This is a genomic window from Rubrivivax sp. JA1055, assembly GCF_020966565.1.
Classification (GTDB): Bacteria; Pseudomonadota; Gammaproteobacteria; order Burkholderiales; family Burkholderiaceae_C; genus Rubrivivax; species Rubrivivax benzoatilyticus.
This window is the reverse complement of the sequence record NZ_JAJKFP010000006.1, coordinates 1-56,856: the sequence shown is the minus strand read 5'-3', so window position 1 is coordinate 56,856 and position 56,856 is coordinate 1. Positions and strand designations below refer to the sequence as shown.

The window sequence follows — 56,856 nt, the reverse complement described above, 5'->3', positions numbered from 1 at the left end:
CGGTCCTCGATCATCCGCGTCGACACGGCCAGCGTGTTGTCCAGCGAACGCGTGATCTCGCGCAGCACCCGGCGCGCGCGGTCCAGCCCGGGCACCGCCGGCACCGCGCCGTGCATCGCATCGGCCACGCCCTGCAGCACGGCCTGGGCGTTGTGCAGCGGCTGGCGCACCTCGTGCGAGATCACGCGCAGCAGCTCCTGGCGCTCGTCGGACAGCGCACGCAACGCCTGCGCCTGCTGCTCGGCCAGTTCACGCTGCTCGGTGACTTCGGCGAGCTGGGCGCCGCGCAGCCGCGCCCGGCGTTCGGCCATCTCGATCGCGAAGCCGACGTAACCCAGGTTGGCCCACAACGCCGTCAGCATCCAGGCCAGCAGCAGCAGCTCGGTGTCGAAAGCCGTCGCCAGCTGGCTGGGGCTGGCGCCGAGGCCGCTGAAGACGGCGGCCAGCCGCGCCAGCAGCAGCAGCGCGACGACCCCGTAGGCCCAGCCCACCATCGCCGCGCTGCGGCTGGCCCGCGCACGGCTCAAGGCCCGCGCCTCGTGCCACAGCGCCAGCGAGGCCAGGGTGTTGAACGCCAGGTTGCCGAGCACACGCCAGCGTGGGTCGACCGCGTCGAGCAGCGGCACCGCCGTGCAGGCCAGCGTCACCAGCGCCGCCAGCGTGCCCCAGGGCAGCGGCCGCTCGCGTTCACGGTGCAGCGCCGCCCAGCGCAGCGCGAAGCCGGCATAACCGAAGATGTTGGCGGCGACGATCGCCGGCAGGTGCGGCAGCGCCCCGCGCGCGGCGTAGACCAGCATCATCACGCCGGCCATCGCCGAGCCGGCGCACCACAGCAGCGTGCTGCGGCGGTCGTGGCGCCCGGTCAGCACGGTCCAGACCGCGGCCGCCAGGCCGAGGTGGATCAGTCCGACCAGCACCCAGGTCGTGGCGACGTCCAGCGGCAGCGGTGCAAGCATGGCGGCGGAGGATAAGGGCGGCCCGGCGGTGCGCCGCGGCGCTCAGCGCGCCAGCCGCGACGCCGGGTCCAGCAGCTCGACCAGCAGGTCCTCGTGGGCCTGACGCCACTGCGCCATCTCGGCCGCACCGGGCGCGCGGATGACGAGCTCGCGCATCGTCGCGTGGATCAGCGGCGACAAGGCCAGCCACGGCGCCCGCGACAGCACGCTGGGCGTGGCGCCGGCGGCCTCGCGCGCGGCCAGCGCACGCTGCAGCACCGCCTCGTACGGGCCGATGACCTGGCGGTCCCAGAGCTCCAGCAGATGGCCGACACGCTCGCGCTCGGCGATCATCAGCCACAGCACGCGCAGGCCGGCCGGGTCGGCGATCTGGGCGTACAGCCGGTCCACCAGCCAGGCCGCGAACTCGCGTGTCGGCACGCGGGCGTCGGGTTCGGGCATGCCCTCCAGCGAGGGCATCGCCAGCGAACGCCGCAGCAGCGCCTCGAACACCGCGTCCTTGCTGTCGAAGTGCGCGTACAGCCCGCCCTTGGACAGGCCGGCACGGCGGGCGATGTCGTCCATGCGCGTGTCGCCGTAGCCGCGTTCACAAAACTCCACCAGCGCCGCGTCGAGGATCTGCTGGACGCGGACCTCGGGCGACAGCCGGCGGCGCGGCGCGCTGGCGGGGGCCTGGGCGGGTTCCATCGCGCAATGTTATCTCGCGGCCAGGGCCACGGTTCACTAACGACTCGTGAGTCGCTAAGATCCATCTCCGAGGAAGGACTTCGCATGATCCGAACCCTGGCGGATGCCGTACCCCGCCGTGTGCCGCGCCGGCCACTGGCCGCGCTGGCGCTCGCCGCACTGGCCGCCGGCTGCGCCGCACCACCCGACCGCGGCGCACCGCCGGTGCCGCCGGCCGCGCCGCCCGGCGTGATCCGCGCCGCCGACGCCGGCGCCACCGTGCCGGGCTGGCGCGAGTACTTCGCCGAACCCGGCCTGCAGGCGCTGATCGCCCAGGCCCTGGCGAACAACCGCGACCTGCGCATCGCCGCGCGGCGCGTCGACGAAGCCGCCGCCGGCTATGGGCTGCAGCGCGCCGACGAAGGGCCGACGATAGCCCTGCAGTCGCGCGGCATCCGCTACCACACGCCGGCCGACCTGAGCCTGACGCGCCAGGCCGGCACGGCCGGCGCGCAGAGCGCCGGCCTCGGCTTCTCGAGCTGGGAAGTCGACCTCTTCGGCCGCCTGCGCGCGCTGTCGGACAGCGCGCGTGAACGCTGGCTGGCCAGCGAGGCCGCACGCCGCGCCGTCGAGCTGCAGCTCGTCGCCCAGGTCGCCGACGGCTACTTCGGCTTGTGCGAACTGGACGAACGCCTGGCGCTGGCACGCGAGACGGTGGCCAGCCGCCGCGAGAGCCTGCGCATCACCAGCCGCCGCGTCGAGGTCGGCTCGAGCTCGAAGCTGACGCTGCTGCAGGTGCGCACGCTGCTGACGCAGGCGCAGTCGCTGGTGGCGACGCTGGAGCGCGAACGCGCAGCCCAGCTGGAAGCGCTGGCGCTGCTGGCCGGCGCCCGCCCGCAGCTGCCCGAGCCGCTGCCGCGCCTGGACGCTCTGGCCGCACTCGCACCGCTGGCGCCCGGGCTGCCGGCGACACTGCTCGAACGCCGGCCGGACCTCGTCGCCGCCGAGGCCCAGCTGCGCGCCAGCCGCGCCAGTGTCGCCGCGGCGCGGGCCGCCTTCTTCCCGCAGGTCACGCTGACCGGCCAGTGGGGCAGCGCCAGCGCCGAGCTGTCGGGGCTGTTCGAGGCCGGCAGCCGGCAATGGCTGTTCACGCCGTCGATCGCGCTGCCGCTGTGGGACTGGGGGCTGCGCGCACGCAACCTCGATCTCGCCGAGGCGCGGCGCGACATCGCCGTCGCGCAGTACGAGAAGAGCGTGCAGGCGGCGTTCCGCGACGTCGCCGACGCGCTGTCGGCGCGCCACTGGGTCGACGAGCAGGTGCTCATCGCCGGCGACGCGCTCGCCGCGCAGCGCGAACGCGCCCGGCTGGCGCGGCTGCGCTGGGACACCGGCTCCTCCAGCTTCCTCGAAGTGCTCGACGCCGAACGCGACCTGCTGGCCGCGCAACAGGCCGAAGTGCAGGCCCGGCGCGGCGCGCTGGCCGCCCGCGTCGCGCTGTTCGCCGCGCTGGGCGGCGGCACGGCCGCCACTTCTTCTTCCGAACCGGATCACCTCACGCCATGAACGCAGCACTCCGCAAGTACTCGACCTGGATCGTGCTGGCCGCCGTGGTGGCCGCGGTCGCCGTGCTCGCGCTGAAGGCGCGTGGCAACGGCGACGATCCCGGCCTGGTGTCCGGCAACGGCCGGCTCGAAGCCACCGAGATCGACGTCGCCGCCAAGATGGCCGGCCGGGTGGAACGCATCAGCGTCGCCGAAGGCGATTTCGTGCGCGCCGGCCAGCCGCTGGCGACGATGCAGACGAGTTCGCTGCAGGCCCAGCACGATGAGGCGACGGCGCGGCTGGCGCAGGCCGAGAGCACGGTGGCCAGCGCCCGCGCCAAGGTCGCGGTGCGCGAAGCCGACCGGCGCGCCGCCGAGGCCCAGGTCGCGCAGCGCGAGAGCGAGCTCGACGCGGCGACGCGCCGGCGCGAACGTTCGGCCTCGCTGCAGGCCGAAGGCGCGTCGTCGGCGCAGGAAGTCGACGACGACAACGCGCGTGTACGCGGCGTGCAGGCGGCGCTGGTCGCCGCGCGCGCCCAGGTCGCCGCCGCCGAGGCCGCGGCCGCGGCCGCACGCACCCAGGTCGACGGCGCGCTGGCCACCGTCGAGGCGGCGCGCGCCACGGTGGCGCGCATCCGCTCCGAACTCGACGACACGGTGCTCGTCGCGCCACGCGCCGGCCGCGTGCAGTTCCTCGTCGCCCAGCCGGGCGAGGTGGTCGGCGCCGGCGGCAAGGTGCTCAACCTCGTCGACCTGGCCGACGTCTACATGACCTTCTTCGTGCCCGAGGCCGCCGCCGGCCGGCTGGCGCTGGGTTCGGAGGTGCGCATCGTGCTCGACGCCGCGCCCGGCGCGGTGATCCCGGCGCAGGTCAGCTTCGTCGCCAGCACCGCGCAGTTCACGCCGAAGACGGTGGAGACGGCCAGCGAGCGCCAGAAGATGATGTTCCGCGTGAAGGCGCGCATCGCGCCCGAGCTGCTGCAGCGCTACCGCGATCAGGTCAAGACCGGCCTGCCCGGTGTCGCCTGGGTGCGCACCGACCCGGCGCAGCCCTGGCCCGAACACCTGGCGCTGAAGGTCAAGCCGTGACCGAGCCCGTCGTCCGCGCCGAAGGCCTGACGCTGGCCTATGGCGCGGTGCAGGCGCTGGCCGACGTGTCGCTGGCCTTGCCGGCGGGCTGCCGGGTCGGGCTGATCGGCCCCGACGGCGTCGGCAAGTCCAGCCTGCTGTCGCTGGTGGCCGGAGCGCGCGCGCTGCAGCAGGGCCGGCTGCAGGTGCTGGGCGGCGACATGGCCGACGCCGCGCACCGCAGCGCCGCCTGCCCGCGCATCGCCTACATGCCGCAGGGGCTGGGGCGCAACCTCTACCCGACGCTGTCGGTCGAGGAGAACCTGCAGTTCTTCGGCCGGCTGTTCGGCCACGGCAGCGACGAGCGCCGCCGGCGCATCGACTCGCTGACCGCGGCCACCGGCCTCGCGCCCTTCCTCGAGCGCCCGGCGGGCAAGCTCTCCGGCGGCATGAAGCAGAAGCTGGCGCTGTGCTGCGCGCTGATCCACGACCCGGACCTGCTGATCCTGGACGAGCCGACGACCGGCGTCGACCCGCTGTCGCGCGCCCAGTTCTGGGACCTGATCGACTCGCTGCGCGCCGACCGGCCGCAGATGAGCGTCGTCGTCGCCACCGCCTACATGGAGGAGGCCGAACGTTTCGACTGGCTGGTGGCGATGGACGGCGGCCGCGTGCTGGCCACCGGCACGCCGGCCGAGCTGCGCGCGCGCACCGGCTGCGCGGCGCTGGAACAGGCTTTCATCGCCCTGCTGCCCGAGGAGCGCCGCCGCGGCCACCGCGCCGTCGAGGTGCCGCCGCTGGCCGAAGGCGGCGAGGACGAGATCGCCATCGAGGCCCAGGGGCTGACGATGCGTTTCGGCGACTTCACCGCCGTCGACCACGTCGACTTCCGCATCCGCCGGGGCGAGATCTTCGGTTTCCTCGGCTCCAACGGCTGCGGCAAGTCGACGACGATGAAGATCCTGACCGGCCTGCTGCCGGCCAGCGAAGGCCGGGCCTGGCTCTTCGGCCACGAGGTCGACGCCGCCGACATCGGCACGCGCCGGCGCGTCGGCTACATGTCGCAGGCGTTTTCGCTCTACGGCGAGCTGACGGTGCGCCAGAACCTAGTGCTGCACGCGCGGCTGTTCCAGATGCCGGAGGAGACGATCGCCGCGCGGGTCGACGAGATGCTGGAGCGCTTCGACCTGCAGGCCGAAGCCGACACGCTGCCCGAGACACTGCCGCTGGGCATGCGCCAGCGCCTGTCGCTGGCGGTGGCGATGGTGCACCACCCCGAGCTGCTGATCCTCGACGAACCGACCTCGGGCGTCGACCCGATCGCGCGCGACCGCTTCTGGGAGCTGCTGATCGAACTCGCGCGCCGCGACCGCGTGACGATCTTCATCTCCACGCACTTCATGAACGAGGCCGAGCGCTGCGACCGCATCTCGCTGATGCACGCCGGCCGCGTGCTGGTCAGCGACCGGCCGCAGGCGCTGCGCGAGGCGCGCGGCACCGCGACGCTGGAGCAGGCCTTCATCGCCTGGCTGCGCGAAGCCGGCGGCGATGCCGCGGCGCCCGCGCCCGCCGCAGCGCAACCGGCCGCGACCGCGCTGCCCGAGCCGGCGAAGCCACCCCCGCGCCACGCCTGGTTCAGCCTGCGACGGCTGCTGAGCTACAGCTCGCGCGAGGCGCTGGAGCTGCGCCGCGACCCGGTGCGCGCGACGCTGGCGCTGCTGGGCACGGCGATCCTGATGTTCATCGTCGGTTACGGCATCAGCATGGACGTCGAGGACCTGCCGTTCGCCGTGCTCGACGGCGACGACACCGTGCTCAGCCACGACTACGCGCTGCAGATCGCCGGCAGCCGCTACTTCATCGAGAAACCGCCGCTGGCCGGCCATGACGACATCGACCGCCGCATGCGCGCTGGCGAGATCGCGCTGGCTGTCGAGATCCCGCCCGGCTTCGAACGCGACCTGCTGCGCGGGCGCACGCCGACGCTGGGCGTGTGGGTCGACGGCGCGATGCCGACACGCGCCGAGACCGTGCGCGGCTACGTGCAGGCGATGCACCGGCAGTGGCTGGCGACCCAGGCCCGCGAGCGCCTGGGCGCGACGCTGGCCGCGCCCAGCTCGATCGAGCTGCGCTACCGCTACAACCCCGACGTGCGCAGCCTGCCGGCGATGGTGCCGGCGGTGATCCCGCTCTTGCTGCTGATGATCCCGGCGATGCTGGCCGCGCTGTCGGTGGTGCGCGAAAAGGAGCTGGGCTCGATCGTCAACCTCTACGTCACGCCGGTCACACGCGCCGAGTTCCTGCTCGGCAAGCAGCTGCCCTACGTGCTGCTGGCGATGCTGAACTTCGTGCTGATGTGCGTGCTGGCGGTCACCGTCTTCGGCGTGCCGATCACCGGCAGCTTCGTGTCGCTGGCGCTGGCGGCGCTGCTGTTCGTCGTCATCGCCACCGGCTTCGGGCTGCTGGCGTCGACCTTCACGCGCACGCAGATCGCGGCGATGTTCGTCACCATCATCGGGACCGTGCTGCCGGCGGTGCAGTTCTCCGGCCTGATCCACCCGACGAGCTCGCTCGAAGGCCTGGGCCGCGCGATCGGCAGCGTCTACCCGGCGACGCACTTCCTGACGATCAGCCGCGGCATCTTCGCCAAGGGGCTGGACGTGGCCGACCTGGCGCCGTCGTACTGGGCGCTGGCCGTCACCGTGCCGGTGGTGCTGGGGCTGGCCCTGGTGCTGCTGAAGAAGCAGGAGCGGTGATGAACAAAGCCTGGTTCGCCACCGTCTACCGCCTGGGCATCAAGGAGTTCTGGAGCCTGCTGCGCGACCCGATGATGCTGGTGCTGATCGCCTACTGCTTCACGATGGCGATCTACGCCGCGGCCACCGCGATGCCCGAGCCGCTGCACAACGCCACCATCGCCATCGTCGACGAGGACGACTCGCCGCTGTCGCAGCGCATCACGCAGGCCTTCTACCCGCCGCAGTTCCGCCCGCCGGTGCCGCTGACGATCGCCGAGGTCGACCCGGCGCTGGACCGCGGCAGCACCACCTTCGTGCTCGACATCCCGCCGGGCTTCCAGCGCGACGTGCTCGCCGGGCGCCAGCCGGCGATCCAGCTCAACATCGACGCCACGCGCATCAGCCAGGCCTTCACCGGCGGCGGCCACGTGCAGCAGATCGTCGCCGCCGAGGTCGCCGAGTTCGTCGCCCGCCAGCGCGGCGGTGCGGCCACTGGCGTCGACCTGGCGCTGCGCATGCGCTTCAACCCGAACCTGGAGTCGATGTGGTTCGGCTCGCTGATGGAGCTGATCAACAACGTCACGATGCTGTCGATCATCCTCACCGGCGCGGCGCTGCTGCGCGAGCGCGAGCACGGCACGCTGGAGCACCTGCTGGTGATGCCGGTGACGCCGGCGCAGATCATGGTCGCCAAGGTCTGGGCTATGGGGCTGGTGGTGCTGGCGGCGGCCTGGTTCGCGCTCGCCCTGGTCGTGCAGCGCGTGCTGCAGGTGCCGGTCGAAGGCTCGATCGCGGTGTTCCTGCTGGCCGCCGCGCTGCACCTGTTCGCCACGACCTCGCTGGGCATCTTCCTGGCGACGCTGGCGCGGTCGATGCCGCGCTTCGGCATGCTGCTGGTGCTGGTGCTGCTGCCGCTGCAGCTGCTGTCTGGCGGCGTGACGCCGCGCGAGAGCATGCCGGCGCTGGTACAGGACGTGATGCTGGCGGCGCCGACGACGCACTTCGTCTCGGCCGCGCAGGCGGTGCTCTACCGCGGTGCCGGGCTGGACGTCGTCTGGCCGCAGCTGCTGGCGATCGCGGCGATCGGCGCGGTGCTGTTCGGCATCTCGCTCAAACGCTTCAGGGAGTCGATCACGGGGCTTGCTTGAGGCGAGCCAGCCCGTTCTGAGACGCCGGCGCCACGCCGGCCGCGCTCCGGAGCCCGCACACCGCGCGGGCCGCGCACCGCAGCGGTGCCCACGCTCTACACTGGCGCGTTTGCCCGTTCATCACCCCGACACACACCCATGACCCGAGTCGTCATCAGCGGCACCGGCCTGTACCGCCCGCCCCACGTCATCAGCAATGCCGAGCTGGTCGAGGCCTACAACCGCTACGCCGAGCTGCAGAACGAACGCCACGCCGACGCCATCGCCGCCGGCGAACGCCAGCCGATGGCCTCGTCCAGCGTCGAGTTCATCGAGAAGGCCTCGGGCATCAAGCAGCGCTACGTGCTGGTGAAGGACGGCGTGCTGGACCCGGCGCGCATGTTCCCGCGCTTCGAGCCGCGGCCCGACGAGCAGCTGTCGCTGATGGCCGAGATCGCCGCCGACGCCGCGCGCCAGGCGCTGGCCGCGGCCGGCAAGACCGGCGCCGACGTCGACATGGTGCTGTGCGCCGCGTCGAACATGCAGCGCGCCTACCCGGCGATGGCCATCGAGATCCAGAACGCCATCGGCGCCGGCGGCTACGGCTTCGACATGAACGTCGCCTGCTCGTCGGCGACCTTCGCGCTCGAACAGGCGGTCAACGCGGTGAAGTCGGGCAGCGCGCGCTGCGTGCTCGTCGTCAACCCGGAGATCACCTCGGCGCACATCGAGTGGCGCGACCGCGACTGCCACTTCATCTTCGGCGACGTCTGCACCGCGCTCGTCGTCGAAGCCGCCGACACCGCGACCTCGGCCGACCGCTGGGAGGTGCTGGGCACCAAGCTGGCGACCAGGTTCTCGAACGCCATCCGCAACAACTTCGGCTTCATGAACTCGGCCGAGGACAGCGACCCCGACGCACGCGACAAGAAGTTCCGCCAGGAAGGCCGCAAGGTCTTCAAGGAAGTGGTGCCGATGGCCGCGGCGCACATCGCCGCCCACCTGGGCGCGCTGGGCCACGAGCCGACCGCGGTGCGCCGCTTCTGGCTGCACCAGGCCAACGTCGGCATGAACCAGCTGGTGCTGAAGAAGCTCGTCGACCACGAGGTCGGCGACGACATCGCGCCGCTGATCCTGGACGAATACGCCAACACCGCGTCGGCCGGCTCGATCATCGCCTTCCACGAGCACCGCGCCGACCTGGCGGCCGGCCACCTGGGCGTGATCTGCTCGTTCGGCGCCGGCTACTCGATCGGCAGCGTCGTCGTCCGCAAGGTCTGAACGCCGGCCACGCGGCGGTCACGGGAGCGGGGCAGACTGCGGCGCGCGCCGCAGCGCCCACCCCGACGATGACCCACAGCCCTGTCCTGCGCCGCAGCGCACGTTCGCTCGGCGTGCTGGCCGTGCTGGCCGCCACCGCCGCCATGGCCGGCTGCGCCAGCCGGGCGGTCGTGCCGCCGCACGCGGCGCTGGCCTCGGCCGCCGAACTCGCCCCCGGCGACGGCCTTGCCGACACGCGCCAGCCGCTGTCCTACCGCGCGCCCGACACGCGCTGGGCCGACTACTCGCAGGTGATGCTGACGCCGGTGGCGCTGTACGCCGGGCACGATGCCGGCTTTCACGACGCCAGCGACGACGACAAGCGCGAGGTGCTGGCGACGCTGCAGTCCTCGTTCGCGGCGGCGCTCGGCCGCCGCTACACGCTGGTCGCACGGCCGGGCCCGCGCACGCTGGCGGTGCGTGTCACGCTGACCGGCTTCGAGAAGAACACGCCGGTGCTGGCGACGCTGACCAAGCTGCTGCCGCTCGGGCTGATCCGCAACACGATCAAGAGCGCCAACGACGAGCAGGGCACGCTGTCGGGCTCGCTGAGCTACGCCGTCGAGGTCTACGACGCGTCGACTGACCGTCTGCTGCGCGCCTTCGTCGCCCGGCGCTATCCGAACGCGATGAACGTCGCGGCCACGCTGCGCACGCTGGACGCGGCACGCAGCGCCGCCCGCGACGGCGGCCTGGCCCTGCTCGACGAGCTGCGCTGACCCCGCGCCGCCGAGGCCCGAGACAAACAAAAAGGGCCTGGCTGAAAGCCAGGCCCTTTTGCTGTCTGGTGCCGGTGAAGAGAGTCGAACTCCCCGACGCAGCGCCCGAGATCCTTAAGAATCAAGCACTTAGCTTGGCCGCCGGGGCTGCGAGTGACACAGGCCGGTGACACGGGGAGTCTACCGCCATCACTGGAAGTGTGCGAGCGAACAGCGCCGATCGCTCCGCAAAAAAAACAGGGGCAAGCGTGTGGAGCCAAGCCGCATAGCTCAGACCCAGGCGCACTCCCTCGACGAGATGATTGACCACAGCGGCCCGCGCCCGTGAAATGAACTGGTGTCGCTTCGACTGCGCCAAATGGGATCAGCATCGATAGCTCAATACATCCGCGATGACCGAAACAGCACATTTCCACATCAATCTCATAGCGCTTCAAGGCGACTATTTTCGCCGACTGCAACACCAACTCGACATGACAAAGGTCCTGCAGGTCGGGTGCAGCACAGTAAGCGCGGAAAACATTGCGCAGGCACAAGATTTCGGATCCTTTGAGCCAGCCAATGGAGCACAACTGAGCCATGAAGAGGCTCGAAACTTGGCACACGACTGGCTTGTACGTTGGTTCCTGCGAGATGCGATTGAAGCGACAGCTCTGTTTCTTGATGAATGCCTCAAGATCTGCGCCTTAACAGAACTTGCCACACGAGGGCGAGCGACCGGAGAGGAACTTGACAGGGTCCTCAACGTGCTGCCCCACGAGCATCACAAACTACCTTTTCCCACGAAGATCGACCGACTAGCGAGTCGACATGGAGTTAGACCTGCAACTGCCAGTTTTGCCCTGAGCCTCAATCGAGCCAGGCGCTGCCTCGTACATCGACTCGGGCTGGTTACCGAGGCCGATGTCGACCAAAGCGGCCTATTTAGGATTAGCTTTCTCAGAGCAAAGGCTATTGCCGTTGGCAAGCTATCCGGGACAGAGACCGAGATTGATCGCCCCGGCATACAAATTACCGAAGAATCCAGCCTGACCCTTCGACTCGACGAACATATCATAGATTTCCGCGCAGGCGAGATCATCAAGCTGTCACCACGAGAAATCTACGACACGATCATCACGTTATGGCGCTTCGGTATCGATATGGGACTTTCGATCGCTGAGTACACATCTCGCAGCGGACATGTGGTAAACAAGGTCTCTACAGAGGTAGCGATGACAGTAGTGCTTGAGGAGAACGTGGGGAATATTCCTCCGGCCACCTGATTGCCATGGAGCTATGTGCCCGCATCCCATCAAGCGACCGACTGACTTATTCCAGCCTTTAGCCCGCTGCCCGACTCCGCGCAATACCGCTTAATCGTGCTCTCCGAAAGTCCCCAGTGAGAAGCCGTGGCCGCGATGCTGGCCCCGTTCTCAGTTCGCCAGCGAGCCACTGCGGAAGCGTCGGCCTCCTTCGGCCGCCCCAGGCTCACCTTGCCCCGGTGCGTGCGTCCAGTGCGCTCCAGATGCTCCCTCGCGGTCGCCCGGCCCGCCTCGGTCCTCTCGGCGATCCGGCGGCGCTCCATGTCGGCCACCTGGGCGAGGACGGCCAGGATCAGCTCGCCGACGCCCTCGCCCATCGTGCCCAGGCCGCGGACCTCGACGGAGACGCCCCGCTTGATGAGCTGCCGCACGGTGGCCTGAACGTCCAGGGCATCGCGCCCCAGGCGATCCACCGCGTAGACGTGGACCGAGTCGCCCTCACGGACGTAGCCCAGCAGGTCAGCGAAGCCTGGGCGCTGGGCGGCCGGGACGGCCCCGCTGATGCCCTCGTCCTTGAACTCGCGGTCGAAGCCGCCACCCATTGCGGCCCTTTGAGCTTCGATGCTCTGGTCGGCCGTCGAGACCCGGTAGTAAGCGATGCGTGCCATCCTCGAATAGGGTCAGAAGATAGACACGAATTCTGAACCAGCTCACAAGCCGCGATCAAGTACCTTTTGAGCCATCCCAGAGGGCTCCTCTGGGCCCGGCTCAGAACTTAGAACTTCTGGCCCAGCGTGCCCCCGAGATCCACCTCGGCATCCTCGACGGGGGGAAGCGCGTTCGGGCTCTGACAGACCGAGCGCCGCCCGCCGCGACCTCGGGCCGTATAGAACGCCGAAGATGGCGCCCAGTACCCAACCCTTGCCCGACCAGAGATCGGGGCTCTGAGGGGCTGTATTCGTCCCGGACGGGCATCCGCTGGCCTCGACCACTGCCCCGGGGGGCATCCGTCCAGGCGACCGGCCCGGGGGCTTTGCTGGAGGCGACGGGGGGAGCGGTGTCGAAGACGACGGCCAAAGTGCTTCCGCGAATCTCCGGAGGTCACCAAGTCCGGGATGCCGACGCTTGCCTCTGAGGGCCGACCTCCCCGCTTCGCCGCAACCAAGAGGTTCCCTTTGGGTTCCTCTTAGGTTTATCTCTAATGGTCATCTCTCCCGGTAGAACCTGAAGAGGAGACCGAGGGGAGCCTATAGGGCACCCTACAGGAACCCATTAGGTTCCCCCCAGCCTTCACTGTCGCCCGACCGAACTCTTCAGCGGGGAGAGCGGGCTATGCCCGACCCACGTTGGAGGCCCCTCCGGAGGCTCTGAGCTGCGGAGGAATGCTCTTCGTGGCACCCAGGCGGGACGCTTCACGCGACCTCTGGCCCGATGCTCTGGATCGCCGGCCGGCTGGCCTGGGCTCAGGGGACGCCGACGCCCCGGAAGCGCCGGCCCGGACCCCGCTGGGTGTCCATGCGGGGCGGACGTAGACCCGGGGGAGCTGCAAGGTCGGGTAGGTCAGCTGGTTCATCCACTCGGCCAGCTTCTCGGTCGCATGCGTGTACACCCTGCGGCCGGTGGACTCACCGCCGCTATGCCCCAGGATGAGGTCGATGACCCCCTCGGGCACCGACGCATCGGCCAGCCGAGAACGGACGGTATGTCGGAGGTTGTGAGCGTCCTTGCCTGCCCGCCTCTCGAAGCCCAGCGACGCACGGTAGCCCGCGTACCAGGAAGAGAAGTAGTTGCCTGCCTGATAACGCTCGGGGACCTTGATGGCCGGAAACAACTGGACTCCGCCAAGCTCCCGGATGGCGTCGACGTAATCGAGGAAGCCCAGGCGGACCAGTTCCCGATGGATCGGCACCTTGCGGATGGAAGATGTGGTCTTGACCCCCTTCCGTCGTGCCCCAGCCTCCGTTGGCGCCGGCCGAATCCTCAACACCGGCACGCTGGCAGGCGCATGCAGGCCGTCGTCCATCCCGATGTCGTCGACCCGCAGTTGGCACAGTTCGGAGACTCGGGCGCCGGTGTGCAGCGCCAGCAATGGCACCCAGTAGGCAGCGTCCAGGCCGGCCTTGGCCTCGGCCGGGAGTCGGTACTCTCGGAACAGCGGCCCGTCAAACAGCCGAGCAACCTCCGCCAGCGAGAAGCCGCCCCGAAGTTGCGAGGCCGTGCCGCCAGCTCGCGTGTGGCGGCATCGGCCTCGGTTGGATGCCGGTAGCTGTCGCGGGAGAGCCCCACGAGACGACACGCTCGGCGCTCTGACAGCTGGTGCTCCTGCACCAGCCGGCTGATCGCCTCGCGCTTGGCCCGTGGGGCTAGCGCTTTACCCCGAGAACGCTCTTGAGCGCGTGCATGTCCAGGTGCGCCTCGGCCAGCAGCTTCTTGAGCTTGGCGTTCTCTTCCTCGAGCTCACGCAGCCGCTTGGCGTCCGACGCCTCCATGCCCCCGAACTTCGAGCGCCACTTGTAGAACGTCGCGTCGCTGAACCCGCCTCGACGGCAGATCTCCGCCACCGCCATCCCGGCCTCGGCCTGCTTGAGGAACCCGATGATCTGTTCCTCGCTGAACTTGCTCTTCCTCATGTCCGTCATTCTCCTGATGAGCGGACTTCACTTCCTTTTCCTTGGTACGGCTGGAGGGGAGCAGGTCACATGGTCAGCGGCGCCTGCTCTAGGTAACCCTTCAGGCCCTTCCGATCAGGCGTAGCACGCCCGGCGCGGACGTCCTCGAAGTGTTGAAAGGCAGCGGCGCGGAAACGAAGCAGCCTCAGTCGCGCTTCGGCCTGGATCTCGGTCTTGAGGGAGCGCCTCAGGGGCGACTTCCCGAAGAGGTGCTGGAGATCCTTCGGGATGACCACGCACGCGTGCCAGATGGATCCGCGTGGGTACAGGCCGGTTTCGCGCACGTCGTCTGCTTTGTCGGTCGGGAGGTTGACTGACACAGGCGAGTGACACAAAAACGAAGCCCCGATGCCGCCCTAAGTGCTTGTCCTAGGAGGGATCGGGGCCGAATGTGGTGCCGGTGAAGAGAGTCGAACTCCCGACCTTCGCATTACGAATGCGCTGCTCTACCAACTGAGCTACACCGGCGGCGTAAGCCCGCCACTATAGCACGGTTTGCCGAGGTTCCCGCAAGAGCCTCGTGCAACAGCTCGCTTTCCCAGGCACGGCGGGCCACGCGGCAGCAGGCCCGATACCCGCACACCACCAACGGGAAAGAGAGGGCGCCGAGAACCCGACAGGAACGCTAGGTATAGTTCGTGACTGCGCAGTCACCAAATGACCGGCGCGTTTGTCTGCTCTAGCGTCCCTCTTCACTACCGTCGGAGAAACTGCCATGCGTCACGAAACTGCCATTGCCAAAGAGACCGAACTGCGCCAGCTGGACCGGCTGGCCCTGCTGGCGATTCTCGCCATCAGCCTGGTTCCGCTGCTGCCCTACGCGCTGACCCCGCAGGGGCTGTAAGGCCGGCCGGGCCCCGCGAGGCCCGGTTCCGGCAGACGACGCCCGGGCCGCGACCCGGGCGTCGTCGTTTTCAGCGCCGCCGCGGCGTCCTCAGCGCCTGCAGCGCCGCCTGCACGATGCTCGCGGCGTCGACCTCGAAGAACTCGCGCAGCCGCCGCCGCGTGTCGCTGCGGCCGAAGCCGTCGGTGCCCAGCGTGAGGTAGCGCGCGTCGACGTACTCGGCGATCAGCTGCGGCCAGGCGCGCACGTAGTCGGTGGCGGCGACCACCGGCGCGTCGCCGGCCAGCAGGCGCTCGACGTGCGACACACGCGGCTCGGCGAGCGGCTCGATGCGGTCCAGCCGCCGGCATTCGGCGGCCTCGCGCGCCAGCTCGGCGAAGCTGGTGGCGCTGAACACCTCGCAGGCGATGCCGTGCTCGGCGGCCAGGGTTCGCGCCGCCGCCTGCACCTCGCGCAGGATCGCGCCCGAGCCCACGAGCCGCACCCGCGCCGGGCCGTCGCCATGCGTCTCCAGCCGGTACAGCCCGCGCAGCAGGTCGTCGCGCACGCCTTCGGGCAGGCTGGGCATCGCGACGTTCTCGTTGGTCAGCGTGACGTAGTGGAACTCGTCGTGCTGCTCGACCAGCATGCGCTGCAGGCCGTGCTCCAGGATCACTGCCAGCTCGCCGGCATGCGCCGGGTCCCAGGCGCGGCAGGTCGGCACGGTGGCGGCGACCACGAGGCTGGAGCCGTCCTGGTGCTGCAGGCCTTCGCCGCCCAGCGTCGTGCGCCCGGCGGTGGCGCCGAACAGGAAACCGCGCGCACGCTGGTCGGCGGCGGCCCAGATCAGGTCGCCGACACGCTGGAAGCCGAACATCGAGTAGTAGATGTAGACCGGCAGCATCGGCAGCCCGTGCACCGCGTAGCTCGTCGCCGCGGCGATCCACGAGCTCATCGCGCCGGCTTCGTTGATGCCTTCCTCCAGCAGCTGGCCGTCGGCCGACTCGCGGTAGTACAGCATCGAGGCCGCGTCCTCGGGCTCGTAGCGCTGGCCGCCGGGCGCGTAGATGCCGATCTGGCGGAACAGGCTGGCCATGCCGAAGGTGCGCGCCTCGTCGGCGACGATGGGCACGACACGCGGGCCCAGCACCGGGTCCTTCAGCAGGCCGCCGAGCAGGCGCACGGCGGCCATCGTCGTGCTCATCTCCTTGCCGTCGGCGTCGAGCGCGAAGCTGCCCCAGGCCGCCAGCGGCGGCACCGGCAGCACCGGCGCGGCCGGGTTGCGCCGCGGCAGCGGCCCGCCGAGCGCGGCGCGGCGCTCGCGCAGGTAGCGCATCTCGGGGCTGTCGTCGGCCGGCTTGTAGAACTTCAGCGCCGCGACGTCGGCGTCGTCCAGCGGCAGCGCGAAGCGGTCGCGGAAGGCCTTCAGCGCCTCGACGTCGAGCTTCTTGGCCTGGTGCGCCGTCATGCGGCTCTCGCCGGCGCCGCCCATGCCGTAGCCCTTCTTGGTCTTGGCCAGGATGACGGTCGGCCGGCCGCGGTGTGCCCGGGCGGCGGCGAAGGCGGCGTGCAGCTTGCGCAGGTCGTGGCCGCCGCGTTTCAAGGCGTCGATCTCGGCCGGGCTCATGTGCGCCACCAGCCGCTGCACCTCGGGGTTCACGCGGAAGAAGTGCTCGATGTTGTAGGCGCCGTCGTTGGCACCCAGCGTCTGGTACTGGCCGTCGACTGTGCCGGCCAGCGCCTTCAGCAGCACGTGCTGCGTGTCGCGCGCGAACAGCGCGTCCCAGTCGCTGCCCCACAGCACCTTGACGACGTTCCAGCCGGCGCCTTTGAACAGCGACTCCAGCTCCTGGATGATCTGGCCGTTGCCGCGCACCGGGCCGTCCAGGCGCTGCAGGTTGCAGTTGACGACGAAACACAGGTTGTCGAGCTGCTCGCGCGCGGCCAGCGTCAGGCCGGCGATCGACTCGGGCTCGTCCATCTCGCCGTCGCCGAACACGCCCCAGACGCGCCGGCCCTCGGTCTGCAGCAGCCCGCGCGCCTGCAGGTAGCGCATGAAACGCGCCTGCCAGACGGCGTTCAGCGGCCCCAGGCCCATCGAGCCGGTGGGGAACTGCCAGAACTCGGGCATCAGCCAGGGGTGCGGGTACGAGCACAGGCCCGGGCCGGCGATCTCCTGGCGGTAGTTGGCGAGCTGCTGCTCGCTCAAGCGCCCTTCGAGGAAGGCGCGGGCGTAGATGCCCGGCGCCGAGTGCGGCTGGAAGAAGACGAGGTCGCCCGACTGGCCGTCGGCGCTTCCGCGGAAGAAGTGGTTGAAGCCGGCCTCGAAGATCTCGGCGGCCGAGGCATAACTGGCGATGTGACCGCCGAGCTCGCCGTAGGCCTCGTTGGCGCGCACGACCATCGCCAGCGCGTTCCAGCGCAGCACGGCGAGCAGCCGCTCCTCCAGCCGCAGATCGCCCGGATAGGCGCCCTGGCGCTCCAGCGGGATCGTGTTGCGGTAGGCCGAATACGGCGGCACGTGCGGCACGACGCCCAGCTGCTGGGCCTGGCGCTCGAGCTGCTCGAGCAGGTACAGCCCCCGTTCCGGCCCGGCGTCGGCGACGACCGCCTGCAGCGCTTCCAGCCATTCCCGCGTTTCCTGCGGGTCGAGATCGGGGGATTCAAGGGATTCGGGTGCACCCATCGCGGCTCCATGCCGGCCTCGTGGGCCGGGGGCCGCAAGTCTAGGACGGACGCGTGCCGCCGGGGCGCGGCGGGGGCGATGGCGTGTCGCCGCCCTCGGCCAGCACGCGGCGCAGACGGCCGGCGATGCGCGCGGCCGGGCTGCGGCCGTTGCGGAAGGCGTCGAGCAGCGCGGCCAGCGCCGCCTCGTCGTCGGCGGCCGCGGCCGGGGCTGACGGGGCAGGCTCGTCCGACGGGACGGCCGGGGGGATGGTTCGGGTCATGGGTTTCCTTGGGCGGCGGCATCGGCCCGCCACGCTGCGCATCGTCGGCCGCACCGGGCCGGCGTGATGCGCCGAACAGCGTGCCGAATCGGGCCGTCGATGACGCCGTGTTGCGCGGTGGCGCCGTCAGCGCCGCGGGATCGTCGCCTCGATGCCGGTCGTCGCGCCGGCCGGCGCCAGGCGCAGCTCGCCGCCCCACTGGCGCACGATCTCGGCGGCGATCGCCAGCCCCAGCCCGCAATGGCCCTGGCCGCTGCGCGCCGGCGACAGGCGCACGAAGGGCTGGCGCGCCAGCTCGAACTCGGCGGCGCTCATGCCGTGGCCGTGGTCGAGCACACGCAGCAGCGCCCCGCCCTCGTGCTCTACGAGCTCCACGCGCACCGGCGCGCGCCCGTAGGCGAGCGCGTTGTCGATCAGGTTGCCGACCAGCCGCTGCACCGCCAGGTCGGCCACCGGCCAGTCGATCGGCGCGATCCGGGCCTCCACCGGGTCGCCGTGCTCGACATGGCGGCGCACCACCTCCTCGACGCTGCGCGCCAGCGGCGCGGCGCGGCCCACGGCCTCGGCACGTTCGAGCTGCACGTAGGCCAGGAACTGGTCGACGATGCGCTCCAGCGAGCCCAGGTCGGCGACCAGCGCGTCGGCCACCGCCGGCTCGCACTGGGTCTCGGCGCGCAGGCGCAGCCGCGCCAGCGGTGTGCGCAGGTCGTGCGACAGGCCGGCCAGCAGGTTCTGGCGCGTCTGCCGCCCGGCCTCGGCGACCCGCACCAGCGAGTTGAACGAAGCCGCCAGCGAACGCAGCTCCTCGCTGCCGCGGCCGTGCTCGGCGATCGGCGCCAGCGGCGCGCGCTGGCACGCGATCTCGTCGGCCAGGCGCCGGATCGGCCGCGCGACATAACGCGCGGACAGCAGCAGCGCGCCGAACACCAGCGCCGACAGCACCGCCAGCCAGGCCAGCAGGGTCTCGAACAGCACCGGCCGCGGCAGCCGGTCGTGGAACTCCAGCCACCAGCGCTGGCCGTCCACCGTCATGCCCACCAGCAGCGTGCGCGCGCCCGCCGGCCCGGGGCCGCGGTGGACCTGCGCGTCGGGCCCGAGGCGGCGCTGCAGCTCTCGCCGGATGCCGTCGAGCGCGGCGTTGCCGCCGGGCTCGACGAGCGCCGGCACCGCCGGCCGCGGCGCGCCGGCGTCGGCCGGGCCGTCGCGCCCGGGTTCGTCGCCGCCCGGCGCCCAGGGCGGCGTGACACCGACCTGGACCCGATCGCCGGACAGCCGCCGCGCCAGCGCCGGACGGTCGGGCGCCGCTGCGGCGGCCAGCGCGGTGGCGATCGTCGCCACGTGGGCCGCGGTCTCGTGGCCGAGTTCGTCGAGCACCGGCTGCAGCCACAGGTGCAGCACCAGCGCCTGCGTCAGGAAGGCCAGCGCGCCGACCAGCGCGACGCCGGCCGTCAGCCGGCCGACCAGCGTGCCGGGGGTGGCGGCGCCCACCTCAGGCCGCGGCCAGGCGCTGCAGGTGCGGCACGAACATGTAGCCGTGGCCGCGCACGGTCTGGATGTAGCGCGGCATCGCCGGGTCGGGCTCGACGATCTTGCGCAGCCGCATCACGGCGACGTCGGCGGTGCGCGCCAGCAGCTCCTCGCCGCGCGTGTGCGACACCGACAGCAGGCGCTCGCGCGAGATCGGCACCTGCGGGTTGGCCACCAGCTCGGCGAGGATCGAGTACTCGACGGTGGACAGCACGCGCAGCTCGCCGTCGACGGCGTGCAGGCTGCGTGTCGCCGGCACGAAGGTGTGCGCGCCGATGCGCACCTCGCGCTCGCCGGCCAGCGGCACGCCCGGCAGCGTGCCGCTGCGGCGCAGCACGGCGCGGATGCGCGCCAGCAGCTCGCGCGCCGAGAACGGCTTGCCGAGGTAGTCGTCGGCGCCCATCTCCAGCCCGAGCACGCGGTCGACCTCCTCGGTGCGCGCCGTCAGCAGGATGATCGGCACGCGGTCGCCCTCGGCGCGCAGGCGGCGGCAGGCGTCGATGCCCGACTCGCCGGGCAGCATCACGTCGAGCACGATCAGGTCGGGCCGGCGGCGGTGGATGCGCCGCATCATCTCCTCGGCGCTGGCCATCGCCGTCACCGACAGCCCCTGGCGCTCCAGGTAGGCCGACAGCATGTCGCGCATCGCGGGGTCGTCCTCGACGACGAAGAGGTGGTGCGGGGTGGTGTCCATCGGCGGCAGCCTAGCGGCGCCGTGTTGCTGCATGTAGCGCAGCGTTGACGCTCCGTTTCGCGGCCCCGAGGCAGGCCGACACGCGGCGTCATCGTGCGTCGCCGCCGGCAACACGCAGGCAATGTTCGCGTCGCGCGCGGGCGCTGCAATCGCCCCGCGGCGCCATGCCGGGCGCCGGACCCTCGAAGGAACGACGATGACGCTTTCCCCGATCACGCGGCGCGGCCTGGCCCTGCTGTTCGCGGCCTCCGCCCTGCTGCTGTCCGCCTGCGGCGGCGGCGGCAGCAGCGGCGGGCCCGCCCAGCTGCGTGTGTTCAACGCCAGCACCGACGTCGACTCGATCGACGTCGACCTCGACGGCACGACCGAGTTCTCGGCCGTGGCCGCCGACACGATCACCGACTACGGCTCGTTCGACGCCGACAGCTACACGATCAAGGTGCGTGCCACCGGCAGCAGCGCGGCGCTGGTCACCGGCAGCTACACGCTGGCCAAGAAGAAGCACTACACCGGCATCGTCTGGGGCCGCAGCGGCGCGCTGAAGTTCATCACGCTGCCCGAGGACGAGGACACCGACGACATCGACGACGGCTACGGCCAGCTGCGCGTCTACAACGCGACCACCGACGCCGGCTCGCTGGACGTCTACCTGACGCAGCAGGACGCCGACCTCGCCGACGCCAGCGCGCTGGCCAGCAGCGTCTCGGCCGCCACGCTGGGCAGCTACAAGGACGTCGGCGCCGGCACCTACCGCCTGCGCGTGACGACGGCGGGCGACCCCGACGACGTGCGCCTGGACGTCTCCGGCATCACGATCAACGAAGCCGAGTACGCGACGCTGGTCATCACCGCCGGCAGCGGCGGCGTGCTCGTCAACGGCGCCGTGCTGGTGCAGCAGGGCGGCCTGGCGCAGGCGCGCAACACCCAGGCGCGCATCCGCGTCATCGCCGGCGCCGAGGCGCGCGGCACGGTGAGCGCGTCGCTGGACGGCGGCACGCTGGCCACGCTGGTCTCGCCGTCGGTCGGCAGCTACCAGCGCATCGCCGCCGGCAGCGCCGAGCTGACGGTGCGGGTGGCCGGCAGCGTGGTCGGCACCACGACGCAGACCTTCAAGCCCGGCGCCGACTACACGCTGCTGGCCTACGGCAGCGCCGGCAGCGACGCCGCCTACCGTCTGGTCAGCGACGACAACCGGCTGCCGACCGCCTCGTCGCGCTACCGCATCCGGCTGGTCAACGCCGCGGCGACGAGCGGCGCCACGACGCTGTCGGTGGACTACGCCGCGCTCGTCAACGACGTCTCGCCGGGCCAGGCCTCGAGCTTCGTCACCGCGACGACGAACAGCGACGCCCGCGTGGACGTCACCAGCTCCACCGGCGGCGACTACCTGTACACGCTGACCGAGGCCAGCCTGCAGTCCTACGGCGTCTACACTGTCTTCCTCCTCGGCGGCAACGCCGCGCCGACCGGGGTCTTGCGCAAGGACCGCTGACTGGACTCCGCCCCGCCCTCCCGCCTGGCCTGGCGCCTGGCGCTGCTGCTGTCGGTGTGCGGCGTCGCCTGGCTGGCGTTCACGCCGCACCCGCCACCGCAGGCCGACACCGGCTGGGACAAGGCCAACCACGCGCTGGCCTTCGCCGTGATGGCGCTGGCCGCGCGGCTGGGCTGGCCGGCGGCGCGTGCCGCCACGCTGGCCGCGGCGCTCGCCAGCTACGGCGTGCTGATCGAGCTGGTGCAGGCCGTCGTGCCGGGCCGCAGCGCCGAGCCCGCCGACGTGCTGGCCGACCTCGCCGGTGTCACGCTGGTGCTGGCCCTGGCCGGGTGGTGGCGTCGCCGGGCCGGCAACTGAATGTTTTTACAGTGGTGGCTCGGCCCATGAGCCACTGACGCCGCACACTGTCTCCAACGTCGGGCATCGGGCCCGGCGCGCACCGGGAGACCGTGATGAACCAGGCGATCCTCGACTTCGACCTGCAGGCCCAGGCCAGCGACCGTGCCGGCTTCGAGCTGGGGTGGGACCACGCGCGCCACGGCCTCGTGCCGCCGCCGGGCCTGCTGCTCGACGGCACGCCGATCGGCCAGGGCTGGCGCGCCGGCAAGGCCGTCTTCGGCCGGCGCACGCTGACCGCCACGCGCCTGGTGCGGCGCTGGCTGGCGCTGCGCACCACGGCCTGGCGCCAGGGCGAGGCGCTGGACCCGGCGCGGCTCACGCTGCGCCACCTGGCGGCCCTGGAGACGGCGCACTGCGCGGTGACGCGGCGGGCGCTGGGCGGCGCCGCCGGCGGCGACGATGCGCCGGTGGTGGCCCGGCTCAACGCCGCGGCTGGCTACACGCCCGGCCGGCTGGCGATGCTGTGCACCCAGGCCGCCGCCGCGCTCGAGGGCCTGGACGCCGGCGCGCTGCTGCGCCGCGCGGTGCAGGCCGACGCCGGGCTGGCCGACGCCCCCGGCGGCCTGACGCCGGCGCAGGGCTGGCGCCTGGCGGTGCTGGCCAGCTTCGCGACCACGATGCCCTTCACCGAGGCGGTGCGTGTGCCGCTGCGCGTGCTGCCGCCGCCGGGCGCCGAGGTCGTCAACCCCGTGCAGCAGCTGCAGGCGCTGGTGACGCTGCAGTTCGTGTCGGCCGGCTGGAGCGAGCGCATCCGCCGCCTGGCCGCGCTGCTGCCGGCCGCCGGCGGCGACGCGCTGCGCCACGACCTGCAGCTGCTGGCCGGCGCGCTGGCCGCCCGCCTGCTGGAGGCGCGTGCCGGCACCGAGCCGCTGGCGGTGCGCCGCGCGCTGGAAGACGCCTGGGCCGACCGGCGCGTCAACCAGCGCTGGCAGGCCTTCGCCCACGCGCTGGGCGAGGCGGGGGTGCACACGCTGCTCGGGCGGGCCTTGCAGGCGCCGGCCGCCGCGGCTCGCAGCGCCGCGCCGGCATCGCCGGCCGACGGCGCCGTGCGCCCGGTGCTGCCGCGTGTGGCCATGGCGCCGGCGCGTGCGCTGCGGGTGGTGGCCGCGCCGCGGCGCGCGGCCGGCGGGGGCGCGGCGCGCGCCTGAGGCGGCGCCGCAGCGTCAGCGGTAGCGCCGCTCCAGCCAGGCGAGCAGCGTGCGCAGCGTCTGCGCCTCGCCGCCGGCCGGGCGGCCGGGGCGTGCGGTGTCGTTCCAGGCGTAGAGATCGACGTGCAGCCACGGCAGCGCCGGCGGCACGAAGTCCTCGAGGAACAGCGCGGCGTTGATCGCGCCGGCCTGCGGGCCGCGGCCGGTGTTGACGATGTCGGCGATCTCGCTCTCGATGCCGCCGTGATAGTCGCGCCACAGCGGCATGTGCCACAGCGGGTCGTGCAGCGCGAGGCCGAGGTCGACGAGCTCGCGCGCGGTGGCCGTGTCGCGGCAGAACAGCGCCGGCAGCTGCGCGCCGAGCGCCACGCGCGCAGCGCCGGTCAGCGTCGCCAGGTCGATCAGCAGATCGGGCTGGGCTTCGGCGGCGCAGGCCAGCGCGTCGCAGAGGATCACGCGGCCTTCGGCGTCGGTGTTGCCGATCTCGACGTGCAGGCCGCTGCGCGTGCGGATCACGTCGCCGGGGCGGTAGGCGTTGCCGGCGATGGCGTTCTCGACCGCCGGGATCAGCAGCGTCAGCCGCACCGGCAGGCCCAGCGCCATCACCAGCTGCGCCAGGCCCAGCGCGTTGGCCGCGCCGCCCATGTCCTTCTTCATCTGGCGCATGCCGTCGGGCGACTTGATGTCCAGCCCGCCGGTGTCGAAGCACACGCCCTTGCCGACCAGGGTCAGCTGCGGGTGCTTGGGGTCGCCCCAGTGCAGCTCGATCAGCCGCGGCGCACGCGTGGCGGCGCGGCCGACGGCGTGGATCGCCGGGAAGCCGGCCTTCAGCAGCGCTTCGCCGACGGTCTGGCGGAACTCGGCGCCGTGCTGCTCGGCGACCAGCTTCACGGCTTCGGCCAGCTCGGCCGGGCCCATGTGCTCGGCCGGCGTGTTGACCAGGTCACGCACCGAGGCGATGGCCGCGGCCAGCAGCAGGCCGCGCTGGGCGGCCGCGCTCTTGGGCAGCTGCAGCGTCGCCGGCGCACGCGCGGCCGGCTTGTACAGGTCGAAGCGGTAGGCGCCCAGCTCCCAGGACATCGCCGCCACCTCGGCCGGCAGTTCCAGCCCGTCGGGCGACAGGCGATAGCGGCCTTCGGGCAGCGCCCGCGGCAGTGCCGCCAGCGCCCACGGGTGGTCGGCCGCGCGCACGCCGGCCCAGACCTCGGCGATGGCGCCGTCGGCCGCCGGCACCAGCACGTGGCTGTCGGGCGCGGCGCTGAAGCCGGTGGCCTCGAGCCAGCGGCGCGTGGCCGCGGGCGCGGCGTCGAGGCGGGCGGCCAGGCCGGCGCGGTCGACGACACGCACGGGGATGGCGGAGGCGGCAGGTTTTTTCAGCTGGACGGACATCGGCGGCAGGCCGCACGCGGCGGCAGGACGAAAGCGGCGATTGTGATCGGTGCCGGCCACCGGACGCGGGCACGGGGGCGGCGCTTGCGGCATCATCCGCGCCCCGATGAGCCCCCGCCCTGCCCCGCCCGCCGCCGCCCCGCGGCTGTTGCTCGCCCCGATGGAGGGCCTGCTCGACTGCAGCCTGCGCGACGTGCTGACGCGTGTCGGCGGCGTCGAGCTCTGCGTCTCGGAGTTCATCCGCGTCACCGACCAGCTGCTGCCGGCGCGCGTGTTCACGCGCATCGCCCCCGAGCTGCTGGCCGGCGGGCGCACCGCCGCCGGCACGCCGGTGCGCGCGCAGCTGCTCGGCGGCGACCCGGTCTGCCTGGCCGAGAACGCCGCGCGCCTGGCCGAACTCTCGCCGGCCGGCATCGACCTGAACTTCGGCTGCCCGGCGCCGGTGGTCAACCGCCATCGCGGCGGCGCGGTGCTGCTCGACGAGCCGGAGCTGGTGCACGCCATCGTCGCCGCGGTGCGGCGCGCGGTGCCGGCCGCCGTGCCGGTGACGGCCAAGATGCGCCTGGGCCACCTGGACACGTCGCGCATGCTGGACTGCGCGCACGCGATCGCCGACGGCGGCGCCGCCGAGCTGGTGGTGCACGCACGCACCAAGGCCGAGGGTTACCGGCCGCCGGCGCACTGGCACCGCATCGCCGAGATCCGCGAGGCGGTGGCGCTGCCGGTGGTCGCCAACGGCGAGGTCTGGACGGTGGACGACGCGCGCCGCTGCCTGGCCGAGAGCGGCTGCGACGCGCTGATGCTGGGCCGCGGCATGGTCGCCGACCCGGGGTTGGCGCGGGCGATCCGCGGCGAGCCGGTGCCCGGCTGGGCGGCGCTGCAGCCGGAGCTGCGACGCTTCTGGGCGAGCGTCAGCGCGCGTGTCGAGCCGCGCCACCGCGCGGGGCGGCTCAAGCAGTGGCTGGGGCTGATGCGGCGGCGCTTTCCGGAGGCCGGCGAAGCCTTCGCACGCATCCGCGAGAGCAACGATGCGCGCCGCGTCGAGGCGCTGATGTTCGGCGAGGCGGCGCCGGCCGCCGCCGGCGCGCCCGCCTGAAGGCTCAGGCCGCGGGAGCGGCCGGGGCGTCCGCCGGCGCGGCGGCGGGCTGGCGCTGCAGGTGCCAGTCGAGCAGCTTGCGCATGTGGCCCAGCGACACGAAGTGGGCGTAGATCAGCCCGAGCAGGCCGCTCTTGAGCAGCTCGTGCGTGGTGGCCGCGTCCAGCGCCTGCACCTTCTCGTTGTCCACCGTCAGGAAGCCGTCGACGCTGAGCTTGTTGCCGTCGGGCAGCGTGGCGTCGAAACGCATCGGGCGCAGCAGGTCCAGGTCGCGCAGGCGGCGGCAGAGCACGCGCGTGCGCTGCGTCTCGCCTTCCAGCGCCTCGAGCTGGGCGCGCGCGTTCTGCAGCACCTCGCCGGGCTTGCCGTCGGCGTCGAACATCGGCACGCCGTCGTCGGTGCCGACGCCGCTCCAGGCCGAGTCGAAGCAGACCGCGAAGTTCTCGGCGTCCATCCGGCCCAGGCACATCGGGTAGCCGCGCAACGACGCCGGCATGTAGTCGGCGCGCCAGCGGCCCTGCTCGAGGAACAGGTTCTGCTTGGGCTGCAGGCCGAAGACGGCGATCGGCGCGATGGCCGCCTTGCCGTCGTCGTCGTTGCCGGTGCGCACGAAGAAGATCGGGTAGTCGCGCGCGGCGTCGACGAACTCGATCGCGGCGATGAAGCACGAGTTGAGGTCGGCGGCGACGCTCCAGTCGGTCACCGGCAGCGCCAGCTTCAGCGCGCGGTGCTCCTTGAGGTCCACCGGCACCGGCTTGCGGTGCAGCAGCGGGATGATCATTCGTTCTCTCCTGTGTTGTCGGTGCGCGAGACGAGCACCTTGTCGACACGTTTGCCGTCGAGGTCGACGACCTCGAAGCGCCAGCCCTGCCAGCTGACGGCGTCGGCCGTCTTCGGCAGCCGGCCCAGCAGCAGCATCACCATGCCGGCCAGCGTGTTGTAGCGGCCGCGCTCCTCGTCGGGCAGGTCCTTCAGCTCGAGCCGGTCCTTGAACTCGGGCACCGGGATCAGCCCGTCCATCAGCCAGCTGCCGTCCTCGCGGCGCACGGCCCAGGCGTCCTCGTCGGTCTGGTTGCCGAACTCGCCGGTGATCGCCTCGAGCAGGTCGCGCTCGGAGATCACGCCCTGCACGGCGCCGTACTCGTCGACGACGAACACCAGGTCGGCCCGCGACTGGCGGAAGTGCTCCAGCAGCTCCATGCCCGACAGCGTCTCGGGCACGAAGACCGGCGGCGTCAGCAGCGTCTGCAACTGCGGCGTCTCGCCGCGCGACAGCGGCTGCAGCAGCACGTGCGCGCCGAGCACGCCGATGACGTCGTCCAGGCTGCCGCGGCACACCGGGTAGCGCGAGTGGCCGTGCTCGGCGATCTGCGCCAGCACCTCGTCGATCGGGGCGTCGGCCTCGAGCCAGACGATCTCGGCACGCGGGATCATCATCGAGCCGATCTGGCGGTCGTCCAGGCGGAAGACGTTGCGCACCATCTGGTGCTCCTGGGCCTCGATGACACCGGCGTCCAGGCCTTCCTCCAGGCTGGCCGCGATCTCCTCCTCGGTGACGGCACGCTGCGTGTCCTCGCGGATGCCCAGCAGGCGCAGCACCGCCTGCGTCGAGGCCGACAGCAGCAGCACCAGCGGCCGCGCGGCCAGCGAGATCCAGGTCATCGGCCGCGCCACCAGGCGCGCCACCGTCTCCGGGTAGAGCTGGCCCAGGCGCTTGGGCACCAGTTCGCCGAAGATGATCGTGACGATCGTGATCAGCACGACGACGATCGCCGTGGCGCCGATGCGTGCGCTGTGCTCGTGCACGCCGAGCGTGATCAGCCAGTCGCCCAGCGGCGCCGAGAACGCGGCTTCGCCGACGATGCCGTTGAGGATGCCGATGGAGGTGATGCCGATCTGCACCACCGACAGGAAACGCGTGGGGTCGTCGTGAAGGGCCATCGCGGCCCGGGCGCCGGGGGCGCCGTCTTCCACCATCACCTGGAGCCGGATCTTGCGTGACGCGGTGAGCGCCATCTCCGACATGGCGAAAACGCCGTTGAGCAGGATGAGGAAGACGAGAAGCGAAACGTCCATTAGAGCCGCCGCGACACGGCGGCGACGGGCTGTGGGGAGGCGCGCGAGCGTAGCAGAATCCGCGCCATGATCTTCTTCGCTGGCGACGTGCAGGGTTGTGCGGACGCATTGGAACGCCTGCTCGCCGAGATCGGCTTCTCCCCCTCGCGCGACCGCCTGGTGGTGCTGGGCGACCTGGTCAACCGCGGCCCGCAGAACCTGGCCGTGCTGCGCCGGCTGCGCGACCTCGGCGACGCCGCGGTCTGCCTGCTGGGCAACCACGACCTGCACACGCTGGCCGTGGCGCACGGCGTGCGGCCGCTGCACCGCAACGACACGCTGGGCGAGATCCTGGCCGCGCCCGACGCCGACGCCTGGGTCGACTGGCTGCGCCAGCGCCCGCTGGCGCACGTCGAGGCCGGCTGGTTGTGCGTGCACGCCGGCGTCGTGCCGCAGTGGGACACGGCCAGGACGCTGGCGCTGGCCGCCGAGGTGCAGGCCTGCCTGCGCGGCCCGGCCCTGCCGGCCTTTCTGCAGCGCATGTACGGCAACGAGCCGGCGCGCTGGGACGACGGCCTGCAAGGCGCCGACCGGCTGCGGTTCGTCGTCAACACGCTGACGCGCATCCGCTTCTGCCGCGCCGACGGCACGCTGGACTTCAAGACCAAGGACGGCGCCGCCGAGGCGCCGCCGGGGCTGATGCCGTGGTTCGAGGTGCCCGGCCGCAAGACCACCGGCGAGCCGATCGCCTTCGGCCACTGGAGCACGTTGGGCCTGGTGGTCGAGCCTGATCTGATGGCGCTGGACACCGGCTGCGTCTGGGGCGGCCGCCTCAGCGCGGTGCGCGTCGACGGCGGCCGGCAGGAACTGGTGCAGGTCGGCTGCAGCCAGGCGCAGCGGCCGGGCGCCTGAACCAGCGCCGAAGGGCCGCGCGCCGACCTAGAATCGAGGGCTCCGGCGCAAGGCCGGACGACCCTGGAAGCGTGGCAGAGTGGTCGATTGCACCGGTCTTGAAAACCGGCGACGGGCAACCGTCCGTGAGTTCGAATCTCACCGCTTCCGCCAGACATCCAATGGCAACAGGCACTCGGGACGCCCTCGAGGCCTCGCCTGCCATACGGCCAGCCCTGGCAGACAGTTCAGCGGCAGCGGACGAGTCCCGTCCGATCATCTCTGGCTGCGCGTCGGCGGCCCGTTCGCGCAGACCGACGATTCAAGTGCGTCCGACCGAGATCCTCGCTCTCGGGACGGCCGCTGCGTCGGCGAACGCTCCACCATCCCTGATGCAACGTTGCCTCCGTGGGCGCAGCGAGGTGCTGCGCACGCGCACGCCCTGAACCGGCGACGCGTACTTTACCTTTTCTAGCCAAGAACTTTCCAATTATTCCGTCGCCGCTTTACCATTCGCGCATGAACAGCCCAGACACGACCCTCATGCTTCGGCTCGTCGACGAGGACCCGCGCAATGTTGCGGGGAGGCTGGCGAGTGCCCTGAACATCTCGCGTCAAGCGGCCAGCGCGCGACTCCAGAAGGCCATGAAGGCTGGGCTGCTGGGACGAGAGGGGCACGGGGCCGGCGTTCGCTACGAGCTGCAAACCTTGAAGGAGGTTCGGCAGAGTTTTGACCGTGTCGGGTTATCGGAAGACAGGGTGTGGCAACAGCACCTGCACCCTTTGGTGGCCGATCTCGCGGAGAACGTGCGCGATGTCTGGCGCTACGGCATGACGGAGATGATCAACAACGCCGTCGATCACTCCGGATCGCCGCAGGTGCACATCCGCATGCGACGAAACGGGTTGTTCACGCAGGCCTGGGTCGTGGACGATGGCGAAGGGATCTTCCTGCGCATCCAGAGGGCGCTTGGGCTGTTCGACCAGCGAGAGGCGATCCTCGAGCTGGCCAAGGGGAAGTTCACGACCGATCCCGACAACCACTCGGGCGAAGGCATCTTCTTCTCGTCGAAGGTGTTCGACTGCTTCTACATCCGGTCCGGGCGACTGCACTTCGCGCACGACTCGGACGAGGCCGATGTTCTGCTCGAATCGAATGGGGATGCACCGGGGACCACGGTGCTCATGAAACTGGCCAACGACAGCACGCGCACCACGCGAGAGGTGTTCGACAAGTTCGCCGTGCCCGACGAATACACCTTCGCCAAGACGATCGTGCCGGTTCGCTTGGCTCAGCACGAAGGCGAGAAGCTGGTCTCCCGGTCTCAGGCCAAGCGCCTGACGATGCGGTTCGATCGCTTTCAGACGGTGATCCTGGACTTTGCTGGCGTCGCCGAGATCGGCCAGGCGTTCGCCGACGAAGTGTTCCGGGTGTTCCAGCGAGCGCACCCGCAGACCACTCTGGTCCCGACCAACATGACGCCAGAGGTGAAGTCGATGGTCTCCCGGGCCCGGGCCGCGGGCCGCGCCTCCTGAGGTACACGACGCGCGCATCGCTTGCAAACCCCGCTGCGCCGTCCATCTTGCGTCGCCCAGTGGCCTGCGGAGGACGAGCAGGCGGGGGCGATCGGCGATCAGGTTTGCTCCCCGGCTCCGCGGTCACAGCGCGAGCGGTACGGCCGGCCTCCCTTCACGGCCCCGCCATCCCCTTCGCCGCCCTGCACCCGATTCAGCGGACAATCCCCCCATGGACCAGCATGTGCCGATCACCCTCACCGACGAACTCGCCGACGACGTCGTCACCGCCAGCGCTCGCCTGAACCTCGCCAGTGGCGAGATCGGGCGCATCGAGTACCACGACTGGGACGTCGCCACCCAGGGCCACCCCTGGGAGCGCGACGACTACGAGTTCACCAGCGGCACGCTGTCCAACGCCGGCAAGGACGTCGAGTTCGGCGTCACCGTCAACCGCACCTCCGGGCAGTACTCGGTCAGCGCCGACGAGCTGCTGGAGATCAAGGTCAAGGCCGCGCAGCTGTTCGCCGGCATCAGCGGGACGGATCTGGCCGGACGCACCGGCCGCACGCACTGAGCGGCCGGCACGGCGCGCGGCACGCACCAGCGCCGTGATGCCGTCGCCGACTCGGGCCGGGCACGGCAGCGCCGTCGAGGTGCTGCTGGCCTTCCTGAAGCTCGGCCTGACCTCGTTCGGCGGCCCCGTCGCGCACCTGGGCTACTTCCACGCCGAGTTCGTCGGCCGCCGCCGCTGGCTGGACGAACGCAGCTACGCCGAGCTCGTCGCGCTGTGCCAGTTCCTGCCGGGCCCGGCCAGCAGCCAGGTCGGCATGGCGCTCGGGCTGCTGCGCGCCGGCTGGGCCGGCGCGGCGATGGCCTGGCTGGGCTTCACGCTGCCGTCGGCGCTGGCGCTGATCGCATTCGCCTACGGCATCGCCGGCCACCCCGGCCTCGCCGCGTCGGGCGCGGTGCACGGGCTGAAGGTGGTGGCCGTGGCCGTCGTCGCGCAGGCGGTGTGGACGATGGCGCGCACGCTGTGCCCCGACCGGCCACGCGCGGCGCTGGCCCTCCTGGCCGCGCTGGCGACGCTGGCGCTGCCGTCGGCGCCGGGCCAGGTGGCGGTGATCGTCGCCGCGGGCCTCGTCGGCTGGCGGCTGCTGAAGCTGCCGCCAGCGCCGCCGGGGCCGCAGGCGGTCTGGCGCGTGCCGCGCGCGGCCGGCGTCGCGGCGCTGGCGCTGTTCGCGGCGCTGCTGCTCGGGCTGCCGCTGCTCGCCGCGGCCACCGGCTCGCCGGCCTGGGCGCTGGTCGACGGCGTCTACCGCGCCGGTGCGCTGGTCTTCGGCGGCGGCCACGTCGTGCTGCCGCTGCTGCAGGCGAGCGTCGTGCCGTCCGGCGCGGTCGACGACGCCGCCTTCCTCGCCGGCTACGGCGCGGCGCAGGCGGTGCCGGGGCCGCTGTTCACGTTCGCGGCCTACCTCGGCGCGGTCGCGCAGGGGCCGCTCGCGGGCTGGGTCGGCGGGCTGGTGTTCCTGGTCGTGATCTTCGTGCCGGCGTTCCTGCTCGTCGTCGGCGCGCTGCCGTTCTGGGACACGCTGCGCCGGCGTGACGCGGTGCGCGCGGCGATGGCCGGCGTCAACGCCGCGGTCGTCGGCATCCTGCTGGCGGCGCTGTACGACCCGGTCTGGACCACCGCCATCGGCAGCCGCGCCGACTTCGGCCTGGCGCTGGCGGCCTTCGGGCTGCTGGCCTGGGGCCACGTGTCGCCGGTGATCGTCGTCGCGCTGGGCGCGGCGGCCGGCGCGCTGCTGGGCTGAAGAGCCCGCAAACGCCGCCGCCGAGCGGCCCGGACGGAACACGCGGCGCGCCTCGCGCTCGAACGTAGACTCGATGGGTCGCGGCCGAACCGTCGCACAAATCTGATGACGCCCGCGCCGCAGCACCGGCCGGCCCAGGGGAGAACGCGCCCGCCGTGAACTACAAGCACCTGCACTACTTCCTGCAAGTCGCCGAGACCGGCAGCGTGGCGGCGGCCAGCCGGCAGCTGCACCTGACGCCGCAGACGATCAGCGGCCAGATCCAGCTGCTGGCCGACCGGCTGGGCGGGCCGCTGTTCGAGAAGGTGGGCCGGCGGCTGGAACTCACCGACACCGGCCACCTGGCGCTGGGTTACGCGCGCGAGATCTTCTCGCTGGGCGCCGAACTCGAGGCCGCGGTGCGCGAGCGCACGCTGAAGGGCCGCACGCTCGAGTTCCGCGTCGGCGTGGCCGACGCGGTGCCCAAGTCGATCGCCTACCACCTCGTCGAGCCGGCGCTGAAGGTGGCGCAGCCGGTGCGCATCGTCTGCCGCGAATGGCGCCTGGACCGGCTGCTGTCCGAGCTGGCGATGCACACGCTGGACCTGGTGATCGCCGACGCGCCGGTGCCCCACTCGGTCAGCGTCAAGGCCTTCAGCCACCACCTGGGCGGCTCGGCGATCGGCGTCTTCGCGGCGCCGTCGCTGCTGGCCGGCGGCGAGCCGCCCTTCCCCGCCTGCCTGGACGGCGCGCCGCTGCTGATGCCCGGCGAGGACACGGCGGTGGGCCAGCGGCTGCGCGCCTGGTTCGAGAGCCAGGGGCTGGGGCCGCGCGTGGTGGCCGAGTTCGACGACAGCGCGCTGGCGCAGGAGTTCGGCCGCCAGGGCGTGGGCTACCTGCTCGCGCCGGCGGTGCTGGCCGACGAGATCCAGTCGCGGCTGCAGGTGCGCTGCGTCGGCACGATCGACGAGGTGCGCGAGGACTTCTACGCGATCTCGGTCGAGCGGCGCATCACCCACCCCTGCGTGCTGGCGATCACGCGCTCGGCACGCGCCGAGCTGTTCCACACGCTGCAGGGCGGGCGCGGCGCGCGCGCGGCGGCGCGCCGTGCCGGGGAGGCCGGCGCGTGAATCCGCTGCGACGCTGGCTGCCCGACGCCGAGTCGATCCGCGCCAACCGCTGGCTGCGCTGGCTGGGCCCAGCACTGCACCACCCGCGGCTGTGGCACCTGAGCCGGCGCGGCCTGGCGCTCGGCATGGCGCTGGGCTTCTTCTTCGGCCTGCTGGTGCCGCTGGCGCAGATCCCGCTGAGCGCGGCAGCCGCCGTGGCATTGCGCGCCAACGTGCCGGCCGCGGTGGCCAGCACGCTGGTGACCAATCCGCTGACCTTCGGCCCGCTGTACTACGCCGCCTGGCGCCTGGGCAGCGCCGTGCTCGGCGAGCCCGAGCCGCCGCCGGCGCCCGTGGAGGCCGAGGTCGAGCCCGACGCCGACACCGGCTGGTGGCAGCAGGCGGTCGGGCGCATCCTCGGCGTCGGCAAGCCGCTGCTGCTGGGGCTGGCGCTGATGGCCACCGGCGTCGGCATCACGACCTACTTCGTGGTCTCGGCCGTCTGGCGGCTCAACGTGCTCTGGAAGCGGCGCCGGCGGCAGCGCTGAACGCGGCGCGTTCAGTCCGCGACCATGCTCCAGCGGCCGCGCACGTAACGCTCGAAACCGCCGTCGTCGGCGAAGCGCCAGAGGTGCAGCCAGTCGTGGTGGACCAGCCGGTGCACGGCGGCGTGGCCGGCGATCACACGCTCGATGGCCGCGGCCGGCGCGTCGATCACCACCGTCAGCCGCAGCGGCTCGTGCCGCCAGCGGCTGCCGTCGTGCAGCGACTGCCGCGCCAGGCCGATGCGCAGGTCGCCGCCGTTGCCCTCGAAGACGCCGATGCGGCCGCCGACGACGTTGTGCAGCAGCTTGTTGCCGCTGCCCAGGCGCTGCGGGTCGCAGGTCGACGCGTGGTACTGCCAGTTGATCCAGTGCGTGACCAGCATCGGCGCGGTCATCAGCAGCTCCAGCACGCTGCCGTCGGCGTCGTGGGCCGGGTCGTAGTCGTGCAGGAAGACGCGGCCGTCCAGCGCGGCGCCCCGGCTGCGCGAGCGCGGCGCGATCAGGAAGGCGGCGTTGCCGGCCAGGCCCCACTCGGGCCGGGTCTGCGCGCCGTCGTTGGCGCGCCGGCGCAGCTGCTCGAGCAGGGCCGCGTGCGGCAGCCGGGCATCGAGCCCCAGCGCCGCCGCACGCTCGCGGCGCACCTGGTCGCCGGCCTGCACGAACACCGCCTGCAGGCGCGCCCAGCGGGCCCGCGCGGCGGCGTCCAGCAGGTCCAGGTCCAGCCCCTCGATCTCGTCGGTGGTGGTGTTGTGCAGCGCGGCGACGAAGGCCATGTCGGCCGGCATGGCGATGCCCCGGGCGCGCAGGCCCGCGCGCACCGCCGGCTCGTTGAGCAGCCGCGCCAGCACGCGCGCGTTGACCTCGCCGGTCTGGCCGCAGCAGGCGCCGCAGTCCAGCGCCGCGGCCTGCGCGTTGTTCACGCTCTGGCTGCCGTGGCCGACCAGCAGCACCAGCGGCGCGAGGCCGCGGTCCAGCCCCATCGTGTGCAGCACGCGTGCACCGAGCTCGACCTTCGCGCCGAGGTCCAGGCCGGCCAGCACCGGCCGGCACAGCGGCCGGTAGCGCGGCGCGTGGCCGGCACCGTCGAGCGGGCGCCGCGCGGCCGCCGGCGGGCGCAGCCATTGCGCCAGCCGGCCCAGGTAGCCGAGCCCGACCGCCTCCACCGACGAGAAGGCCGCGTTCGGCCAGACGGTGCCGGCGCCCCAGCGCCCGGCCGCCGCGAAGCGCCCGAGCCGCGCCCGGCGCGCCGGGGCCTGCAGCGTGTCACCCGCCGGGCCGAAGTCGGCCGCCGTGGCGGCCACACGCTCGCTCACGTCCAGCGCCGGCGCCAGCAGCCCGGGCAGCTGCGGGCGCCGGGCCTCGGTGGCCAGCGGCGTGTAGGCCACCGGCAGACCGAAGAAGCCGGCGAAGCCGATCGTCTGCACGGCCGGCCAGACCGACTCGACGGCACGCCGCAGCCGCTCGCTGCGAACGTCGATGCAGAACGCCGCCTGGACTTCGATGCCCGCTGGCGTGGCCGGCTCGACCGGCGCCGGCGCGACGGCACGAAGCCGGCGGGCCAGATCGCGCTGGTAGCCCGCCTCGTACGCGAGCTGCCAGACCTCGTCGACCCGCAAGGCGTCCTCGGCCTGCTGCAGCCGCCCGGGCGCACCTTCCCACTCCACCTGCAGCGCCACGAAAGCCCGCTGCGCCGCGCGGTCGTCGCGGCATTCCAGCAGGATCGCGCCCCAGGCCAGGCGGATGGCGAGCAGGTCGCGCAGGTGCTCGTCGTCGCGGCCGGCCAGGCGCGCCTCCCAGGCGAGATAGGCGCACCACGAGGCCCAGCCGTTGACCGTCAGCAGCACCGCCTCGAGGTAGTCGGCCCAGGCCGGCTCGGCCAGGCCGAGCCGGCGCAGCACCCAGCGTTCGGCCTGCACGCGCGTGGCGGGCAGCGCGGCCAGGCCGCGCGCCAGCTCGGGCAGGCCCATCAGCGCGCCGATGCCGTGGTCGTGGGTCAGCGTGTCGCGCCAGAAGGCGTAGAGCCCGCCCGGGCGCTCGGGCTGCCAGTCGGCCTGGTGGCGGTCGAAGTAGGCGGCGCAGACCTGGCTCACCTGGTGGGTGACGGCCTGGCGCCACGACAGCCGGCGCCGGCCCTGCGGATCGTCGTCGAGCACGTCGATCAGCAGCGGCAGCCGGGGCAGCCCGGGCGCCCGGTCGAGGGCCGCCACGGCCTGGGCGGCGTCGAGACCGGCGGCGCGGGCGTCGGGGTGCCGGGCCAGCGCCGCGTCGAGGTCGGCGGCGCTGATGCGGCCCGAGGCCCAGGCCTCGCGCTGCCGCTCGCGCGGCGGGAAGACGCGGATGTCGCCCAGCACCGCCAGCCGCGCGGCCACGCGGCGCACGCTGCTGCCGATGCGCTCCCAGTGCGGGTTGACGGCGATGGCGCGGTCCAGCGGCCAGGCCGGCGCGATGGCACGGCAGGCCTGGGCGCAGGCGGCGTCGATGCGCCGGTCGACGTCGGCGTCGGACGGCCGCGGCGGCTCGCGGTGGGCGGACGGTTCGGTGCCGGGGGCCAGCAGGGTCTGCATCACGGAATCCTCGTCTCGGGTCCATCGGTGGCGGCGGTCCAGCGGGTCGGCCACAGGCGCAGCACGGCGCGTGTCGCGACCTCGTCGACGTAGAAGCCGGCGTAGCTCCAGCGGCGCCAGAAGGCCAGCGCCGCCGGGCGGGCGTGCAACAGCACCAGGCTCGCGTAGAGCAGCGCCAGGCCGGCCAGCGCCACGACGCCGGCCGGCCCGTCGGGCGTGTCGACCGGGCCCAGCGGCAGCGCGTGGCCGGCGACGGTGGCCGCCGCCAGCGCGGCCACCATGGCGGCACCGGCGAGCGCGCCGTGCAGCGCCCCGGGGGCGTCGGGATGCCGGCTCGCCGGCTGCCAGAACAGCGGCGCCCAGGCCAGCGCCAGCACGCCGCTCCACCACCACGGCCAGGCCGGCACCGGCACCAGCCAGGCCTGCAGCGCGAGCAGGCCGGCGATCACCGCCGCCGACGCGAGCGGCGCGACGACGAGGCTGGCCAGCGTCGGCTCGGCGCCGCCGTGCATCGTGCGCAGCCGCGCCGTGTCGACGGCCGAGGAGGCGGCGAGGAAGGCATGCGCCTTGTACAGCGAGTGGCCGAGCAGGTGCAGCAGCGCCAGCGTGTACAGGCCCAGGCCGCACTCCATGACCATGAAGCCCATCTGGGCCACCGTCGACCAGGCCAGCCGCACCTTGACGCTGGCGCGCGTCAGCATCACCAGGCCGGCGAGCACCGCGGTGGCCAGGCCGATGCCGACCAGCAGCCAGCGCGCCAGCGGCACCGCGTCCAGCCAGGGCGCGAAGCGGATCAGCACGTAGCCGCCGAGGTTGATGACACCCGCGTGCAGCAGCGCCGACACCGGCGTCGGCGCTTCCATCACCTGGATCAGCCAGCCGTGCACCGGCAGCAGCGCGGTGCGCAGCACGACCGCCAGGACGAGGCAGACGGCGCCGGCCTGCAGCGCCGCCGACGGCGCCGCGGCCTCGAGGTGGCGCCCCAGATCGGACAGCGAGCCGGAGCCGACCTCGGTCCAGGCCAGCGCCGCGGCGGCGACCAGCAGGACGTCGGCCAGACGGTCGGCGACACGCTTCTTGTGCGCCGCCAGCAGCGCGAACGGACGGTCGCGATAGAAGCACAGCAGGTGCTGCTGGCACCCGCCGACGCCGGCCCAGGCGGCAATCAGCACCAGCCAGTGGTCGGCCAGCAGCAGCACCTGCACCGCGGCGAGCACGCCGGCGAGCGCGGCCACGTAGCGCGGCTGGCCGGGCTCGCCCTGCAGATAGCGCGACGAGAACACGCCGATGACGGTGCCCAGCAGCTGCACCAGCAGCGCCATCCAGGCGCCGGCCAGCGTGACGGCCAGCCCCGGCAGCGGCAGCGCGGCCGTGCCCGGCCCGGCGGCGAGCTGCAGGCCCAGCGCGGCGGCGGCGGCGGCGACGCCGGCCAACGCGAGCACCCGCCAGCGCGCCCAGGCCGCCGCCACGTCGGCGTCACGCCGAAGCGGCACGGCGGCGAGCATCAGCACGGCCGGCAGCAGGCTGCAGGCCGGCCACAGCAGGCTCACGAGCTTCATCGTCGGGTCTCCAGCAGACAGGCCAGGCGATGGTGCCGGCCGCCTCACGTTCTGTAAAATTCATTGATGCGAACGTTTTGATCTTTTATAAAGAACGATGTACGTCGAGCAGCTGAACTTCCACCACCTCCTGTACTTCTGGCGTGTCGCCAAGGCGGGGCACCTGACGCAGGTGGCGAAGGAGCTGCACGTGTCGCAGTCGGCGCTGTCGAGCCAGATCCGCCAGCTCGAGGAGCGTCTGGGCGAGCCGCTGTTCGAGCGCACCGGCCGCCGCCTCGTGCTGACCGACACCGGCCAGCTGGTGCTGTCCTACGCCGAGAACATCTTCGGCATGGGCCAGGACCTGCTGGGCCGGCTGCAGGGCCGCGGCCAGGGCACGGTGCGGCTGCGCGTGGGCAGCGTCGCGACGCTGTCGCGCAACTACCAGGAGAACTGGATCCGGCCGCTGCTCGCCGACCCGGCGGTGACGCTGACGCTGGAGTCCGGCATGCTCGACGAGCTGCTGCGCCGCCTGCTGCAGCACCAGCTCGACGTGGTGCTCGCCAACGAGGCGGTGCCGGCCGACCCCGACCGGCCGCTGCACTGCCGTTTCCTGGGCAGCCAGGCGATCTCGCTCGTCGGCCCGGCGGCGGCCTGGCAGGGGCGCAGCCTGCGCATGCCCGAGGACCTCGGCGGGCTGGAGCTGGCCGTGCCGGGGCCGCGCCATGCGCTGCGCGGGCAGTTCGACGCGCTGTGCGTGGCCGCCGGCGTCGCCCCGCGCCTGCGCGCCGAGGTCGACGACATGGCGATGCTGCGCCTGGTGGCGCGCGACAGCGGCTGGCTCACCGTGCTGCCCGAGGTCGTGGTGCAGGACGAGCTGCAGGCCGGCGTGCTGGTGACCGTCGGCCGCTCGGCGCAGCTGCAGGAGAACTTCTACGCCATCACGACGCTGCACCGGCACCGCATGGAACGGCTGGAGCGCCTGCTCGCGCCGCATCCGGCGCCGTCCGCCCAGCCTTGACGAGTTGTCAACGCTGGCCGGGGGGCCTCTTCGGTCGCCCGGGCCTGCGCGAGAATCCCGGGTCGGCCCGCCCCGCGGCGCGGGGCCGTCGCCGCCAGGACAACCCCAGCCACGAGTGCCGCCCATGCCCGCCTACCGTTCCAAGACCTCCACCGCCGGCCGCAACATGGCGGGCGCGCGTTCGTTGTGGCGCGCCACCGGCATGAAGGACGGCGACTTCGACAAGCCGATCATCGCCGTCGCCAACAGCTTCACCCAGTTCGTGCCGGGCCACGTGCACCTGAAGGACCTGGGCCCGCTCGTCGCCCGCGAGATCGAGGCCGCCGGCGGCGTCGCCAAGGAGTTCAACACCATTGCGGTGGACGACGGCATCGCGATGGGCCACGACGGCATGCTGTATTCGCTGCCCAGCCGCGACATCATTGCCGACTCGGTCGAGTACATGGTCAACGCGCACTGCGCCGACGCGCTGGTGTGCATCTCCAACTGCGACAAGATCACCCCGGGCATGCTGATGGCCGCGATGCGGCTGAACATCCCGGTGGTCTTCGTCTCCGGCGGCCCGATGGAAGCCGGCAAGACGCGGCTCGCCAACCCGGCGACGCAGACCGTCGAGTTCCGCAAGCTCGACCTGATCGACGCGATGATCATGGCCGCCGACCCCAAGGTCTCCGACGAGACCGTCGCCGAGGTCGAACGTTCGGCCTGCCCGACCTGCGGTTCTTGCTCGGGCATGTTCACCGCCAACTCGATGAACTGCCTGACCGAGGCGCTGGGCCTCTCGCTGCCGGGCAACGGCACGGTGGTGGCCACGCACGCCGACCGCGAGCAGTTGTTCAAGCGCGCCGGCCGCCTGGTCGTCGAACTCGCCAGGCGCTACTACGAAGGCGGCGACGAATCGGTGCTGCCGCGCGCGGTGGGCTTCAAGGCCTTCGAGAACGCGATGACGCTGGACATCGCGATGGGCGGCTCGACCAACACCATCCTGCACCTGCTGGCCATCGCCCAGGAAGCCGGCATCGAGTTCACGATGGCCGACATCGACCGCCTGTCGCGCTCGGTGCCGCAGCTGTGCAAGGTGGCGCCGAACACGAACAAGTACCACATCGAGGACGTGCACCGCGCCGGCGGCATCATGGCCATCCTCGGCGAGCTCGACCGCGCCGGCAAGCTGCACACCGACGTGCCGACGGTGCACGCGCCGACGCTCAAGCACGCGCTCGACGAATGGGACATCGCGCGCGCGCCCAGCGACGCGGTGAAGACCTTCTACCTCGCCGGCCCGGCCGGCATCCCCAGCCAGGTCGCGTTCAGCCAGGCCAGCCGCTGGCCCAGCCTGGACCTGGACCGTGCCGAAGGCTGCATCCGCTCGATCGAGAACGCGTTCTCGCGCGAAGGCGGCCTGGCGGTGCTGTACGGCAATCTCGCCGTGGACGGCAGCGTCGTGAAGACCGCCGGCGTCGACGACAGCCTGCTGGTCTTCGAGGGCCCGGCGCACGTCGTCGAGAGCCAGGACGAGGCCGTCGAGCACATCCTGGGCGACCAGGTGAAGGCCGGCGACGTCGTCGTCGTGCGTTACGAAGGCCCGAAGGGCGGCCCCGGCATGCAGGAGATGCTCTACCCGACGAGCTACATCAAGAGCAAGGGCCTGGGCAAGGCCTGCGCGCTGCTGACCGACGGCCGTTTCTCCGGCGGCACCTCGGGGCTGTCGATCGGCCACTGCTCGCCCGAGGCGGCAGCCGGCGGCACGATCGGCCTGGTGAAGACCGGCGACCGCATCCGCATCGACATCCCGAACCGCCGCATCGACGTGCTCGTCGACGAGGCGACGCTGGCCGCGCGCCGCGCCGAGCAGGACGTGCTCGGCTGGAAGCCGGCCCAGCCGCGCCCGCGCAAGGTCTCGGCGGCGCTGAAGGCCTACGCGCTGCTGGCCACCTCGGCCGACAAGGGCGCGGTGCGCGACCTGTCCAGGCTGGAAGGCTGATCGGCGCCGGGCCCGGTGCCCGGCTAACACCGATTCGCGCCGCGCGCTGCATGCCGCAGCGGCGCACTCGGTTGCGACAGCGCAAACACCGTTCGCGCGGGCGGGGCCCACGTACACTTGTTTGCAATGTCGTGGACCTGCGTCAACCGCCGCATCACCGCCTGGCTGTCGTGCCTGGTGCTGCTGTTCGCAGCGCTGGCGCCGTCGATCTCGCATGCGCTGCAGTCTTCTCGCGGCGCGGGCTGGGTGGAGGTCTGCACCGCCGAAGGCTCGCGCTGGGTCGCCGCCGGCGCCGAGGACAGCGACTCGCTGCCCGCCCAGGCCCATGGTCTGGAGCACTGTCCCTTCTGCTCGCTGCACGCGCCCACGCCGGGCCTGCCGCCGGCCGACCGGCTCGTCGTGCCGCCCGCCGGCCGCGACGCCACCCTGCCCCCCGCCTTCCTGCACGCGCCGAGCACGGCGCACGCCTGGCGCAGCGCCCAGCCGCGCGCGCCGCCGTTCGCGCTGAGCTGAACGAACGACGGGCCACCGTGCGCCGCAGCCAGCGGCGCGGCGCACGCCCGTGCATCCCCGCGGCGGACTGACCGCCACAGGACCCACCGGACGAGCTGCAGGCCAGCGCGACATGCGCGGCCGGCGGCCGCCATGCACGTCCGCCGCAGCCCGCCCCCACGCGGCCCCGTGACACGCGGGCTCGCGATCCGAACACGAGACTCCCATGACCCGACAAGGCTTCATTCTTTCCGCCCTGCCCCTGGCCGCCCTCGCCACGCTTGCCGCCTGCGGCGGTGGCGGCGGCAGCGACGACGACACGCCGAAGACCGTCACGATCGAGTTCGCCGCCGTCGCCGGCAACACGCCGATCGGCTGCGGCAGCACCGTCAGCGGCCTGGGCAGCGGCGGCGTCGACGCCAAGCTGCAGGACTTCCGCTTCTACGTCTCCAACGTGAAGCTGGTGAAGGCCGATGGCACGGAGGTCGCGCTGACCCTGCCGGCCGACGACGACTGGAACCACAGCGCCGGCGGCAACGCCGTGACGCTGATCGACCTCGAGGACGGCAGCGGCGGCTGCAGCGCCGGCACGAGCGCAACCCACACCAGCGTCACCGGCACCGTGCCCGCAGGCGACTACGTCGGCGTCAGGATGACGATGGGCGTGCCGTTCGCGCTGAACCACACCGACTACGCCTCGGCCCCGGCGCCGCTGGACGTGCAGGCCATGGCCTGGAGCTGGCAGTCGGGGCGCAAGTTCGCCAAGATCGAGGTCGTCGACCCCGACGGCAGCACCGGCACCTGGGCAGCACACAGCTTCTACGTGCACCTGGGCTCGACCGGCTGCAGCGGCAACCCGGCCAACGGCGAGACCGTCTCCTGCGTCGCCGCCAACCGCATGGACTTCGCGCTCGCCGCCTTCGACCCGGCGACGCAGAAGATCGCCGTCGACCTGCGTGCGCTGCTGGCCGGCAACGACATCACGCGCAACCAGGCCGGTGCCCCGGGCTGCATGTCCGGCGGCACCGACCCCGAGTGCGCCGCGGTGTTCCAGGCGCTGGCCATCGGCTGGAACGCCGACGGCAGCGGCAGCGGGCTGCCGGTCGACGGCGGCGCGGCCCAGACGCTGTTCCGGGCGGTGGCCAAGTGAAGCGCGGCGCCCCCGTCATCGCGGCGGGCGCCGCTGCCGTCGTGCTGGCCGCCGTCGCGGCCTGCGGCGGCGGCGGCACGACGCTCAGCGAGGAGACCGGCGGCAGCGCCGCGTGGACCTGGACGCTGCCAGCCCACTTCCCGGAACCCAAGGTGCCGGCCGACAACCCGATGTCGGCCGCCAAGGTCGAGCTCGGCCGCTTCCTGTTCTACGACCCGCGCCTGTCGGGCAACGGCCAGCAGTCCTGCGGCAGCTGCCACCTGCAGGCGCTGGCCTTCACCGACGGCCGCGCCACCGCCGTCGGCTCCACCGGCGAAGCCCACCCGCGCGCGGCGCAGCATCTGTCCAACGTCGTCTACAACGCCACGCTGACCTGGGCCAACCCGTCGCTGGTGACGCTGGAGCGGCAGATGGAGACGCCGCTGTTCGGCGAGCGCCCGGTCGAGATGGGCGTCAACGACGCCAACAAGGCCGCGGTGCTGCAGCGCCTGCGCGAGGACCGCGGCATCGCCGGCTATCCGGCGCGGTTTGCCGCGGTCTTCGCCGGCGAGGCCGAGCCCGTCAGCTGGGCCAACGTCATCAAGGCGATCTCCGCCTTCGAACGTTCGCTGATCTCGGGCCGCAGCCGCTACGACCGCTGGCTGGCCGGCCAGGCCACGCTGTCCGACACCGAGCAGCGCGGCATGAAGCTGTTCTTCGGCGAGAAGGCCGAGTGTTTCCACTGCCACGGCAGCTTCAACTTCAACGACCAGATCGTGCACGCGCGCAGCCGCATCGTGGAGACGCCGTTCCACAACACCGGCCTCTACAACCTGGGCGGCACCGGCGCCTATCCGGAAGACAACCGCGGCGTCTTCGAACTCACCGCCAGGGCCGCCGACATGGGCGCCTTCCGCGCGCCCAGCCTGCGCAACGTCGAGGTCACGGCACCGTACATGCACGACGGCAGCATCGCGACGCTGGCCGAGGTCGTCGCCACCTACGCCGCCGGCGGGCGCCACATCGCCACCGGCCCCCATGCCGGCGACGGCCGCGCCAATCCCTACAAGGACCCGCTGGTCAGCCGCATCGATCTCGACGCGCAGGAACAGGCCGACATCGTCGCCTTCCTGAAGACGCTGACCGACCACGACTTCCTCACCGACCCGAACCATGCCGACCCGTTCGCCCAGAACTGAGGCGCTGTGCGCCCTGGCCGCCGCCTTGCTGGCCGGTGCCGCACAGGCCCACGAGGCGGGGGCCGACCCGCTGCCCGAGGACCCCGGCTGGCGCGTCGGCGCCGCCGCCGCCGTCTTCGCCGCCGATGCCGACCATCGCTGGCCCGCCGCCACGCTGCCCGGCGTGCTGCTGCGCGGCAGCCCCCCCGACGACCAGCGCGGCGGCCTGACGCTGGAGCACGCGACGCTGGACGCCGCGGCGCGCTTCACGCCCCACCTCGGCGCCGCCGCGGCCATCGGCTGGCACGACGGCGACGGCGCCCACGTCGAAGCCGCCGGGCTGCACCTGCGCTGGGCCGGCCACGGCGGCGAGTACACGCTGCAGCTCGGCCGCGACACCGTGCGCCTGGGCGGCGTGATCGACCGTGCCGGCCACTACGACCGCTTCGTCCAGACGCCGCTGGCCAAACGTGCCGTGTTCGACGACGAGTGGATCGACGACGGCGCCGCGCTGGCCTGGCGCGACCCGCTGGCCGACGGCCTGCGCGGTGTCGAGGCCGGGCTGTGGCGCGGCCGTGTCTTCCCCGGCGGCGAACACGGCCCGCTGGTGCCGTCGCTGCGCCTGCACCTGGGCTGGGGCCACGTCGACGCGCAGCTGAGCGCGGCGCGGTTCCAGCCCGACGCACGCGGCTCGGCGGTGGCCACCGTCGGCGCGCCGGCGCACACCCACGGCACGCTGGACTGCCGCGCCAGCCTGCAGCAGCGTGTCTGCTTCGACGGCACGGCCGACGTGCTCGCCGCCAGCCTGCAGTGGGAGAACGACGCCGGCGACTGGACGCTGGCCGCCGCCGGCATGCTGCGCCGCGAGCGCGGCGAGCTCTACGCCACCGACGGCAGCGCCGGGCTGCGTTCACGCGTGGCCGGTGGCTGGCTCGACGCCGCCTGGCGCGCGGCGCCGGGCTGGACGCTGGCCGGCCGCCTGGAGCGGCTGGTGCCGCGCCAGAAGCTGGCCGGCGCCGGCACCGTGTCGCTGGCGCGCGCCGCGGGTTTCGACGCGGCCGGCAGCCGCCAGCGCGCCACCGCCGCGGCGCTCTGGACCTGGCGACCGGGCCTGACGCTGGCGCTGGAGACCGGGCGCGAGTGGGGGGCCGGCGCCTCCCTGTCGCAGCTCGCGCTGCGACTGATCTGGAGCGAACCCGACCTGAAGGAGATGCGGCCGTGAAGGCCGACGACACCCCCGGCCGCGGACGCCTGACGCGCCGCCGTTTCGTCCTGATGCTGGCCGCCACCCCCTGCGCCGGCGGCGCGCAGGCGCACGGCGCACGCGCCGGCGATCTCGCCATCGACCACCCGTACGCGACGCCGACGCCTGCCGGGCTGGCCACCGGCGCGGTCTACTTCCGCACGATCGAGAACCGCGGGCGCACGGCCGACCGCCTGCTCGGCGCGTCGACGCCGCGCGCCGAACGCGTGGAGATCCACCGCAGCACGATGGACGGCGACGTGATGCGCATGCGTGCCGTGCCGGCGCTGGAACTGCCGGCCGGCGCCGGCGTGCGGCTGCGCCACGGCGAGGCCGGCGCCCACCTGATGCTGTTCGGCCTGTCGGCGCCGCTGCGCGACGGCGAGCGTTTCCCGCTGACGCTGCGTTTCGAGCATGCCGGCAGCGTCGAGGTGAACGTCTGGGTGCAGACACCGCGCGGCGGCGCTCATCGGCACTGAACGGACGCCGCCCTCGGGGGCGGCGTGACGCCGTTCACGCCGCCGCGCACAACGGAATCATAAAAATCATTTCTAATATCTTGCAGCACAAACCGCGACCACAAGCCGCAGATTGCGCAACTCGCCAGGCGACTGAGCACGGTGCTGCTGCAAGCTTGCTCACGCTCGAGGGGCACTCCTAATCAATTTTGAGGACGTCGCGCCGAAATAGCAGCCAGGCCGGTGGACGGCCGGGACAGCGACAAGGCCCCGAGTGGGCCCCAACACGACGGATACCACGATGCTCACCCACCTCAAGATCGGCCAGCGCCTGGCGCTCGCCTTCGGCCTCCTGCTGGCACTGCTCGGTGCCATGGCCGCGCTGGCGGCGTTCCAGATGTCGCGGCTGGCGGACAACTCGACCTACTACGCCGTGAACCTCGTGCCGTCGTACCAGGCCGAACATGCGATGGTGATCGCGCTCGCCGACGCCCGGCGCTACGAGGCCCAGCACATCCTGTCGGAGCAGGCCAGCGACATGGACCGGCTCGAGGCACTGATCGCCGAGCGCCACAAGACGGTCAACGCCGAACTCGACCGCTACGAGAAATCGCTGGTCACCGACGATCAGGATCGGCAGCTGCTCGGCGAAGCGCGCAAGACCGTGGGTGCCTACGTCGCGGCCTGGCCGGCGCTGCAATCGGTGTCGCGCCAGATGGCCTCCGACCCGGCGAAGGGCCAGGAGGCGACGGCCTTGTTCGTCGGCGCCTCGCCGGCGTACGAGGCGGCGCAGACCGCGCTCGGCCGCTGGTGGGACTACAACGTCAAGCTGTCCGAGCAGCAGGCCGAGCGCGCCGCAGCCACCTACTCGAGCGCCCGGCTGGCCTTGATCGTGATGGTCGTCGCGGCCTTCGCACTGGGCATCGGCGCCGCGGTGCTGATCACGCGCTCGATCGTCCGGCCGCTGCACCGCGCCGTCGAGGTGGCTGGCGCGGTGGCCGACGGCGACCTGAGCCGCCGCATCGACGCCGAGGGCCGCGACGAGATGGCCGATCTGCTGCGCTCGCTGGGCCGCATGAACGACAGCCTGGCCCGCATCGTCGGCCAGGTGCGCGCCAGCAGCGACAGCATCGCCACCGGCTCCTCGCAGATCGCCAGCGGCAACGCCGACCTCAGCCAGCGCACCGAGGAACAGGCCAGCAACCTGCAGCAGACCGCGGCATCGATGGAGCAGCTCTCCAGCACCGTCAAGCAGAACGCCGAGACCTCCCAGCAGGCCAACCAGATGGCCGCGGCGGCGGCCGCCGCCGCGGCGCGCGGCGGCGAGCTCGTCGGCACCGTCGTGACCACGATGCAGGACATCAGCAGCTCGTCCAAGCGCATCGCCGAGATCATCGGCGTCATCGACGGCATCGCCTTCCAGACCAACATCCTGGCGCTCAACGCCGCCGTCGAGGCGGCCCGCGCCGGCGAGCAGGGCCGGGGCTTCGCCGTCGTCGCCGGCGAGGTGCGCACGCTGGCCAGCCGCTCGGCCGAGGCGGCCAAGGAGATCAAGAGCCTGATCGGCGCCAGCGTCGAGAAGGTCGAGGTCGGGTCGCGCCAGGTCCAGGAGGCCGGCGAATCGGTGACGGCCATCGTCTCGGAGGTCCAGCGCGTGAGCCAGCTGATCGGCGAGATCACCAACGCCACCGTCGAGCAGTCCTCGGGCATCGGCCAGGTCGGTGACGCCGTCGGCCAGCTCGACCAGGTCACGCAGCAGAACGCCGCGCTGGTCGAGGAGAGCGCAGCGGCCGCCGAGAGCCTGCGCCTGCAGGCCGCGCGCCTGGCCGAGGTCGTCGGCGTCTTCAAGCTCGCCGCGGGCGGTGTCACGCTCGCCGACACGGCGCCGACGCCGCCGCGCGCGGCGCCCGCCCGGGCCACGGCTTCGGCACCGGCACCGCGTGCGACCGCCGTCGCCGCGCCGGCACCCGCGGCCCGGCCGCGTGCCGAGCGCGCCACGGCGCCGTCCGCCGAGGACGACTGGACCACCTTCTGATACCGGCCCGCCGGCGCACCGAAGGGGTGCACCAACCGGCCGGATCACGCGGCATCCTCACGATTTCATCGATTTTTGCCGGCACGAGGCGCCGATGAGGCGGACAATCGGGCTCCACGGCCGTCCCAAGCCCCCGAGGCCAGGGCCGGCGTCATGAATCGAGAGACCGAACCGGTGCCCCAGACCCACCGCGTCCCGACCGGACGCCCGACAACCGCCGGGCGCTCCGCCTCCGGGCACGCCAACGACGCCGAACTGCAGGCCGTGCACGACGCCGTGCTGCGACTGCTGAAGCTGCACCAGAACGCGCTCGACGCCATCTCGCAGGGCGTGCTGATCAGCGACGCCAACCGCCGCACCACCTACGTCAACGCCGCCTTCGTCAGCCTGACGGGCTACTCGGCCGAGGAGATGCTCGGCGGCAGCTGCGCCATGCTGCAGGGGCCGGGCACCGCGCCCGAGACGGTGCTGGCGATGCGCGAGGCGATGGAGCGCGGCGAACCCTTCCACGGCGAGCTGCTGAACTACCGCAAGGACGGCACGCCGTTCTGGAACGAGCTGAAGATCGTCCCGGTGCGCGGCGACGACGGCACGATCACCCAGTTCGTCGGTGTGCAGCGCGACGTCACCGCGCGGCGCGACGCGATGAACAAGCTGTCGCTGGCGGCGCGTGTGTTCGAGCAGAGCAACGAGGCGCTGGCCATCGCCGACGTGCACGGCCGCTTCGTCGCCGTCAACGAGGCGTTCACGCGCATCACCGGCTACACCGAGCGCGAGGTCATCGGCCAGAACCCGAGGCTGCTGAAGTCCGGGCTGCACGACGAGAGCTTCTACCGCCGCTTCTGGGAGGAGCTGCAGACGCGCGGGCGCTGGGAAGGCGAGATCTGGAACCGGCGCAAGAACGGCGAGGTGTATCCGGAGTGGCTGTCCATCGGCCGCGTCGTCGACGAGGGCGACCGCACGGTGAACTACGTCGCCTCGTTCAGCGACATCACCGCGCGCAAGCACGCCGAGGAGAACGTGCGCCGGCTGGCCTACTACGACCCGCTGACCGGCCTGCCCAACCGCGCGCTGCTGCAGGAGCGCGCCAGCCAGGCGCTGCAGATCGCGGTGCGCACCGGCGAGCCGGTGGCGCTGATGTTCCTCGACCTGGACCACTTCAAGAACGTCAACGACACGCTGGGCCACCCGATCGGCGACCGGCTGCTCGTCGCGCTGGCGCAGCGCATGCGCCCGGCGCTGCGCGACCAGGACACGCTGGCGCGCGTCGGCGGCGACGAGTTCGTGCTCGTGCTGCCCAGCACCGACGCCACCGGCGCCAGCTACGTCGCGCAGAAGCTGCTGCAGATCGTGCAGGAGCCGGTGCAGCTCGACGGCCACGACCTCACCGTGACGCCGTCGATCGGTGTCGCCGTCTTCCCCACCGACGCCGCCGACTACGACACGCTGTTCGCCTTCGCCGACGCGGCGATGTACCGCGCCAAGATGTCCGGCCGCGCGACCTTCAGCTTCTACACCGCGGAGATGCAGGCCCAGATGGCACGCACGCTGCGCGTGGAGAACGCGCTGCGCCGGGCGCTGGAGCGCGACGAGATGCAGCTGCACTACCAGCCGCAGTGCCAGGCCGCCGACGGGCGCATCGTCGGCGTCGAGGCGCTGCTGCGCTGGCAGCACCCGGAGCTGGGCTGGATCGGCCCGGCCGAGTTCGTGCCGCTGGCCGAGACCAACGGCCAGATCGCGGTCATCGGCCGCTGGGTGCTGGACACCGCGCTGCGCCAGCTGCGCGCCTGGCAGCTCGCCGGGCTGCCGCCGCTGCGCATGGCGGTCAACCTGTCGGCGGTGCAGCTGCGCCAGCCGGGGCTGGCCGAGCTGGTGGGCGAGCTGCTGCGCCGGCACGAGGTCGACCCGGCCTGGCTGGAGCTCGAGCTGACCGAGACCATGGCCTGGGACGACCCCGAGGGCTCGGCCCGCCAGATCGCGCGGCTGCGCGCGATGGGGCTGCGCATCGCGCTGGACGACTTCGGCGCCGGCTACACCTCGTTCTCGCACCTGAGCCTGTTCCAGGCGGGCACGCTGAAGATCGACCGCTCGCTGGTCGCCGGCATCGAGCGCGGCAGCCACCAGGCGAGCGTCGTCGCGGCCATCGTCAACCTGGCGCGCACGCTGCGCATGCACACCGTGGCCGAGGGCGTCGAGACGCCCGGCCAGCGCGAGGCGCTGCTGGCCGCGGGCTGCGAGTCGGCGCAGGGCTGGCTGTACGGCCGGCCGATGCCGGCCGAGGCCTTCGAGGCCCTGATTCGCGAACGCCAGGCACCACCGCCGGGCTGACGCGGGGCCGCCCCGGCAAAACTCCGAAGGAACCCCCGGGGAAATCTCGCCGGGATAACTCGAAGCGGTTGCCGCAAACCCCTTCGGCTGCCAAACTGTGGGCCGTGACGCGGCGCTGCCGGCGTATTTCGAGGGACCGAGGCTTTTCTCCATGAATTTCGTTGCGCTGAGCCTCACGCTGCTGCAGCAAACCTGCGTCTACCTCGTCGTGGCGTATCTCCTGGCGGGCACCCGGATATTCATCCCGCTGATGCACGTGACGATCCGGCTGCCGCAGCGCACGGCCTGCTACGTCGTCTGCTCGCTGTTCTGCATCATGGGCACCTACCTCGGGCTGCACATCGACGACTCGATCGCGCACACGCGCGCCATCGGCTCGGTGCTCGGCGGCGTGCTCGGCGGCCCGGTCGTCGGGCTGGCGGTGGGCCTGACCGGCGGCCTGCACCGCTACTCGCTGGGCGGCAGCTCCGCCCTGCCCTGCGCCATCGCCACCGTCGTCGGCGGCCTGATCGGCGGCGGCTACCACCTCTACATGATCCGCCGCGGCAAGGCCGCGACCGTCTTCCGCCCGGTGCCGGTGGCGCTGGTGACGCTGGCGTCGATCGTCGTCGAGATGGCGATCCTGCTGCTGATGCTGAAGTACCCGGCCAACTGGCACCTCGTCGAGCAGATCGCGATCCCGATGGCGGTGGCCAACACGCTGGGTGCCGGCATGTTCATGCGCATCCTCGTCGACCGGCGCAAGCTCTACGAACGCCAGTCGACGGTGTTCTCGACCAAGGCGCTGGCCATCGCCGCGCGGGTCGAGGGCCTGCTGCGCGAAGGTTTCGACCCCGACGCCTCGGCGCGCGCGGCGCGTGTCGTGAAGGTCATCCAGGAGGAGACCGGCGTCGGCGCGGTGGCGATGACCGACACCCGCCAGCTCGTCGCCTTCACCGGCATCGGCGCCGACCACCACCTGCCGGGCACGCCGATCGAGTCCAAGCTGACGCTGCAGGCGATCCAGCGCAACGAGGTCGTCTACGCCGACGGCAACGAGGTGCCGTACCGCTGCTCGATCCACGCCAAGTGCCCGCTGGCCTCGTGCTTGATCATCCCGCTCACCGACGAGGAGAACCAGGTCATCGGCACGATCAAGCTCTACGAGCCGCGCAGCCGGCTGTTCTCCAACATCAACCGCACGCTCGGCGAAGGCATCGGCCGGCTGCTGTCCAACCAGATCCTCGCCGGGCGCTACCTGCGCCAGCGCGAGATGCTGGCGCAGTCGGAGATCAAGCGGCTGCAGGCCCAGATCAACCCGCACTTCCTGTTCAACGCGCTGAACACGCTGATCGCGGTGATCCGCCGCGACCCCGAACGCGCCTGCACGCTGGTCTTCAGCCTGTCGACCTTCTTCCGCAGCAACCTCAAGCGCCCGAGCGAGGACGCGCGGCTGATCGAGGAGCTGGCCCACGTCTCGTCCTACCTGGAGATCGAGCAGGCCCGCTTCGGCGACCGGCTGCAGGTCGAGTTCGACGTGCCCGACCGGCTGCAGCACATGCGCCTGCCGGCCTTCTCGCTGCAGCCGGTGGTCGAGAACGCGATCAAGCACGGCACCTCGCAGCTGCTGGGCATCGGCCGGGTCAGGATCTCGGCGCGCCAGGAAGGCGGCGACCTGCTGCTGCATGTCGAGGACAATGCCGGCCTGTACAAGCCGCCGGCCGAAGGCAACGACGGCCTGGGCGTCAACCTGGTGCGCCGCCGCATCGCCAACCGCTACGGTGCCGGCTACGGCATGGACATCGAGTGCGAGCCCGAGGTCATGACCCGGGTCACGCTGCGCCTGCCGGTCTCGGCCGGTGACCTCTGAACGGTGAGCCCCGCATGAACGTCCTGATCGTCGACGACGAAGCCCCGGCGCGCGAGGAGATCGCTCGCCTGCTGTCCCGGGTGCCCGACGTGAACATCGTCGGCCAGAGCGCCAACGCCGTCGAGGCGCTGTCGGCGATCAACCACCTGCACCCCGACGTCGTCTTCCTCGACATCAACATGCCGCAGATCAGCGGGCTGGAGCTGCTGGGCATGCTCGACCCCGACGAGATGCCGCGTGTGGTGTTCCTGACGGCCTACAGCGAGTACGCGCTGAAGGCCTTCGAGCAGGACGCCTTCGACTACCTGCTCAAGCCCGTGGACCCGGCGCGGCTGGACGTCACGCTGCAGCGCCTGCGCCGCGACGCCGCGCCGACGGCCGACCTGGCCAAGCTCGCGGCGCCGCTGCGCCAGATCCCCTGCCCCGGCCACCAGCGCGTGCAGCTGGTCAAGGTCGAGCAGGTGGAGTACGTGAACTCCACCGGCACCGGCGTGTTCATCGTCAGCACCGACGGCGTCGAGCACTTCACCGAGCTGACGCTGCGCACGCTGGAGGAGCGCACGCCGCTGCTGCGCTGCCACCGCCAGTACCTCGTGAACCCGGAGCAGATCCTCGAGATCGTGTTCCAGGGGCTCGGCGGCGCCGAGATCGTGACCCACGGCGGCCGGCGCGTGCCGGTCAGCCGCCGCCTGCTCGGCGAGCTGAAGGAGAAGCTGGGCTTCGCCTGATCAGACCGCGCCGACGACGCGCGCGAACCAGCCCTGCACGCCCGGGCGCGCCGGCTCGACGTCGATGCGGCCGTCGGGCGTCAGGCGGTTCACCGCCATCGGCACGATCTCGGCCAGCACCTGGGCGGCGTCGGCCGGGTCCAGGTCGAGGCGGCGCACCAGCTTGTCGTAAAGGCGCTCGCCGAGCGCGCGGCGCATCGTCTTGCCGTCCATCGTGTTGTCGGCGCCGTGCGTGATCCAGCCGCGCATCGCCTCGCCGCAGCCTTCGGCGTCGAAACGCGCCGCCAGCGCCATCAGGCCGCCGTCGTGCTGGCGCAGCAGGCGCATCAGCGACTGGACGAGCTTGCTGTTCTCGCCACCACAACGCCGCGCCTTGCGCGCGAGCCCGATCGCCATTTCCTCGAATTCACAGCACATCTCGACCTCGACTGGTTTCAACCCGGTGTCTCGCCGGAGTTATCTCTGAGCCCAACATAACCCCCTGCGGGGAGACTGTCGAATTTCCTCCGAGGGCGCCCCCGGCCAATACCCGGAAAACCGCCGGAGAAAACCCCTGAAAAATGCCGCTGGCGCCCGCCAGGCGACCGCCCGGGGGCCGCTGGCGACCGTTCGCCGGAAAATCCGGCGGGTGTCTCGCCAGCACCACGGCGAGCGCTCAGGCGCTCGCCGCCCGGCCGTCGATCTCGCGGTCCAGCGCCTGCGAGATCGCGCGCCAGGCCGGGCCGGCGACGCAGGCGCCGGCGTGGTCGTGCTCGACCTCGATGCGCCGGCGCAGCACGACCAGCGCGCACAGGTTCAGGCGCTGGCGCTCGGGGCCGTGCGGCACCCGCGCGGCAGCGCGGCGCAGGCCCTGACGGCGGTCCAGCGTCTCGCGGGCGACGGCCTGCACCGCGGCGGCGTCGCGCCAGTCGATGCCGAGCGCCAGAGCGGCACGCACCAGCGCACGCTCGGTGTCGCGCGCGGTGGCCTGGTAGTCGATGAATCCGGACATCACGTCCTCCACTCAGGCGGCCTGGCCGGCGCGGGCGCCGCGGCGATACAGCCACCAGTAGGCGCCGGCGACGAGCAGCGCGCCGCCGACCCAGTTGCCCAGCGTCACGACGCCGAGATTGACGAGGTACTGGCCCACCGGGATCTCGGTGGCCAGCCGGGCCTGCGCCGCGGGCTCGGCCCAGAAGCCGGCCGGCGCGAACCAGCGCACCAGCAGCCCGTAGGGCACGAAGTACATGTTGGCCACGCAGTGCTCGAAGCCGGCGGCGACGAAGGCCGTGATCGGCAGGAACATCGCGACGATCTTGTCGGTCACGCTGCGCGCGGCCAGCGACAGCCAGGTCGCCAGGCACACCAGCACGTTGCACAGGATGGCCAGGCTGAAAGCCTTGAACGGCGGCAGGCTGGCCTTGCTGGCGGCCAGGTACAGCGCGCTGGCGCCGACCTCGCCGTGCCCGGCGCCGTACTGGCCGCCGAGGAAGACGATGAGCGCGGTGCCCAGTGCACCGACCAGGTTGCCGAACCAGACGATGGTCCAGACGCGCAGCATGCGCCGCGTGTCCAGCCGGCCGCTGGCCCAGGCCATCACCATCAGCGCGTCGCTGGTGAAGAGCTGGGCGCCGGCGACGACGACCAGCATCAGCCCCATCGAGAACGCAGCGCCCATCAGCAGGCGCATCACGCCCCAGGGCAGCACGTGGTCGGCGCCGGCGATGGCGACGGTGGCGAACATCGCGCCCAGCGCGACGAAGGCGCCGCCGAGCACGGCCAGGCCGAACTGCTGGGCGGCCGAGGCCTTGGCCTTCTTGACGCCCATCTCCTCGGCGGCGCAGGCCACCGCGTCGGGGGCCAGCGGGTCCAGCAGCGGCCGGGCCGGCGCGGCGTAGGCGGCCAGCGGGTCGTCGGCGCTCAGCAGATGGCGGGGGTGGGTGCGGTCGAGCACGATCCGGCCTCCTGGCGTGTGGCGAGCGCGGCGCCGCGCCCGTCGCCGGCGAGCCGGGACAGGGTGTGCATCGCGATCATCGTTTCCTCGTTCGTCGGCAGGACGAACACCGGCAGCACCGACTCGTCGGCCGAGATCTCCAGCGCACGCCGGCCGTTGGCGTCGTCGTCGATCGCCAGGCCCAACCAGCCCAGGCGCGAGCAGACGTCGGCACGCACGGCGGGCGAGTTCTCGCCGATGCCGGCGGTGAACACCAGCGCGTCGATGCCGCCCATCGAGCCGGCCATCGCGGCCTCCTCCTTGGCGACGCGGAAGCAGAACAGCTCGACGGCGCGGCGCGCCGCCGGCTCGGCGGACTCCTGCAGCACGCGCATGTCGCTGGACAGCCCGGAGACGCCCAGCAGCCCCGAGCGCCGGTACAGCAGGTCCTCCAGCGAGTCGGCGCCCATGCCCTTCTCGCGCATCAGGTACAGCAGCACGCCGGGGTCCAGCGAGCCGCAGCGTGTGCCCATCGGCAGGCCGTCCAGCGCGGTGAAGCCCATCGTCGTGTCGACGCCGCGGCCGGCGTGCACCGCCGCCAGGCTGGACCCGTTGCCCAGGTGGCAGATGACGATGCGCTGGTTGGCGAGTTCCGGACGCAGCGCCGCCAGCCGCTGCGACACGTACTCGTAGGACAGGCCGTGGAAGCCGTAGCGCTGCACACCCTCGTAGGCCGGCTCGCGCGGCAGCGCGTAGGTGCTCGCCACCCAGGGCAGCTCGGCATGGAAGGCGGTGTCGAAACACGCGACCTGCGGCAGCTCCGGGTGGCTGGCGGCCAGCGCGCGCATCGGCGCGAGGTTGTGCGGCTGGTGCAGCGGCGCCAGCGGCACCAGGGCCTCCAGCTCGGCCAGCACCTCCGGCGTCACGCGCACCGGGCGGCTGAACGTGCGCCCGCCGTGCACGACGCGGTGGCCGGCGGCGACGATGCGGTCCTCGGGCAGCGCCTGCGGCAGCCAGTCCAGCAGGAAGGCCAGCAGCGCCTCGCGCCGCTGCGAGTCCTCGGCGTTCCAGCGCTGCCGGGCGATGACGCGGCGGTTGGCGTCGCGGGCCTCGAAGACGGCCTCGGTGCCGATGCCGGCGATCTGGCCGCTGAGCACCTGCTGCAGGTCGTCGTGGGCCTCGACGCGGCGCAGCACCGAGAACTTCAGGCTCGACGAGCCCGCGTTGAGCACGAGGCAGGATTCGTGTCGGTTCATCGCGGCCTCACTCGGCAGCGGCGCGCTGGGCCTCGGCCAGCAGCGCGGCGATGGCGCAGGACGCCAGGCGCGACCGCTGGTTGTCGGCGCGGCTGGTCAGGATCACCGGCACCTTGGCGCCGAGCACGATGCCGGCGGCGTCGGCGTTGGCCAGGAAGGACAGCTGCTTGGCCAGCATGTTGCCGGCCACCAGGTCGGGCACCAGCAGGATGTCGGCCTTGCCGGCCACCGGCGAGACGATGCCCTTGGTGCGCGCGGCCTCGGCCGAGATCGCGTTGTCGAAGGCCAGCGGGCCGTCGAGCACGCCGCCGGTGATCTGGCCGCGGTCGGCCATCTTGCACAGCACCGCGGCCTCGATCGTCGACGGGATCTTCGGGTTGACGTTCTCGACCGCCGACAGGATCGCGACGTGGGGCTGGCGGATGCCCAGCGCCTGCGCGAGGTGGATCGCGTTCTGGACGATGTGCACCTTGTCGTCCAGCGTCGGCGAGATGTTGATCGCCGCGTCGGTGATGAACAGCGTGCGCTCGTAGGTCGGCACGTGCATCACGAAGACGTGGCTGATGCGCGCGGCGGTGCGCAGCGCGTTCTCCTTGCGCACCACGGCGGCCATCAGCTCGTCGGTGTGCAGCGAGCCCTTCATCAGCGCGCCGACCTCGCCGTCGCGCGCCAGCCGCGCGGCGGCCTCGGCGGCGTCCTTCGGGCACTCGACGTCGACGATGCGGCAGGCCGAGATGTCCAGCCCGTGTTCGGCGGCCAGGGCCTGCATCTGCCGCGCCGGGCCGACCAGCACCGGGGCGATCAGCCCGGCCTGGGCGGCGTCGACCGCGGCGCGCAGCGACGGCTCGTTGCAGGGATAGGCCACCGCGGTGGGCACCGGCGCCAGACGCTCGCACTGCTTGAGCAGCGCGTCGTGCTGGTGGTGGCCGATCAGCTGCACCTCGGGCAGCTCGACCGGCGCGGCCTGCACCTTGCTGCGCGGGGCGACGACCTCGGCGACGCCGCTGGCCACCAGAATGCCGTCCTGGTTGACGCAGCCGCAGTCGAGCACGACGACACGTTCGGCCTCGCGCTTCTCGAGCACCGTCACCGTCGCGGTGATGCGGTCGCCGACGCTGATCGGGTGCAGGAAGTGCAGGTCCTGGCTCAGGTAGACCGTGCCCGGGCCCGGCAGGCGCGAGCCGATCAGGCCCGAGACCAGCGCCCCGGTCCACATGCCGTGCGCGATGACCTTGCCGTGGCCGTTGCCGGCCGCGAAACGCGGGTCCAGGTGCACCGGATTGCGGTTCTCGGAGACGGTGGCGAACAGCCGCACGTCGTCCATCGTCAGGGCCCGCGTGCGGGTCGCCGACTGGCCGACGAGGATCTCCTCGAGCGGCAGGTTCGCGCTGACGCCGTCGTCGGCGTCGATCACCGGCGGCCGCGGCGTCGCGGCGGCGGCGTGGGGGCGGGCGCCGTCGTGCAGCGCGGCGGTGGGGCGGATTCTGGTCAGCATGGCAGTCTCTGTGCGGATTCGCGGGCAACAGCAGGCCCGACCGGGGTCGAACCCGGTGTCGTGGTGGATCGGTGGTTGCAGGTGCGGCGGGCCGCTCAGGTGACCTGCAGCCCGGCCTCGCGGAACAGCGAACGCGTTCGCTCGGCCAGCTCTTCGGACGGCGGCGCCACGCCG

General features: G+C 72.3%; 48 protein-coding genes, 2 tRNA genes and 1 pseudogene (1 of these 51 only partly in view). 30 read left to right on the top strand and 21 right to left on the bottom strand.

Annotated elements, in window-relative coordinates:
* Positions 1-956, bottom strand: partial view of a sensor histidine kinase KdpD gene (locus LOC65_RS09705; protein WP_009856387.1) — the 5' portion only. The gene continues 466 nt to the left of window position 1, outside the view; only the first 956 of its 1,422 coding nucleotides appear in the window; it begins with the start codon at positions 954-956; its stop codon lies off the left edge, out of view.
* Between the two features lie 42 nt (positions 957-998).
* The gene (locus LOC65_RS09700; protein WP_009856386.1) at positions 999-1,643 is read right to left on the bottom strand and encodes a TetR/AcrR family transcriptional regulator; all 645 of its coding nucleotides are present in this window, start codon (positions 1,641-1,643) and stop codon (positions 999-1,001) included.
* A gap of 84 nt (positions 1,644-1,727) precedes the next feature.
* Between LOC65_RS09700 and LOC65_RS09695 the strand changes: the two genes are divergently transcribed.
* The 7 genes from LOC65_RS09695 (at position 1,728) to LOC65_RS09665 (ending at position 11,400) form a co-directional block, all read left to right on the top strand.
* The gene (locus tag LOC65_RS09695; protein ID WP_230247349.1) at positions 1,728-3,185 is read left to right on the top strand and encodes an efflux transporter outer membrane subunit; all 1,458 of its coding nucleotides are present in this window, start codon (positions 1,728-1,730) and stop codon (positions 3,183-3,185) included.
* Positions 3,182-4,252 carry an HlyD family secretion protein gene (locus LOC65_RS09690; RefSeq protein ID WP_230247348.1) on the top strand — a complete coding sequence of 357 codons (1,071 nt, stop codon included), beginning with the start codon at positions 3,182-3,184 and terminating at the stop codon, positions 4,250-4,252. The genes LOC65_RS09695 and LOC65_RS09690 overlap by 4 nt, the downstream gene beginning before the upstream one ends.
* On the top strand, positions 4,249-6,987 hold the full coding sequence (gene rbbA, locus LOC65_RS09685; RefSeq protein ID WP_230247347.1) for a ribosome-associated ATPase/putative transporter RbbA: 2,739 nt from the start codon (positions 4,249-4,251) through the stop codon (positions 6,985-6,987). The genes LOC65_RS09690 and rbbA overlap by 4 nt, the downstream gene beginning before the upstream one ends.
* Positions 6,987-8,117 carry an ABC transporter permease gene (locus LOC65_RS09680; RefSeq protein ID WP_230247346.1) on the top strand — a complete coding sequence of 377 codons (1,131 nt, stop codon included), beginning with the start codon at positions 6,987-6,989 and terminating at the stop codon, positions 8,115-8,117. Before rbbA ends, LOC65_RS09680 begins: the two co-directional genes overlap by 1 nt.
* A gap of 138 nt (positions 8,118-8,255) precedes the next feature.
* Positions 8,256-9,377, top strand: a complete 1,122-nt coding sequence (locus tag LOC65_RS09675; protein WP_230247345.1) for a beta-ketoacyl-ACP synthase III — start codon at positions 8,256-8,258, stop codon at positions 9,375-9,377.
* Positions 9,378-9,445: 68 nt separating this feature from the next.
* Positions 9,446-10,135: a DUF3313 domain-containing protein gene (locus LOC65_RS09670; protein ID WP_230247344.1), complete on the top strand. Its 690-nt coding sequence runs from the start codon at positions 9,446-9,448 to the stop codon at positions 10,133-10,135.
* A 392-nt stretch (positions 10,136-10,527) separates the two neighbouring features.
* Positions 10,528-11,400: a hypothetical protein gene (locus tag LOC65_RS09665; RefSeq protein WP_230247343.1), complete on the top strand. Its 873-nt coding sequence runs from the start codon at positions 10,528-10,530 to the stop codon at positions 11,398-11,400.
* Positions 11,401-11,429: 29 nt separating this feature from the next.
* Here the strand turns inward: LOC65_RS09665 and LOC65_RS09660 are convergent, their stop codons facing one another.
* The 5 genes and pseudogenes from LOC65_RS09660 to LOC65_RS09640 all read right to left on the bottom strand — a co-directional run bounded on the left by LOC65_RS09660 (position 11,430) and on the right by LOC65_RS09640 (position 14,516).
* Positions 11,430-12,047, bottom strand: a complete 618-nt coding sequence (locus LOC65_RS09660) for a recombinase family protein (RefSeq protein WP_230247342.1) — start codon at positions 12,045-12,047, stop codon at positions 11,430-11,432.
* A 662-nt stretch (positions 12,048-12,709) separates the two neighbouring features.
* On the bottom strand, positions 12,710-13,468 hold the full coding sequence (locus LOC65_RS09655; protein WP_230247341.1) for a site-specific integrase: 759 nt from the start codon (positions 13,466-13,468) through the stop codon (positions 12,710-12,712).
* Between the two features lie 86 nt (positions 13,469-13,554).
* Positions 13,555-14,009, bottom strand: a pseudogene (locus LOC65_RS09650) (transposase); the annotation flags it as partial.
* A 65-nt stretch (positions 14,010-14,074) separates the two neighbouring features.
* Positions 14,075-14,332, bottom strand: coding sequence for a DUF6538 domain-containing protein (locus LOC65_RS09645; RefSeq protein WP_230247340.1), 258 nt, complete (start codon positions 14,330-14,332; stop codon positions 14,075-14,077).
* 108 nt (positions 14,333-14,440) lie between these two features.
* Positions 14,441-14,516 (bottom strand) — tRNA-Thr (locus LOC65_RS09640).
* 247 nt (positions 14,517-14,763) lie between these two features.
* Between LOC65_RS09640 and LOC65_RS19350 the strand changes: the two genes are divergently transcribed.
* Positions 14,764-14,892: a hypothetical protein gene (locus LOC65_RS19350; protein ID WP_009857462.1), complete on the top strand. Its 129-nt coding sequence runs from the start codon at positions 14,764-14,766 to the stop codon at positions 14,890-14,892.
* Positions 14,893-14,962: 70 nt separating this feature from the next.
* Here the strand turns inward: LOC65_RS19350 and mdeB are convergent, their stop codons facing one another.
* The 4 genes from mdeB to LOC65_RS09620 form a co-directional block, all read right to left on the bottom strand.
* Positions 14,963-17,557, bottom strand: a complete 2,595-nt coding sequence (gene mdeB, locus LOC65_RS09635; RefSeq protein WP_230247339.1) for an alpha-ketoglutarate dehydrogenase — start codon at positions 17,555-17,557, stop codon at positions 14,963-14,965.
* 40 nt (positions 17,558-17,597) lie between these two features.
* Positions 17,598-17,819, bottom strand: coding sequence for a hypothetical protein (locus LOC65_RS09630; protein ID WP_009857460.1), 222 nt, complete (start codon positions 17,817-17,819; stop codon positions 17,598-17,600).
* A 126-nt stretch (positions 17,820-17,945) separates the two neighbouring features.
* Positions 17,946-19,307 (bottom strand): HAMP domain-containing sensor histidine kinase, encoded by a 1,362-nt coding sequence (locus LOC65_RS09625; protein ID WP_230247338.1) that lies wholly within the window; start codon positions 19,305-19,307, stop codon positions 17,946-17,948.
* 1 nt (position 19,308) lies between these two features.
* Entirely contained in the window at positions 19,309-20,040 is a 732-nt protein-coding gene (locus LOC65_RS09620; protein WP_009856093.1) for a response regulator, read from the bottom strand.
* Between the two features lie 196 nt (positions 20,041-20,236).
* On the opposite strand from LOC65_RS09620, the gene LOC65_RS09615 reads away from it, so the two are divergent.
* From LOC65_RS09615 to LOC65_RS09605, 3 genes are all read left to right on the top strand, one after another.
* Positions 20,237-21,532 carry a DUF4397 domain-containing protein gene (locus LOC65_RS09615; RefSeq protein ID WP_009856094.1) on the top strand — a complete coding sequence of 432 codons (1,296 nt, stop codon included), beginning with the start codon at positions 20,237-20,239 and terminating at the stop codon, positions 21,530-21,532.
* 54 nt (positions 21,533-21,586) lie between these two features.
* Positions 21,587-21,889 carry a VanZ family protein gene (locus LOC65_RS09610; RefSeq protein ID WP_230247337.1) on the top strand — a complete coding sequence of 101 codons (303 nt, stop codon included), beginning with the start codon at positions 21,587-21,589 and terminating at the stop codon, positions 21,887-21,889.
* 95 nt (positions 21,890-21,984) lie between these two features.
* On the top strand, positions 21,985-23,079 hold the full coding sequence (locus tag LOC65_RS09605; protein WP_230247336.1) for a hypothetical protein: 1,095 nt from the start codon (positions 21,985-21,987) through the stop codon (positions 23,077-23,079).
* Positions 23,080-23,094: 15 nt separating this feature from the next.
* Here the strand turns inward: LOC65_RS09605 and LOC65_RS09600 are convergent, their stop codons facing one another.
* Entirely contained in the window at positions 23,095-24,468 is a 1,374-nt protein-coding gene (locus LOC65_RS09600) for a M17 family metallopeptidase (RefSeq protein ID WP_230247335.1), read from the bottom strand.
* Positions 24,469-24,574: 106 nt separating this feature from the next.
* Between LOC65_RS09600 and LOC65_RS09595 the strand changes: the two genes are divergently transcribed.
* Positions 24,575-25,564 carry a tRNA-dihydrouridine synthase gene (locus LOC65_RS09595; RefSeq protein ID WP_164963580.1) on the top strand — a complete coding sequence of 330 codons (990 nt, stop codon included), beginning with the start codon at positions 24,575-24,577 and terminating at the stop codon, positions 25,562-25,564.
* Positions 25,565-25,568: 4 nt separating this feature from the next.
* Here the strand turns inward: LOC65_RS09595 and LOC65_RS09590 are convergent, their stop codons facing one another.
* Together LOC65_RS09590 and LOC65_RS09585 are read right to left on the bottom strand one after the other, a co-directional pair.
* The gene (locus LOC65_RS09590; RefSeq protein WP_230247334.1) at positions 25,569-26,345 is read right to left on the bottom strand and encodes a SapC family protein; all 777 of its coding nucleotides are present in this window, start codon (positions 26,343-26,345) and stop codon (positions 25,569-25,571) included.
* Entirely contained in the window at positions 26,342-27,640 is a 1,299-nt protein-coding gene (locus LOC65_RS09585) for a hemolysin family protein (protein ID WP_009857977.1), read from the bottom strand. Before LOC65_RS09585 ends, LOC65_RS09590 begins: the two co-directional genes overlap by 4 nt.
* A 66-nt stretch (positions 27,641-27,706) precedes the next feature.
* Between LOC65_RS09585 and LOC65_RS09580 the strand changes: the two genes are divergently transcribed.
* From LOC65_RS09580 to LOC65_RS09550, 7 genes are all read left to right on the top strand, one after another.
* On the top strand, positions 27,707-28,531 hold the full coding sequence (locus LOC65_RS09580; RefSeq protein ID WP_164963579.1) for a symmetrical bis(5'-nucleosyl)-tetraphosphatase: 825 nt from the start codon (positions 27,707-27,709) through the stop codon (positions 28,529-28,531).
* A gap of 65 nt (positions 28,532-28,596) precedes the next feature.
* Positions 28,597-28,684, top strand: a tRNA-Ser gene (locus LOC65_RS09575).
* 345 nt (positions 28,685-29,029) lie between these two features.
* The gene (locus LOC65_RS09570; protein ID WP_230247333.1) at positions 29,030-30,046 is read left to right on the top strand and encodes an STAS-like domain-containing protein; all 1,017 of its coding nucleotides are present in this window, start codon (positions 29,030-29,032) and stop codon (positions 30,044-30,046) included.
* Positions 30,047-30,257: 211 nt separating this feature from the next.
* On the top strand, positions 30,258-30,602 hold the full coding sequence (locus tag LOC65_RS09565) for a hypothetical protein (RefSeq protein ID WP_230247332.1): 345 nt from the start codon (positions 30,258-30,260) through the stop codon (positions 30,600-30,602).
* Positions 30,603-30,639: 37 nt separating this feature from the next.
* Positions 30,640-31,839, top strand: a complete 1,200-nt coding sequence (chrA, locus tag LOC65_RS09560) for a chromate efflux transporter (RefSeq protein WP_230247331.1) — start codon at positions 30,640-30,642, stop codon at positions 31,837-31,839.
* Between the two features lie 155 nt (positions 31,840-31,994).
* A complete protein-coding gene (gene nhaR, locus LOC65_RS09555; RefSeq protein ID WP_164963576.1) occupies positions 31,995-32,948 on the top strand; it encodes a transcriptional activator NhaR in 954 nt (317 codons plus the stop codon).
* Positions 32,945-33,475: a DUF2062 domain-containing protein gene (locus tag LOC65_RS09550; protein ID WP_230247330.1), complete on the top strand. Its 531-nt coding sequence runs from the start codon at positions 32,945-32,947 to the stop codon at positions 33,473-33,475. The genes nhaR and LOC65_RS09550 overlap by 4 nt, the downstream gene beginning before the upstream one ends.
* A gap of 11 nt (positions 33,476-33,486) precedes the next feature.
* On the opposite strand, the gene LOC65_RS09545 is transcribed toward LOC65_RS09550, so the two are convergent.
* Entirely contained in the window at positions 33,487-36,036 is a 2,550-nt protein-coding gene (locus LOC65_RS09545; protein WP_230247329.1) for a YbcC family protein, read from the bottom strand.
* Complete coding sequence (locus LOC65_RS09540; RefSeq protein WP_230247328.1) at positions 36,036-37,595, bottom strand: NADH-quinone oxidoreductase subunit L; 1,560 nt, start codon at positions 37,593-37,595, stop codon at positions 36,036-36,038. Before LOC65_RS09540 ends, LOC65_RS09545 begins: the two co-directional genes overlap by 1 nt.
* Positions 37,596-37,692: 97 nt before the next feature.
* Between LOC65_RS09540 and LOC65_RS09535 the strand changes: the two genes are divergently transcribed.
* From LOC65_RS09535 to btsR, 11 genes are all read left to right on the top strand, one after another.
* A complete protein-coding gene (locus LOC65_RS09535; RefSeq protein ID WP_164963740.1) occupies positions 37,693-38,595 on the top strand; it encodes a LysR family transcriptional regulator in 903 nt (300 codons plus the stop codon).
* A 124-nt stretch (positions 38,596-38,719) separates the two neighbouring features.
* Positions 38,720-40,579 (top strand): dihydroxy-acid dehydratase, encoded by a 1,860-nt coding sequence (gene ilvD / locus LOC65_RS09530; RefSeq protein WP_230247327.1) that lies wholly within the window; start codon positions 38,720-38,722, stop codon positions 40,577-40,579.
* Between the two features lie 126 nt (positions 40,580-40,705).
* Complete coding sequence (locus LOC65_RS09525; RefSeq protein WP_164963571.1) at positions 40,706-41,092, top strand: DUF2946 domain-containing protein; 387 nt, start codon at positions 40,706-40,708, stop codon at positions 41,090-41,092.
* 205 nt (positions 41,093-41,297) lie between these two features.
* A complete protein-coding gene (locus LOC65_RS09520; RefSeq protein ID WP_230247326.1) occupies positions 41,298-42,221 on the top strand; it encodes an MbnP family copper-binding protein in 924 nt (307 codons plus the stop codon).
* Entirely contained in the window at positions 42,218-43,399 is a 1,182-nt protein-coding gene (locus LOC65_RS09515) for a methanobactin export MATE transporter MbnM (RefSeq protein WP_009857990.1), read from the top strand. Before LOC65_RS09520 ends, LOC65_RS09515 begins: the two co-directional genes overlap by 4 nt.
* Positions 43,374-44,600, top strand: a complete 1,227-nt coding sequence (locus LOC65_RS09510) for a hypothetical protein (protein WP_230247325.1) — start codon at positions 43,374-43,376, stop codon at positions 44,598-44,600. Before LOC65_RS09515 ends, LOC65_RS09510 begins: the two co-directional genes overlap by 26 nt.
* On the top strand, positions 44,597-45,100 hold the full coding sequence (locus LOC65_RS09505) for a copper chaperone PCu(A)C (RefSeq protein WP_230247324.1): 504 nt from the start codon (positions 44,597-44,599) through the stop codon (positions 45,098-45,100). Before LOC65_RS09510 ends, LOC65_RS09505 begins: the two co-directional genes overlap by 4 nt.
* Before the next feature lie 280 nt (positions 45,101-45,380).
* Positions 45,381-47,114, top strand: a complete 1,734-nt coding sequence (locus tag LOC65_RS09500) for a methyl-accepting chemotaxis protein (RefSeq protein WP_230247323.1) — start codon at positions 45,381-45,383, stop codon at positions 47,112-47,114.
* A 174-nt stretch (positions 47,115-47,288) separates the two neighbouring features.
* Positions 47,289-49,442 (top strand): bifunctional diguanylate cyclase/phosphodiesterase, encoded by a 2,154-nt coding sequence (locus LOC65_RS09495; RefSeq protein ID WP_230247322.1) that lies wholly within the window; start codon positions 47,289-47,291, stop codon positions 49,440-49,442.
* Between the two features lie 151 nt (positions 49,443-49,593).
* Entirely contained in the window at positions 49,594-51,291 is a 1,698-nt protein-coding gene (locus LOC65_RS09490; protein WP_230247321.1) for a sensor histidine kinase, read from the top strand.
* 14 nt (positions 51,292-51,305) lie between these two features.
* Positions 51,306-52,019 (top strand): two-component system response regulator BtsR, encoded by a 714-nt coding sequence (btsR, locus tag LOC65_RS09485; RefSeq protein WP_230247320.1) that lies wholly within the window; start codon positions 51,306-51,308, stop codon positions 52,017-52,019.
* Here btsR and LOC65_RS09480 read toward each other — a convergent pair whose 3' ends face one another.
* From LOC65_RS09480 to LOC65_RS09460, 5 genes are all read right to left on the bottom strand, one after another.
* Entirely contained in the window at positions 52,020-52,415 is a 396-nt protein-coding gene (locus tag LOC65_RS09480; protein ID WP_164963563.1) for a YidB family protein, read from the bottom strand.
* A 259-nt stretch (positions 52,416-52,674) separates the two neighbouring features.
* Positions 52,675-53,010 carry a hypothetical protein gene (locus LOC65_RS09475; protein WP_164963562.1) on the bottom strand — a complete coding sequence of 112 codons (336 nt, stop codon included), beginning with the start codon at positions 53,008-53,010 and terminating at the stop codon, positions 52,675-52,677.
* A gap of 12 nt (positions 53,011-53,022) precedes the next feature.
* Positions 53,023-53,952, bottom strand: a complete 930-nt coding sequence (locus tag LOC65_RS09470) for a formate/nitrite transporter family protein (RefSeq protein ID WP_230247319.1) — start codon at positions 53,950-53,952, stop codon at positions 53,023-53,025.
* Complete coding sequence (locus LOC65_RS09465; protein ID WP_230247318.1) at positions 53,919-55,187, bottom strand: acetate/propionate family kinase; 1,269 nt, start codon at positions 55,185-55,187, stop codon at positions 53,919-53,921. The genes LOC65_RS09470 and LOC65_RS09465 overlap by 34 nt, the downstream gene beginning before the upstream one ends.
* A 7-nt stretch (positions 55,188-55,194) precedes the next feature.
* Positions 55,195-56,682: a bifunctional enoyl-CoA hydratase/phosphate acetyltransferase gene (locus LOC65_RS09460; protein WP_230247317.1), complete on the bottom strand. Its 1,488-nt coding sequence runs from the start codon at positions 56,680-56,682 to the stop codon at positions 55,195-55,197.
* Positions 56,683-56,856: the final 174 nt, after the last annotated feature.

Coding starts and splice junctions, on each gene's coding strand:
- LOC65_RS09700 (WP_009856386.1), bottom strand. CDS start 1,643: ATGGAACCCGCCCAGGCCCCCGCCAGCGCGCCGCGCCGCCGGCTGTCG.
- LOC65_RS09695 (WP_230247349.1), top strand. CDS start 1,728: ATGATCCGAACCCTGGCGGATGCCGTACCCCGCCGTGTGCCGCGCCGG.
- LOC65_RS09690 (WP_230247348.1), top strand. CDS start 3,182: ATGAACGCAGCACTCCGCAAGTACTCGACCTGGATCGTGCTGGCCGCC.
- LOC65_RS09680 (WP_230247346.1), top strand. CDS start 6,987: ATGAACAAAGCCTGGTTCGCCACCGTCTACCGCCTGGGCATCAAGGAG.
- LOC65_RS09675 (WP_230247345.1), top strand. CDS start 8,256: ATGACCCGAGTCGTCATCAGCGGCACCGGCCTGTACCGCCCGCCCCAC.
- LOC65_RS09670 (WP_230247344.1), top strand. CDS start 9,446: ATGACCCACAGCCCTGTCCTGCGCCGCAGCGCACGTTCGCTCGGCGTG.
- LOC65_RS09665 (WP_230247343.1), top strand. CDS start 10,528: ATGACCGAAACAGCACATTTCCACATCAATCTCATAGCGCTTCAAGGC.
- LOC65_RS09660 (WP_230247342.1), bottom strand. CDS start 12,047: ATGGCACGCATCGCTTACTACCGGGTCTCGACGGCCGACCAGAGCATC.
- LOC65_RS19350 (WP_009857462.1), top strand. CDS start 14,764: ATGCGTCACGAAACTGCCATTGCCAAAGAGACCGAACTGCGCCAGCTG.
- mdeB (WP_230247339.1), bottom strand. CDS start 17,557: ATGGGTGCACCCGAATCCCTTGAATCCCCCGATCTCGACCCGCAGGAA.
- LOC65_RS09630 (WP_009857460.1), bottom strand. CDS start 17,819: ATGACCCGAACCATCCCCCCGGCCGTCCCGTCGGACGAGCCTGCCCCG.
- LOC65_RS09620 (WP_009856093.1), bottom strand. CDS start 20,040: ATGGACACCACCCCGCACCACCTCTTCGTCGTCGAGGACGACCCCGCG.
- LOC65_RS09615 (WP_009856094.1), top strand. CDS start 20,237: ATGACGCTTTCCCCGATCACGCGGCGCGGCCTGGCCCTGCTGTTCGCG.
- LOC65_RS09605 (WP_230247336.1), top strand. CDS start 21,985: ATGAACCAGGCGATCCTCGACTTCGACCTGCAGGCCCAGGCCAGCGAC.
- LOC65_RS09600 (WP_230247335.1), bottom strand. CDS start 24,468: ATGTCCGTCCAGCTGAAAAAACCTGCCGCCTCCGCCATCCCCGTGCGT.
- LOC65_RS09595 (WP_164963580.1), top strand. CDS start 24,575: ATGAGCCCCCGCCCTGCCCCGCCCGCCGCCGCCCCGCGGCTGTTGCTC.
- LOC65_RS09590 (WP_230247334.1), bottom strand. CDS start 26,345: ATGATCATCCCGCTGCTGCACCGCAAGCCGGTGCCGGTGGACCTCAAG.
- LOC65_RS09585 (WP_009857977.1), bottom strand. CDS start 27,640: ATGGACGTTTCGCTTCTCGTCTTCCTCATCCTGCTCAACGGCGTTTTC.
- LOC65_RS09580 (WP_164963579.1), top strand. CDS start 27,707: ATGATCTTCTTCGCTGGCGACGTGCAGGGTTGTGCGGACGCATTGGAA.
- LOC65_RS09570 (WP_230247333.1), top strand. CDS start 29,030: ATGAACAGCCCAGACACGACCCTCATGCTTCGGCTCGTCGACGAGGAC.
- LOC65_RS09565 (WP_230247332.1), top strand. CDS start 30,258: ATGGACCAGCATGTGCCGATCACCCTCACCGACGAACTCGCCGACGAC.
- chrA (WP_230247331.1), top strand. CDS start 30,640: ATGCCGTCGCCGACTCGGGCCGGGCACGGCAGCGCCGTCGAGGTGCTG.
- LOC65_RS09545 (WP_230247329.1), bottom strand. CDS start 36,036: ATGCAGACCCTGCTGGCCCCCGGCACCGAACCGTCCGCCCACCGCGAG.
- LOC65_RS09540 (WP_230247328.1), bottom strand. CDS start 37,595: ATGAAGCTCGTGAGCCTGCTGTGGCCGGCCTGCAGCCTGCTGCCGGCC.
- LOC65_RS09535 (WP_164963740.1), top strand. CDS start 37,693: ATGTACGTCGAGCAGCTGAACTTCCACCACCTCCTGTACTTCTGGCGT.
- ilvD (WP_230247327.1), top strand. CDS start 38,720: ATGCCCGCCTACCGTTCCAAGACCTCCACCGCCGGCCGCAACATGGCG.
- LOC65_RS09525 (WP_164963571.1), top strand. CDS start 40,706: ATGTCGTGGACCTGCGTCAACCGCCGCATCACCGCCTGGCTGTCGTGC.
- LOC65_RS09520 (WP_230247326.1), top strand. CDS start 41,298: ATGACCCGACAAGGCTTCATTCTTTCCGCCCTGCCCCTGGCCGCCCTC.
- LOC65_RS09510 (WP_230247325.1), top strand. CDS start 43,374: ATGCCGACCCGTTCGCCCAGAACTGAGGCGCTGTGCGCCCTGGCCGCC.
- LOC65_RS09500 (WP_230247323.1), top strand. CDS start 45,381: ATGCTCACCCACCTCAAGATCGGCCAGCGCCTGGCGCTCGCCTTCGGC.
- LOC65_RS09490 (WP_230247321.1), top strand. CDS start 49,594: ATGAATTTCGTTGCGCTGAGCCTCACGCTGCTGCAGCAAACCTGCGTC.
- btsR (WP_230247320.1), top strand. CDS start 51,306: ATGAACGTCCTGATCGTCGACGACGAAGCCCCGGCGCGCGAGGAGATC.
- LOC65_RS09480 (WP_164963563.1), bottom strand. CDS start 52,415: ATGGCGATCGGGCTCGCGCGCAAGGCGCGGCGTTGTGGTGGCGAGAAC.
- LOC65_RS09475 (WP_164963562.1), bottom strand. CDS start 53,010: ATGTCCGGATTCATCGACTACCAGGCCACCGCGCGCGACACCGAGCGT.
- LOC65_RS09465 (WP_230247318.1), bottom strand. CDS start 55,187: ATGAACCGACACGAATCCTGCCTCGTGCTCAACGCGGGCTCGTCGAGC.
- LOC65_RS09460 (WP_230247317.1), bottom strand. CDS start 56,682: ATGCTGACCAGAATCCGCCCCACCGCCGCGCTGCACGACGGCGCCCGC.